The organism is Aequorivita xiaoshiensis (assembly GCF_022008395.1).
GTDB lineage: Bacteria > Bacteroidota > Bacteroidia > Flavobacteriales > Flavobacteriaceae > Aequorivita > Aequorivita xiaoshiensis.
The window spans coordinates 1-46,349 of sequence record NZ_JAIRBB010000016.1 but is presented as its reverse complement, the minus strand read 5'-3'; the positions used below and the strand labels follow the sequence as shown (position 1 = coordinate 46,349).

Genomic DNA, 46,349 nt, shown 5'->3' with positions numbered 1-46,349 from the left:
TTTTATTTTTTTCTCGAAATATATAGCCTGTTCTATATCATTGAACTCTTGATGAAATATTAATTTTAAAGGTCTTCGTTTGTATGTGAAACAAGATTTATTTTTACCAAGTTGATGTTCATTAAATCTCCTTGAAATGTTATTCGTAAGTCCCGTATATAGTAAACCATCGGAACATTCTAATAAGTAAATGTAATATGATTTCATTTAGAACAGGTTTTATTAACATTTACGTGTCAGGTCGAGCGCAGTCGAGACCTACTTATTAAGACGAATCTTGCTTAAAATCGACCTCTCGACTGCGCTCGAGGGGACATTGTTATTTTTAATTAATATTATTTATTTTACAAAGTGTATTAGCGATCTACGATTTACTCACTAACAACTTCAATTGTCTTTTTAACTTCCTCCGCAATTTTTCGTGCCTTGTCGAGATCTTTATTTACTATGGTTACGTGGCCCATTTTTCTAAAGGGACGCGTTTCTTTTTTACCGTAAATGTGAGGTGTTACTCCTTCCATCGCTAGTATTTTGTCTATGTTTTTGTAGACAACCTGACCCGTATGTCCTTCTGCACCAACTAAATTAACCATAATTCCACCTACCTTGCTATCAGTATTACCTAAAGGTAAGTCTAAAATGGCTCTAATCTGTTGTTCAAATTGGTTGGTGTAGCTAGCTTCAATACTGTAATGACCGCTATTGTGTGGTCTTGGCGCTACTTCGTTTACTAAAACTTCATCGTCTTCGGTTTGAAACAATTCTACAGCCAAAAGTCCGACATGTCTAAACGATTCCGATACTTTTTCAGCTAAAGCTCTTGCTTTATTGGCAACGGTTTCGTCTATTCTCGCAGGACAAATCACATATTCTACTTGATTGGCCTCTGGATGAAACTCCATTTCAACAACGGGATACGTTATTACTTCGCCTGAAGGATTTCTTGCAACAATTACAGCAAGTTCATTTTTAAATGGAATTAGTTTTTCAGCTATACAAGCTTCAGAGGATAGCGGGATAATATCTTCAGCATTTCTAATAACGCTTACGCCTTTTCCATCATAACCGCCAGTACAACTTTTCCATACAAATGGGAAATGCAGCTCTTTTCTAACAATCGCTTCATTTAAATCATTTTTGTCCTTGTAAACTTTAAACGGTGAAGTAGGGATTTTATGTTTCTTATAAAACTGCTTCTGAACTCCTTTATCCTGAATATTTCGCAAGGTTGCGGCACTAGGATAAACTTTCACACCTTCGTTTTCCAGCTTTTCCAAAGCTTCCACATTTACACCTTCAATTTCAAAAGTAAGTACATCTACTTTTTTCCCGAAGTTATAAACGGTTTCAAAGTCCATTAAATCACCTTGTTGAAAGTAATCTGTCGCAATTTTGGAGGGAGCTTCATTACTTGGGTCGAGAACGTGAGTGCGAATGTCCCACTTTCGGGTTTCGTATAACATCATTTTTCCCAATTGTCCGCCGCCAAGAATGCCGAGCGTGAAGTTGGTGGAGAAGTAGTTCATATTGATTATTGGTTTTTTATAATTTGCAAAGATAGTTATTTCGATACTTTGACTGGACTTTGCTTTATAGATTTGCTAATTGGTAATTTAGATTCTACATTCATTTATTTCAATATTAATAATTCATAAAATTCATTTGTAATTATTTGGCATTTGTTCTGCAGGTTTATTTTTACATTTGAAGGAATAAAGGATATAATATCAGCCTATATAAAATCATAAGATTTGTAAAAGTTGATTTTAGAAAAGAACTTAAAAATATGCTCCTCGATAATACAGAACTTATTAAAACCACCTTTGAAAAAAGTATCCCAATGCATAAGTTTTTGGGATTGAAAATAGAATTGCTCGAAAAGGATTTTGTGAGAATTAGCGTTCCATTTAGGAAAGAATTGGTAGGCGATTTTAGAAATAACAGATGGCACGGAGGCGTTATTGCTACCGTTATGGATTCTGTGGGTGGCGTAATTGGTGCTATGCACTTTACTTCACTACAAGATAAAATTTCTACTATCGATTTAAGGGTAGATTATTTAAGAGGTGCCGAACCCGAGGCTATTATGGTTGAAGGTAAAATAATACGGTTTGGAAATAGAATTCTTGTAGCAAGAATGAAAGCATTTCAAAATGAAACACTGATAGCCGAAGGAAAAGGAGTTTATAATTTTGTTAGAATGAATAAGACTAACAATGAAAATTCTAAATAATTAAGGTTTTAATTTAAAAACAATCTGTCGGCGCTCAGTTATAAGATTGCTTTGCTTTAGGATTTAAGACTGAGTGCCATCTAACGAGTAAGACTTGAAGATGGACATACACTTAAAGTCTGTAATTCTAATTGAAAACAATAAATTCATAACATATGGATGTAGAAATATTAAATAATTTGGTAGAAACTGAAGCTGCAGTTGCAGTTTACTTTTCTGCACCTCATTGTGGAGTATGCCATGCACTAAGGCCAAAAGTAGAAGAGTTGTTTTCTGAAAATTTTCCTGCAGTAAAATTTATTCACGTTGAAATAGATAAATCCCCGGGCATTTCAGGAGAGTTGGGAGTTTTTTCGGCTCCCACATTATTAGTGTTTTTTGAAGGAAAAGAATTTTTAAGAAAAGTTAGACTGATGGGCATTCAAGAATTGCAGGAGAAAATTGAACGTCCGTATAAGATTTTGTTTTGATCTTGATGGCTAATTAGATGAACTTTCAATTTGTTTAAAAAAATTTTGTCAGGAAATTTATTAAAAAATTTATAGTACAGTCAAACCTACGATTTTTATCTTTTTCATTGAGTAATAGCTCGCTTAGATGCCTGAAAAACTTCCAAAATCTATCAAATGAAAATGTTCTAACTATTAATTTATTTGGAACAAGTTCTGCGCCTTATGTTCTTTAACAAAGCTATTTTAAATCTTTGTCGGTCACGATTAAAAAAATCATACTTTTAAACTTCCAAATAAGGTTTTAAATGAAAAATCAAAAACAGGCATATATATATGCGGGTCTTGCTGTGCTTTTATGGAGTACGGTTGCAACTAGTATGAAAATTGCGCTACAGAGTTATAGTTTTCTACAGTTGCTATTTTGGTCATCCGCCACAGCTTTATTGACCCTGAGTATCCTTATGCTTGTAACCAAGAAATTTGGTAACCTCGCCAAACTCCCTTCAAAAGCTATTTTGAGATCGGCTTTTTACGGTGCTATAAATCCGTTTTTGTATTATATCGTTTTATTTAAAGCATACGACCTATTGCCTGCCCAGGAAGCACAAGCACTTAATTATACTTGGCCGATTATGCTTAGCTTATTAGCCGTACCTTTACTCAAACAAAAAATAGGTTTAAAAAACTTAGTTGCAATTGGTATAAGTTTTATAGGTGTGCTTATTATTGCTACTGGCGGTAATTTAATTAATTTGTCATTTACTAATGGGCAAGGCGTGTTATTCGGACTAGCTTCTGCAGTTATCTGGGCTCTGTTCTGGATTTTTAATATAAAAGACGAACGCGATGAACTAAGTAAATTGTTTCTCAATTTTTTCTTCGGATTTATCTATATTCTCATCGCCTTGTTGCTCACTTCGGAAATAGTGTTTGTAGATGTTAAATCATTTGGAGGTGCGGTATATGTGGGGTTATTTGAAATGGGGATTACTTTCGTAATTTGGTCTATCGCACTTAAAAAATCTATTACTGCAGCTAAAGTGAGTAACCTTGTTTACTTAGTTCCCTTTCTATCCTTAGTAGTAATTTATTTTGTGTTGGAAGAACCTATTAGGTTTCCTACTATTATCGGGCTCTTCCTAATTGTAGGTGGACTCACTTTCGATAAGATAAGCTTTAGACAGTTGCGTTTTAAAAGTGGAAAACAGGTTTAATGGAAATTGAAAGTTAGGGATTGGTTTATTGAGATGGTTTTTTACTTAGGAATTTAAATTTTTTTATTGAGTTACATCTTAGTTCTTCATTAAAAATTATAATATGACAATACACTTAGAGACAGAACGCTTACTTATGCGCGACATAAAAGACACCGATGTTCAGGCGATGTTCGCTATGGATTCAGATCCTGATGTTCATGTTTTTCTAGGAAAAAAACCGATTTCTACCATTGAGGAGGCAAAAAAAATAATTAAAAATATTCAACAGCAATATCTGGAAAACGGAATTGGCAGATGGGCAGTAATTGAAAAAGAAAGTGGAGCTTTTATCGGGTGGAGTGGATTTAGGTTAATTACCGATGTGGTAAACGGCAAGACTAATTACTATGATTTAGGATATCGATTTCTAAAAGAGTATTGGGGCCAAGGGTATGCGTCGGAAACGGCTATAGCCTCATTAAATCACGGATTTCAAAATTTAGGTTTAGATGAGATTGTAGGAATCGCAGAAATAAATCATACAGCTTCAAATATCGTGTTGGAAAAATCGGGACTTATTAAACGAAATGAATTTATCTATGAAGGTGTACTTCACAATTTCTATACCTTGACAAGAACCGAGTGGCAAAAGCTGCAAAATCGAAAGTGATACTAATCGTTATACAAGAATGTATAGATTATATTTGTGGCTTCCCAATTCCCTAAATTGCAAATAGGCATGCATTCTTCTAAATCACTTTTTATTCTAACTATAATATGCATTACTTGCTGCTTCGTAATACCACAAATTGGAATCGCTCAGTCTCAGAAAGAATTTGCTAAAGAACTTGAGGAGGCAAACTTAAACGTATATCAAGATGCAGCTAAAGCTGTAGCGTTAAGTACGGAAGTTTATCAGAAAGCAGAATTGTTGGAAACAAAGATTTATGCTTTAATTACCATGGTTAATGGTTATACCGCTCTCAATGAAAATGGAAAATCGTTACAATTTGCTTCAAAAACTTGGGAGTTGGCAAAAAGCTCCGGTAACGTACAATATAAAATTTGGGCCTTAGGGGTTTTGGCAGAGCAATACCAATTATCACATCTAAATGCTATTTCCAGAGAATATTTGGATAGAGCCGAAAATCTCCTAGAAAGTTCTGACCTATCTAAAGAAGCTTTGGCAGTTTCTAGAGGTAATATATACGCTATAAAAGGGAATGGATATAAAGATGAGATAGACTGTGAATACGCCATTAAGAATTACAATTTATCTATAGCTTCCTACCAAACAATGCCAGAAAATTCTGTATCCGTTAATAATTTAGCTTTAGTATTTCTTGAAAAAGGAAATTGCTTGTTAGACCTTAATAAATTGAAACAGGCTAAAACAAATTTTAAAAAAGCTTATAGCATTGCTATACAAAACGAACTAGAAGAATATAAACATTGGGCTAATATTGGTCTTGCTAAAATAGCTTCTCAAGAAGGAAATTATGTGGCTGCAAAAGATAGTGTAGCGCAAATTCTAAATACTATCGATACAACACAAAACCCAAAAACTAAAACCGAATTATACCTTCTTTTAAAAGAAAACTTTTTGGCTTTAGGAGATAAGAGTAATTATGAATTATATCGAAAAAAATATAGTAATTCAGCTAAGGAAATTGAAATTCTCGAAGAAAGACAGTTTGAAAATGTACTTCAGTTTGTCGAAGAGCAGCCTCTAGATACAGGTAAAAGTTTAAAGGTTTTAGATTATATTCTATATGGTCTTTTGGTAATTGCCATGATAGTTTCAGTGTGGCAATTGTGGATTTGGGTTAAAAACAAATGAAGATACTAACCTTTAAAACCCTAAACATTAATCGTATTTCATCTTTTTTATTCGGGTATTCTTATGCAGTTTACGAAGAATTCTCTTTATTTGACGAAAACTTTTCAATTTGAGTGTAAAACATTGGTTATTAGTGTTTTGCGCTGTTTTTTATTTTGATGAATTCACGTAATTTTCACTAAATTCAGTGGATTTCAATTTTTTGTTGAGGTATCTTTTTAGTTGTTTTGTTCCCTTCAAATTTTACTTCACACAAAATTATTTCAAATGAAATTTAAAACCACACTTGTATTGCTGATGTTAATTTCAGTAGCAGCAATTGCGCAAACTCCACAATCTTCAACTTCCAATGGTCACTCTATTGAAATGCGCAAAAAAGAAATTCAAGCTTTTAAGCATTATAACCTAACAGAGCTTAATAGGCCAAAACTTGTAACTTCTCCTTTTAAAGATGATTCGACGAGTGGCGCGGTTACAAATAACTCAAATCGCACTACTTCAGATTTTGAACCCTATGCACAAATAGATGTGCTTAGATGGGGGGTGATTAACAAAGTTGAGAACGGCGGTGAGATACTTTATTCCTCAGAACGAATTGGGAATAACTACACGGTAAAAACTTATAACGATGATATCGAAATCGTTGATGATTTTACCATTGAAGTGCCAGAATCTGCAAATCAAATAGAAGTGGTAAATCATTATTCATCAAACTTTTTTAACGCTGATAGTAACAAAGAATTTATGATTTTCCTTCATTATTTTGAAGGTGTAGATCCCGGTCCAGACGATCAAGTTTGGGAAGTTTGGGTGGTAAATGAAGAAGGTGAAATTTTGCAACAACTTGACGGATATGCAGCTGAAACTAAAATTGATGCTGCTGGGAATCATAAAGTATTTACTTATATGGCCGATGATAATGATGTAACTATCAGGGCTTTTAATGCTGCTACTTGGGAGTTAGATAATAGCTATGTTTATGATTCAGAATTGATAAACTTTTTAATGGGTTCTCCTTTCAACTTTATAACTATTGACGGTGTAGAATATGTTGCTTTGGCACATTATAAGCATTTATTTATGGATAATGCAACCTTAGAGGTGTTTCCAGATAATAATCTAGTTATTAAGCTATTAGATTTGAATTTGGAAGAGGTGAAAACAATGTATTTAGACATTGAAACAAGGTATCCGGATGCAGGACAATTTGTAATTCCAATGGGCCAATTTGGCGTGTTTTATAGAGATCAAACCTATGATATTTCTAGCGATATATTTAATTCAGATAGTAAGTTAGAGGTGGTTTATGGTATAACTTATTACGATATGATTGCGGATAATGAGTGGAATACGTATATGGTTGCAAACGAAGATGGTGAAATGATTCACGAGCTTAATGAATACATTATCGACAGTTTTATGGAGCTTAATAGTGTAGATGGGCACGATAATCAGTTAGGCTTTTTGATGGGAGCAGATGGTGTGGCTACTAACCTTGGTTTTTTTAATATAGAAAGCTGGTCTTTTGAGTTGATTTTAGATGCAAATCATAATGGTGATCAAATTTCTGCTGATTTCAATAGAATTCAAAAAGGGTATTCTTATAACTATCTCGTTGGATTAGGAGAACCAGATGAAGAAAATGGAAATATTTTTGGAGTTGTAAATGAGTATGAGAGAGATGGTTCGCTTTTTAAAAGACATAGATTTATCTTACCTGGAGATGTGGTTCTTTTCCAACCTATATTAACGAGGTTTGCTCTTATTCCTAATTTATTTGTAGATGATAGTGAATTATACTTCATGTACATCTATAAACAAATGGCTGCAGATGGTTCTAATTTCAACAATTTAGTAGTTTCAAAGAGCAATGAAGATAAATTGGTTGAGTTTAGAGGTGATACAGGAATAGGTAACGTAATTGGTTCTAGTTTTCTTACCGATGGAAACGGGGTCTTTAATAAAATGACTGTTCAATACGAAACGGGTAATAATCAAATGCAGACTGATTTTTACAGATTGCCATTTGAATCGATTTTGGGCGTTGAAAATAATGTGGTAACACAGTTTTCATTATACCCTAACCCAACATCCGAAGTGTTAAATGTTAATGCAGGAGTCTCAATAGAATCTATTCAGATTTACAATATTTCAGGGAATCTTTTAAAGAATAAATCTATGAAAGATACTCAGGGTTCCATAAATGTTTCAAGTTTATCTAGTGGTTTATATATTGCAAAGGTTACGTTGAATAATGGAACTTTAAAGCAGTTGAAGTTCATAAAGAAATAATTTAGGATTATTGGTGATTTCTTTTTTTTGTTTGTCCTACTCCTCAATTATTAAATAGTTGAGGAGTTTTTTTTATTACAATACGAATCTTTAAGGTTAGTAAAATGATGTAGTTTTGTACTTCAGATCAATGAGGTTTTATGAAGCTTAATCTTTTTTTTATCATATTATTTGTGGTTTTAGGCGCTCAGCTTCTTAAAGCACAAAATTCGGAAGAAGAAAAGTTATTTATTGAAGCAATTGAAAGTCGATTTAACGATCCCTATAAATCACTAAAACTCTACGATTACTTACTTAAAAACACCAATACGGAAGAATCTGTTGCTATTGAGATCAAGAAATTACAACTAAATAGGTTGCTTGGTGAGTATGAAGAAGCAGTTGCAATTTCCCAAAAAATAGAAAGCACTATCACTAATTCCACAAGTACAGATTTACAATTTGAATATTGGCGTGAGCTAGCCACTCTTTATAACGATCTTAACTTAATGGGAGAAGGTAACACTGTTTATGAGAAAGCATTAAATAGTTACAACAATCTCAATCTTAACCTAAAGAAAAAATATGCGATTGATTTATCGTTACTTAAGGTTAAGTATTTAAAACCCGAACAAACAGAAAGTAAAATATCAGGTTTAAAGGAGATACTTGATAAAATGGATGACAAGGATGAAAGAAAGCCTTTTATTCAGTTTCAAATTGCAAAATTGTATTATTCGCAACAAAATGATTCGTCTAGACTCTATTTTAATAAAATAATTCGTGATTTTAATGTTAAGCCTTTAAGTCAGGCTTCAAGAACGTATTTAAACCTGAATCATACAGATAGTACAGAATACCAAAAAGTAGTTGATAATTTATTTGATGTTGAACTTGAAGCTGTTTTATTAAACAAAGCGATCCAATACTGGAGTATTAAGAGAAATGAAGATAGTTTAATGGTTTATGAAAAAAGACTTCAAAATTATTTTTTCGAAAAAAATCAAAGCATCCGAAATGCTAAGGTTTCTTTAATACAGGGAGTGTATCGTAAAAAACAAAAGGACAATGTAGAGAAAGTACTTGTTAGAAATAGACAGTTATATATTGTAATCGGATTACTTGGTTTATTGTTATTAATCTATTTCGGAAATAGATATTTCAGAAGGAATAGGGTTGATACAAAAGATGATATTGACGATTCAAAAGGCACTGTAATCTCGGATAAAACAGAGGAAGAAATTTTAGAAAAACTTCGAAAATTTGAAAACTCTAAACTTTTTTTGGATAAACAGTTGCGTATAGCAAGCTTAGCCAAACAATTGGGCACCAATACTCGATATTTGTCTTCTGTAATAAATGCGTCTAAGAATAAAAGTTTTAATGCATATATCAACTCATTAAGAATTCAGTATATAGTAGATAAGCTTAAGTCTGATGCAAAATATCGCTCTTACAAAATAAGCTACTTGGCAGAGGAAAGCGGATTTGTATCACAAAGTAGTTTTACTACCGCTTTTAAAGAAATTACCGGTAGCACTCCTTCAGCATACATTAAAAATATATCTGACTAATTTTAGAGAAGTCGATTGGCTTTTTATAGTCAGAAGCTCAAAAAACAACTTTCTCAAAAAGCATTTTAGGTTGTCAAAAAAAATGAAATTACATCAACCACAGCCAACATTCTCAGAGTGTTAGCTTAAAAAGTATGTTTCCGACTTCATAAATAAGAGGATTTCGCATTAATTTTACGTTTAATTTTCTAAAAATATCACTAAAAAGGCCGTTTAATATTAATTGCAAAAGGATAGTTTTTTTATATTTATTTGGTTTAATTGATTTGTAATTAGGCGTTTACAATGTTTTTTTATTGTTTCTTCCGCTACGATGTAAACTCGATGTAATTATATTTCTTTATGGTCATAACCGCAACTGCCTGAAATTTCGTAAATTTGCAACTTCATTTTTTACAACCATTAAAAAACACCCATGACCAATATTATTTTATTTGGCCCTCCAGGAGCAGGAAAAGGTACTCAAGCTAATTTTCTAAAAGAAAAATATAATCTAGTTCATATTTCAACTGGAGATGTATTTAGATACAATATTAAAAACAAAACAGAACTTGGTGATTTAGCCAAGTCGTTCATGTCTAAAGGAAAGTTGGTGCCAGATGAAATTACCATTGATATGTTAAGTAATGAGGTTGATAAAAACTGCGGTTCTAACGGTTTTATATTTGATGGTTTCCCACGAACTGAAGCTCAGGCAGAAGCCTTAGGACATTTAATGGACGATAAAGACTCACAAATAAATGCAATGGTGGCTTTAGAAGTTGATGATGAGGTTTTGGTTCAACGTCTTTTAGAAAGAGGAAAAACTAGTGGTCGTGTAGATGATGCTGATGAAAGCATTATCCGTAATCGCATTAAGGTTTACTACAATGAAACTGCTATCTTAAAAGATTATTACGAGAAGAGAGGAATGTATTACGGTGTGAATGGTGAAGGTAGTATTGAAGAAATTACTGAAAGGTTAAGTAAAGTAATTGATACTTTGTAGTTTATATATTGGATTATCCAATAATAAATAACAAACAACAAACAGAAAAATAAAGTGACTGAAGGCAATTTTGTAGATTACGTTAAAGTTCATGTTACTTCCGGAAAGGGAGGACAAGGCAGTAAGCACATGCGACGGGAAAAGTATATTCCTAAAGGAGGCCCCGATGGAGGGGATGGTGGTCGTGGTGGACACGTAATTGTAAAAGCCAATAAAAACCTTTGGACGCTATATCATCTTAAATTTAAACGACATTTTAGAGCAGAACACGGGCAAGCTGGTAGTAAGCAAACCAGTACAGGTGCCGATGGTGCAGATGTGTATATTGAAGTTCCGATAGGAACAGTTGTTCGCGATAAAGAAACTGAAGAAATTCTCTTCGAACTTCTTGAAGATGGTGAAGAAAAGATTGTAGCAAAAGGCGGTCGAGGCGGTCTGGGAAATGCCCACTTTAAATCGTCTACAAATCAAACTCCAAGATACGCTCAACCAGGTGAAGAAGGAGAAGAGGTAGATATTATTATTGAGCTAAAAATTCTGGCCGATGTAGGTTTGGTAGGTTTCCCAAATGCTGGAAAATCAACCTTACTCTCAGTAATTACAGCTGCTAAGCCAAAAATAGCCAACTACGAGTTTACAACTCTAAAACCAAACCTAGGTATTGTTGAATATCGTGACTTTCAAACATTTGTAGTTGCTGATATTCCAGGAATTATAGAAGGTGCCGCAGAAGGAAAAGGTATTGGCCATAGATTTTTACGTCATATTGAAAGAAATTCTACTTTGCTGTTTTTAGTTCCAGCCGATGCGCCTGATATTAAAGAGCAGTACGATATTCTTGTTGATGAATTACGCCGATACAATCCACAACTTTTAGATAAAGAACGTCTTTTGGCAATTAGTAAAAGCGATATGCTAGATGACGAACTTAAGTCTGAAATGAAGAAAATTCTAGACAAGGAGTTTAAAAATATTCCATATTTATTTATCTCAGCAGTAGCCCAACAAGGACTTACTGAGTTGAAGGATAAATTATGGAAAATGCTTAATTAATGTTCGATTGTCTTGCGAAGTCCTTGCTTCTACAAATCAATATTTAGGGGAGCTCTGCTCGTATAACCCACAATTTAAAGAGATTTATGTAGTGGAATAGTTATTTCACATCATATTTCTATAGTTTCAACTACCAAAATCATCCATTCAATTCAATTCCTCCCTTCGAGCCTATTCTTCTTTTTAACTTAGTGTCTGTAAAAATACCTGATCAGTGTTTACAGTAAGAAAAATGATTTTTTTAATCCTAAAAATTTTAAGTTATGAAGACGCTATTTATTTTCATATTGCTAAGCTTAACCACAGTTGCAATTAATGCTCAAGAAGTTACAATACTAGATGAAACAAAGTTGTTTTATGCCCCATTAAATATATCGGTTACGCAAGAGGGTGACAGCTATATTTACAATATTAAAGAAAGTCATTCTCGCCAGTTTTCTCGTGACCCAATTGGGTTCTTGAGATCAAATTTTGATATTCAAAGCTTTATTGCTCATACCGCGGACAGTAAATACCACGCTTATTTGGTAACGTTTAAAAGTACAAATGGATCTTTAGAAGCGGATTTTGATAGTAATGGCAGGTTGCTTGAAACCCGTCAACAGTTTAAAAATGTACTTCTTCCTCCAGACGTACGCAATAATATATTTAATGATTATAAGGGCTATACTGTAACGAAAGCAAAATACTCTGCTCGTACAAAAGGTGAAATTTTAACTAAGGCCATTTATAAAATTAAACTTGAAAACGGAAAAAACAAGCAAACGCTAAAGATAGACGCCTTAAGTAGTGGCATTGGAGTTGCCGTTAATTGAAATATTGTAGTCGGTAATTTTTAAAGAGACCATCAGTTAATAATTGTACTGAGGGTCTTTTTTATAATATTTTGACCTATTTATCATTAATTTATTAGAAAATTATACAATTTATTTTTTAAATACTTTATCTTATAAAACATTAATTCATAGTTGGTTGTAAATATTTTGGGATGATAAAAGCACTTGTAATAGACGACGAGAAACTCGCTCGAAGAAGAGTGCTTCACCTATTAGAAGAAGTGCCTGATGTAGAAGTTTTAGGCGAATGTTCCAACGGAAAAAGTGCCATTTTAAATATAAATCAACAAAAACCTGATCTAATATTTTTAGATATCAATATGAAAGATATGAATGGATTTGAGGTGTTGAAAAATATATCCATTTCGCCAAAACCCATTGTAATCTTTGTAACCGCATATGACAATTACGCGCTAAAAGCTTTCGATGTTGATGCATTTGATTTTTTATTGAAACCTTTTAAAGACCATCGCTTTTTTAGAACGATTGATAAAGTAAGAAAAATTTCAACAAATGAAGCCGATCACAATTTTGAAAAGCGCATTATAGAACTCTTTAATTTATATGAAAACAGATCTAGTAGAACTACTGAACTAGACAAACTGCCTGTTAAGCAGGGTAATAAAACAATTCTTATTAATCCGATAGACATATTGTACATTTCTGCGTCGGGTAGTTATGCAGAAATTTTTGTTAGAGATAGAAAATATGTACTCCGCGAAACTTTAAACAATCTATGTGAGTTATTAGATGATGATAAATTTATTAGAGTGCATAGATCAACAATCCTAAATATACATCATATAAGGGAAATTGTACATTCAGGATTTTCAGAACTTGATGCTAGAATGAATAATAACTGTTTATTGCGAATTAGCAAATCATACAAAAAAGAATTTCTGCAAAAAGTAGGGCTATGAAGAAGCGTGACATTATAAAAAAGAAATATATAGACCTAAAATTAGTTCTCTTATTAGCTGGGTTTTACGCATTGTTTGATTTGGTGATGATTGCTAAAACCGCTTATATGAAGGCATTTGGCATGGAATTTAAAGAGAATTTCTCTTGGTGGCGATTCCTGTTGGACAACTTGCTTTTTGACTATATCATTGTGGTCAGTTTTATGACCTTAATTGCTATCAGTACTAAACGGTTCCTTCGAAAAAACTATTCGTGGACCAAAATTATCTTTACTCATATTTTATTCTCATTGTTAATAGGGATTGTAATTCGATTGGTAGTTGATTTCTATTTTATTATTTTGGGTGATTTAACTTTTGCCCAATATGATATTGAGCGAAGTATATACAGGTTTATGTACGTAATAGACTTAAACTTTCTTATATATTTTGCTATGGTCTTTATAATTTATACCTATTACTACGTGAAAGAGGTGAAGAAGGCTGAAAATGTACAAAGCAAATTAGAAGCGCAATTGGTAAAAGAACGGATGAAAATGCTCGCATCGCAATTGCAGCCACATTTTCTATTTAATACTTTGAACTCAATTTCTGTTTTAACAGATATTGATGCTGGGAAAGCTAAAGATACTATTGCAGATTTAAGTGATTTTTTAAGAGAGATTCTTTATGATAACAACAATCTTATTCCGTTGGAAAAAGAACTTCGCATTTTAGAATTCTATCTTAATATTATTAAAGTTCGGTTTTCCGATCACTTAAAAATAACCATGGAAATAGATAATTTACTACTCCATAAAAAAGTGCCATCGCTTTTATTACAACCTATTATCGAAAACTCGATTAAACACGGGTACGATATTAACCATATCAATTTAGATATTTTGGTTAATATTTATTCGGAAGGGCAAGCAATAATTATTAAAATTGAAAACAATGGCGCACTCGTTAAGGTAAATCATGAACTCTTGCTTAAAAGTGGTATGGGGTTATCTAATATTAAGGATCGATTGGAAAATCTTTACAACGAGAATTTCTTTTTTAAAATACAAAATAAAAGCGATGGTTTGGGGGTGGAAACAATCATTAAAATTCCTTTCGTTAATTAAGTGAAGTAGGTTGTAAAAGACGGTATACGCTTGTATTTTCATAAATTTAACCTTTCATAAAATAGGGTTACTTCGTTTTTGAGTATTTTTATTAAAAAGAATATGCAATGAAATACTTCTGGATATTTTTAGTCACAATAATTTTAACTTCTTGTGGAGTTTCTGTAGCGGTCGATTATGATAAGCAGGTAGACTTTACAAAATACACTTCCTATAATTACTTTCCTACTATAGACTCGGGTCTAAATGAATTGGATGATAAGCGTATTATACAGATTACAGATAGTCTTATGCATCAACGAGGATTTGTAAAAAGTGAAACGCCTCAATTGTACATTAATTTTTATGCGCATGAAAACATTTCGAACTCACGAAATACTATCGGTATTGGCGTTGGCGGTAGCGGACGTAATGTTGGTGTAGGCATAAGTGGTGGAATTCCTATTGGCGGAAAAGTAGTAAACCAAAAACTTACAATGGATTTTATTGATGTTGTTAAAGATAACTTGGTGTGGCAAGCTGTTGCGGAGGGTGAAATGAAAGAGAGGTCAAAGCCAGAGGAAAAGAAAGCTTACTACTTATCGGTAATTCAGAAAATTTTGAAGAAATATCCACCTTCTAACAAATAATAAATTCCAAAATTTAAATCCCAAGAAAAAAGTAGAAATTGCCAATCCTAAAATATACTACAAGTTTTAAAATCTCAATTGTGAGGAGAGATATGGTAAACAGAGAGAGACTATTCCTTTCTATCCTATTTTTTATAATCTTCCCTGTTTTTATAATCGCTCAATCCAATTTCCAACAGGCTGAAGAATATTACAATCAAGGAAATTTCATCAAAGCACAACCTATATTTGAAGAATATCTAAAGCTTCATCCTAATCATTTAAAGACGCGAGAATACTTAGGAGATATAGCAGGATTTAGTAAAGAGTGGGATATAGCACTTTCTTATTATAAAGATTTGGTAGCAGATGATGAATCTAACGCTAATTATCACTTTAAATACGGCGGTGCTTTAGGGATGAAAGCAATGACCGTTAGTCGGCTACGGGCGGTTACCTATATATCAGAAATAAAACATCATCTTGAACGCGCTATTGAATTAAACCGGCAACATATAGAAGCGCATTGGGCGTTGATAGAATTTTACTTACAATTGCCAGTTTTTCTTGGAGGAAGTGAGAAAAAAGCCATTGCTTATGCAAATGAATTACAAACAATTTCAAAAGTGGATAGTTACCTAGCTATGGGGCATATTGCTGAATTCTATAAAAAAATTGAGATTGCAGAATTCAATTATAAAAAGGCAATTGAAGAAGGAGGATCTCCTCATACCTATGAAAAACTCATAAATCTGTATGAGAAAAATGATCAACCCCAAAAAGCTATTGAAACTGCACTTATTTCTAGTAGGAAACATAATATTAATCACCTAAATTACCGAATTGGAGAAATTTCGGCGAAGTATAATCTTGAGTTTCAAATTGGAATAGCTTCTTTAAGTAAATTTTTAGCTAATCATTCAATAAAAGATGATATATCAAAAAAGTGGGCTTACCATCGATTGGCGCAGATTTATAAAAACTTAGGGGAAAAGGAAATTGCGCTTACCTGGATAAATAAAGCATTGCTAGTTCGAGTAGATTTTAAAGAGGCTCTTAAAGAGAAATTACTTATTCTCGCATTATAATTCAGAATTAGAAAAAGTATCTTTACACTTAAATTTTAAACTCATAAATTATTCTATTTAAGTATGAGAATACATTTTATAGCCATTGGCGGTAGTGCAATGCACAATTTAGCATTGGCATTAAATCAAAAAGGAGAAAACGTAACTGGAAGTGATGATGAAATTTTCGAACCTTCAAAAAGTAGATTGAAAGCGAAAGGATTGTTGCCAGAAAAAGTAGGTTGGTTTCCAGAAAAGATAACTTCAGATATAGACGCTGTAATCCTCGGAATGCACGCTAAAGCAGATAACCCTGAGCTTTTAAAAGCAAAGGAACTCGGATTAAAAATCTTCAGTTATCCGGAGTTTTTGTACGAACAATCCAAAAATAAAACTCGTGTTGTAATTGGTGGCTCTCACGGTAAAACCACGATAACTTCTATGATTTTACACGTGATGAATTATCACGGGAAAGAGGTTGATTATATGGTTGGAGCTCAATTAGAGGGGTTTGATACTATGGTAAAAATCACTCACGAGAACGAATTTATGGTTATTGAAGGGGATGAGTATCTTTCTTCTCCTATAGATCGAAGACCAAAATTTCACCTTTACAAACCTAATATTGCACTATTAAGTGGAATTGCTTGGGACCACATCAATGTATTTCCAACTTATGAAAACTATGTAGAGCAGTTTGAAATATTTTTAAATGAAATCACAGCAGACGGCACTATAGTTTACAATGAAGAGGATGCCGAAGTAGAACGCGTAGTTGAAAGGACAACTAATACAATTAAAAAATATCCTTATAAAACCCCTGATTATAAGGTTATAGGCGGAACAACAATTCTAAATACATCAGAAGGCTCGTTGGCTGTCGAAATTTTTGGAAGGCACAATTTAAATAACTTAGCAGGCGCAAGAGGCGTTTGTCAATTAATGGGAATAGATGCAAAAGGCTTTTACGAAGCCATTGCGACATTTAAAGGCGCAAGCAAGCGATTAGAAAAGATAGCTGAAACAGCGACTGCTGTTGCATACAAAGATTATGCGCATTCCCCTAGCAAGGTTAAGGCTACAACTCAAGCGGTAAAAAATCAGTACCCAGATAGAAAATTGATTGCTTGTTTAGAATTACACACCTATAGTAGTCTTAATCCAGAGTTTTTAAAGGAGTATAATGGAGCGCTAGATGCAGCAGATGGTGCGGTAGTTTTCTATTCCCCTCACGCAGTAATGATAAAAAAGTTGGAGGCAATAAAAAGAGAACAGATTGAAGAAGCTTTCGATCGTAAAGATTTAGTCGTTTTCACAAATCCTGCGGATTTCAAGACTTATCTGTTCTCTCAGAATTATGAGAACACAAGCTTACTCTTAATGAGTAGTGGGAATTATGGTGGTTTGGATTTACAGGAGGTTAAGGGGTATGTAGAAAAAACCTAAAAGAAGATAAGATGGAGGACTTAGGACTTTTCGTGATTGTAAAAGTTTTAAGTCCATTTTTTTTCGTTATACGTTTATATTTTACGCCTTCGATGTTATCGATTTAAAAAATACAAACCCGAATCCTAGAAATAGCATTAGGTGAAAAGGGAAAAGTCCGAAGTCGCCACCCTGGTCTCCTACAATAAAAGCACTATACATTCCAAAGGCGAAATAGATCATTAATACACCTTCAATAATAACATTTGGAGATATATTTTTAGCAATATATTTATTGCCTTTCCATCCCTCTTTCAAATTACTGATATTGAATTTTGGTGTTCGAATAAAGTCACTTTTTTTACCAAAATGACCTTCTAAAACAGCGATAGAATTATGCACGGAAAACCCCATAGCTATTGAGAAAAAAGTAAAAAACATTGCTGTGTACTTGAAAAACTTCTTAAATCCACCGCCATAAATGCTTTTAAAAGTAAACCAGTAACACACAAAAAATATAATGGTGCTTATTACAAAAAAGCTCATTACATAGAAATATACTTTTAGATGTTCGTATTCATTCTTAATGTAAAGCATCGGAATGCTTAAGATCGCAACTATCAGAATGTTTAAAAACATAGTGCTATTTAGCAAATGCAATAAACTGTGAACTTTTGTTTTATTTGAAATGTTATCACACCTTAAAACTCGCTTAGCCATTTTTTGGAAGTTTTCTGCTCCTCCTTTATTCCATCTAAATTGTTGCGAGCGGGCAGCACTTATTACTACGGGAAGCTCGGCAGGTGTTTCTACATCTTCCAGATATTTAAATTTCCATTTTTTAAGTTGTGCGCGATAGCTAAGGTCTAAATCTTCAGTAAGTGTATCCCCTTCCCAATTTCCCGCATCAAGAATGCATTCTTTGCGCCAAACACCTGCGGTACCATTAAAGTTGATAAAGTGACCTTTACTATTTCTGCCTACCTGCTCAAGAGTAAAGTGTGCATCTAAGGCAAAAGCCTGAACACGAGTAAGAATAGAATAATCTCGATTTATATGTCCCCAGCGAGTTTGTACCACGCCAATCTCAGGATCTTTAAAGTAAGGGATTGTTTTTTTTAACCAATCTTTTTGTGGAAGAAAATCCGCATCAAATATGGCTATGTACTCACCTTTTGCAATATTTAAACCTTCTTTCAACGCTCCAGCTTTAAACCCAATTCTCTTTTCGCGCGAAATATGCTGAATATCAAGACCTGTTTTTTTTAGTTCTTCAATGTGTTTGGCGGTTGTTTCAAAAGATTCATCTGTACTATCATCTAAAACTTGAATCTCTAATTTGTCGTGAGGGTAGTCTATAAGTGCAATATTGTCTAGTAGGCGCTTCATAACATACAGCTCATTATAAACTGGAAGCTGAATGGTTACAAAAGGGATTTCCTCGGCGTTTGAAAAATTGAACGTAGGAGATTCTATATGTTTTTTTCTTGCGTTTAGATAATTGAACAGCAAGTTAAGTTGCGCCAACGCGTACATGAAAATGAGGAGAAGGGCAATGGAATATATTGCAATGATTATTGATTCAAGAATCATTTTTTGAAACTGTATTTAAAAATCCAAGTTAGAATTTTTACGCCTGCAAATATAGCACCTTTTACCGTTCCTGAAACTTTTGAGACGCCTATTCGGTTTCTATATTTAACCGGGATTTCAACATAAGTGTACTTCTTTTTCAATACTTTAAGTTGCATTTCAACTGTCCATCCATAAGTTTTATCTTTCATTTGCAAAGCTAGCAACTTATCGTATTTAATAGCTCTAAAGGGCCCTAGATCTGTAAAAGTTGAATTGAAAAAAAGTTTCATAAGTCTAGTTGCAAGAGCATTTCCGAAGCGTTGAGGTAAGGTCATAGAGCCGTTTTCCATAAGTTCTTTTACTCTTGCGCCTACAACAAAATCTACATCATTTTCGATAATAGGTGCTACAATTCTAGTTAATTCGGAAGGGTAATCGCTATAGTCACCATCTAGAAAAACGATAATATCTGGTCGTTTAACTTTATCTAGATTTGCAATATATTCCATTCCTTTTAAACATGCATAACCATATCCCGCTTTTGGTTCAAGTAACACTGTAGCGCCTGCGTCTTCGGCAACTTTTGCAGTATTGTCTGTAGAATTATTGTTTACAACAACTACTTCTGAAACAATTTCCGGAATTTCCGAAATTACTTTGGCAATAGCGTCTTCCTCATTGAAGGCAGGAATTATTACTTTGATGTTTTTAGACATTAAATGCTATGGAATATTAAAATCGCGAATTTCAGAAAAATATCTGACAAACACTTGAATATGGATACAAACCTAGTAGATGCCTAATACTAAATATGAATTATTTGTTTACATAGTTCATTAGGTTCAAATCATTTCCTAGTAGAATTTCATTAGGATTAATTCTTTTTTCTAATGGACCGTTTTCAAGTTTTAAAACACCACGAGGGCAAACAGCCGAACATATTCCACAACCTACACAACTAGAGCGAACAATATTTTCTCCTTTTTGGGCATAAGCGCGAACGTCTATCCCCATTTCGCAATATGTAGAACAATTTCCGCAACTAATGCATTGGCCTCCATTAGTAGTAATTCTAAATCTTGAAAATAAACGTTGTTGAAATCCTAATATCGCAGCCATAGGACATCCAAAACGACACCACACTCGACTTCCAAAAATAGGGTAGAAGCCAACGCCAATTACCCCGCTAAAAACAGCTCCAATAAGAAATCCATAAGTTGAACGCAAGGTTTCAGCATCAAAAAGAAATAACGTTTTTCCAGTTGTAAAATGTAAAGCTATTAAGGTGATGATAATTGCAAAGTAGGCTATAGACCCAATACGAGCGTCTTTTTGAAGTTCTTCTCTTTTGAAAATCCAAACTCCTGCAAATATTAAAGATAGAAAAACACCAACACTTATAAGGAAGACATCTTTTGTAAGCCAATATTTGGAAGTATCTTCACCTAAATACGAGTGTACTACTGCTGTTGTCATTAATACTACAAAAACTAATACACTGTGAATTACCCATCTTTCAACTTTCCAAGCCACTTGCGTTTTATCACTTAAATGACGGAAAGGATCTCCAGCGGTTTCTGCAAGACCACCACAACCACAAACCCATGAACAATACCAACGCTTTCCGTATTTATACGTTAGGATAGGAGTGATTATGAATATGGAGGCAATACCAAAAATTAAAAGTCCAATACCAATATTTCCTGCAGATATAAAATCATCTATTCTGTATTGTTCAAAGTTATAGTAGTTAAGAGGCCAAATATTCTTTAAGTCGTAATAAGGTAAAGAAAAAGTTTCGCTATTTAGGCGCTGCATTAATTCTGGTATAATAAAGGCAAATCCTAACTGAAAAAACATCACAGAGTATGTTCTTAGTTTTTCATATTTATTATGTCTGTATTTTAGAATAAATTTTATTCCGAAGGCTAAAATTGCCAAGGTATAAAGTGTGCCATATAGAAACCATTGGCTTGCGGGTCCGCCGTTTAAAAACCTGCTTAATGGATCAAAAAGAGCAACCACACCTGTGTTATTTCCACCTTGCACGTAGCCTAGATATTGTGGAAACCAATAGAGTATTACATAGAATAAAGTTAGTGAAATCCCTAAAATCCATCCCCAAAAACCTTTTGAGGTTAACGACTTAAAATATATACCGTCGTTTTTTATGCCTTCTTGCTTATTGCTATAGGCCGCAATAGAAAACCAAATAGTTCCTCCTCCAATTGCTGTTAGGGAAGTTGTTAGCCAAACCGATTTGTTGGGAAAATCTACATTGAAAAGAGCTAATCCTAAAATCAATAAGCCAATTAACCCAATAGCAGATGCGATTTTTTGTTGACCGTTTATGGTTTTTGGTGGTTCTCCTGTAAGAGACATATTTCTTTGAACTGTACTCATAATTTTATTCAGATGTAGCTAATTGGGTAATTGATAAAAATTTATTCGCAATTTCTTTTTCATATCTTCTGAAAAATTCGGGATCAAAATTAGCCTGGCTAAGATTTTTTATAACATATTCAACATTGCGTTTTTCATTTAGCCACCTATCAAAAACTTCGTGTCGCATTCTTATCCCAAAAGTGTTTATTCCTAAAAATTCTCGAGTTTCTTTATGGTAAGAAACAGTTACAGCTCGTAAATTGCTTCTGCATTTCCAATGAAACTGTTTCTCGTAATCCTTTCGTCTTTCTTCTGAAAATACCCAACCATAAGTTTGATATTCAATATCGAAGAATTTAGCACTGTTAAACCAATTTCCAGGGGTGTATTCAAAAGGATTACCGCAAATAGTTTGGGCAAGTGCTTCTCCCATCATTCGACCAGTATACCAAACTGCTTCTATTTCCGGTCGCAGACCAATAGGTTCTCGTTGTTGAGCACAATCTCCTATAGCATAGACATCCTTAATGTTTGTTTCTAATTTTCTGTTGACTAAAATACCTCTGTCAGTTTCAATTTTTGAACTTTTTAAAAACGATATATTTGGTTTTACTCCTGTGGTTATTCCCACAATAGTACAAAGGATTTCTTCCCCTTCCTTTGTGATCACAGCCTTAACATTTCCATCTGCATCACCAATAATTTTATCGAGATTGCTGCGGTGTTTTAGGTTTACACCATGCGATATTATATGTTGTGAAATCATTTCTGCTTCAGGCTTTGGCAGTACATTTGCCCAAAAACCTTTCTCTCGAACTAGCATTGTAACTTTTATATCCCTACTGCGAAGCATTTCGGCCATTTCAACACCAATTAATCCACCGCCAATTATCACTGCGTGAGAACAAACCTTATTATTAGGAGCATTTTTTTCTAAAGTTTCTAAGTCTTGCTTGTTTACTAAACCTTGAACACCATTTAAATCTAAGCCCTCCCAACCAAAGGTGTTTGTAACAGATCCACTAGCTATAACTAACTTGTCGTAATTAATAGAACCACCTTCTTTAAAAAATAAAGTTTTGTTGTTTGTATCCACTTTTTTTACATAGGCTTTTTTTAGTTCCAATCGATTTTTCTCCCAAAACCAACTTTCGTAAGGTTCTATGTCTTGCCATCGCATATGCCCCATATACACATACATCAATGCCGTGCGAGAAAAGAAATACTCTGTTTCTGCAGATATTATAGTTATCTTTTTATCCGAAAGCTTTCGAATGTGCCTAGCAGCAGTGATTCCCGCTATTCCATTTCCTATAATAACAACGTGCTCCATAGTTTAATTATAACCTTATTCGATTATTTATAAAACTACACAATTACAATTAGAGCCTATTTAAATGATTAGATTTATTTTTTGGTTTTTATTTTATTAACTTAAATTCATAGGCTACAGTAGATACAATGATAAAAAAATACACTTTTTTACTTTACATTTTGCTTTTTACATATTTTGTAAGTTGTGAGCAGAAGAACGATTTAGCCAACCACGAAGAGTCGAATGGAGACATTAAATTAAAAATTAATGGAGTAAGCTTCGTATCTTCTAACGATTCGGTAAATCAAGAAAATATCGAACCTATATTAAGGATCGGCGCTAATTACGCTGCAATTATGCCTTTTGGATTTATCAAGAATGTTGAACATCCAGAATTAATATATAATTCAGAAAGGCAATGGTTTGGAGAAACTATAATTGGGGCTGAGCAATATGTAAATACACTTCAGAAGAATGATTTTAAGGTAATGATAAAGCCCCAAATATGGGTTTGGCGGGGAGAATTCACAGGTGGAATTAAGATGAACTCCGAAGAAGATTGGTTATCTTTAGAAAACTCCTATAAAAACTTCATACTAGATTATGCTCGATTAGCTGAAAGGAAAGATGTTGAAATATTCTGTATTGGTACCGAATTGGAAAATTTTATAATTCACAGACCCGCTTACTGGCGTAAATTAGTTTCAGAGGTTCGCACAGTTTATAGTGGAGAACTTACTTATGCAGCCAATTGGGACGAGTATAAAAGAGTTCCTTTTTGGGATGTTTTAGACTTTATAGGAGTTGATGCCTATTTTCCTGTTTCTAATAGTCAGACTCCAACTGTTAGTGAGATAAAATCGGGTTTTGAGAAATGGCAAATTGAGCTGAAAACCTTTTCAGAAGAAAAAGGCAAAAAAATTCTTTTCACTGAATATGGGTATCGAAGCGTAGATTATAGTGGAAAAGAACCTTGGAGAAGTGATAAATCTATGAATTCGGTGAATTTACAAGCTCAATCTAATTTATTAGAAGGGCTATACCAATCTATTTGGGATGAAAATTGGTTTGCAGGAGGGTTTCTATGGAAATGGTTTATCGCATACGATAAAGTAGGTGGTGAGAATGATAGTCAATTTACCCCTCAAAACAAGTCGGCCGAAGCTGTGGTGAAAAAATACTACTCCAAATAATAAGGAATAATTTAAAGGTTATTTGAGCTCGGCACAAATATTGGTTATATCGATAAAAAACAAATTACTTATGAAAACGCTTATCAAATTTTTTCCACTCCCAATAGTATTACTTGTTTTTATACTAACATCATATATTGGGTTTGCACAAAACACATTAGAAACTAGAGCTTCTTTAGAAGATGTAACAATATATGGTCGTGGAGCAAGTATGCATCATACGGTTAGTCAATTTTCTGTGCCTCTTGGAAGTTCTGAACTTGTTATTAGTCAGATTGCGCAAAGTGTTGACCCCAATAGTATTCGCATTACAAGTGATAATAGCCAAATAACAATTCTTTCGGTATCCTTTGAAAGAGATTATTTGGTAAAAGGGGAAAATCAAAGCGCTCAATATTTAGAACTAAAGCGTAAATACGACGAAGCTAAAAACACTTTAGACGAATTAATAAATGCTAGAAAAGGAGAGGAAAGCACTTTAGCATTGTTGGAAGAAAATAGAAAGTTTGGTGGACAAAATGGAGTGTCCCCGACGACTATGGCTACAATGATAAAATATTACAGAGAAGAATATAAAACCCTATCTGCAAATATTTTAGACTTAAAAAGTAAAGAAGTAGAGCAACAAAAGATAGTTAATAAGTTAAATAATCAGCTACAAGAAGCTGGTGGGAATAGCCAAAATGCAGGGCAATTAGTTATTCGATTAAATTCTAATAGAGCTGTTAAAACAAATTTTGACATCCATTATTTTACGAATAATGTGTCTTGGACACCTTTTTATGAAGTAAGAGTAGATAATTTAAATGAGCCTGTACAGTTAGTATACAACGCTAATGTTTCACAAACTACAGGAATTGATTGGAAGCAAGTGAAATTGGCTTTTTCAAGTGGAAATCCGAAACGCAATAACAATGCGCCACAATTAAATCCATGGTGGGTAGGTTTTTATCAACCTGCTGCTCCGCTCCCTCAGAGACTACAAGGTAAAATTGCTGGAGCACAAGTGGAAGTAATGGAAGATGCTGCCACTAGAAATGAGATGGCAGTAGTTGAGGAGAATCAACTGTCAACTTCATTTGTAATAAATACACCTTATAATGTTTATTCGAATCAAAAACCACAGGCAGTAAAATTAAAGGAATATCAATTGCCTGCAGAATACTCTTACTTTACTGCACCTCGATTGGACGAAACAGCTTTCTTAATTGCAAAAATTTCAGATTGGAGTAAGCTTAATCTTTTGGCAGGTAGTGCAAACTTGATTATCGACAATAATTTCGCTGGTAGCTCATATATTAATCCCAATTCAACTGAAGAAAAATTAACCTTAAGTTTAGGGAGAGACGAACGTATTGTTACAAAGCGTGAAAGAGTGAATGAGGAAGGGAGTACTTCTTTCTTTGGCAATTCCCAAAAACGAGTTTATACATATGAGATTTCCGTTAAAAACACACGTAGTGAAGCGATAAAAATTGATGTAAAAGAACAGTTTCCGCTATCAACTGAAAGGGATATAGAAATCAAACTTGTTGAGACTTCTAATGCAGATGTGAATACCGATAGGGGAGAGCTTACTTGGAGTTTAAACTTAAAAGCTGGAGAAACTAAAAAGTTGAAATTTTCTTATTCTGTAAAGATTCCAAAGGATAAGGTGATATCTGGAATGTAAAACGAAAAAACCTAACAGGTTTTTAAAATCTGTTAGGTTTGATGTATGTTAGCGGGAGTTCCATAACATCTGTTTACAAAATTTACCTGTTCTCTTTCATTTGCTTTAAATAATCTTTTGCAATCTCTGTTTTTTGAGATTCGGTAAACACTTTTCCTGCTAATTGAAAGAAGCTGTGTTCTTCATCTTCTAAATGATGTTCTACCTTTTCACATAGTTGTTTGGCGTAAACTAGCCATGCAGGTGAATCCAAATCTGTATCGTCAATTTTTTCAATAAGTTCATCCATTTCGTGGTGTTCTGCAATACCATGACGTGCGTGCTCTTGCATCATATCATTGTGAATTAACGGTGCGTAAAATGTCCGTTCTTCAGCATCTGCGTGAATTTGCAATTCGTGTTTTAACTCTTGCCACTTTTGCTTTCTCTCTTTCGAATCGCCCGAGGTTGAAGTAACCGAGCGACAAAGTTCGCGTTGTATATCGTGATCCTTTCTAATTGCCTCAAAAATATTCATATAATTTATTTTTAAAATTTACTACAATATCGAAAAAAATAAAGCGATTTTAAATTAAACTGCAGTATTTCTGATATTTACCTATTGGTATGTTATTGTGTCTTGGAAATATTTTTCGAATAGTATGCATATAATCCCTCTGCATTTGCACCAAACCATCTCTTTATGTGAATTACCCAAAAATGATATTGCAAACGCCAAATTCCAAATTCCTTATAACGTCTTGCAGAGGTTGTTAAGGAATGTGGAATAACAATAAAAGACTTTCTTTTGTATAGCTTGTTAATTAAATCATTGTCTTCGTAAATAATATAGCTCTCATCAAATCCACCAATTTCATTAAAAAGCTCTTTAGAAATAAAAAGGCTTTGATCTCCGCCTCTGCAACCCTTCCATTTAAATCTCGTTAACCATCCAGCAAGTTTTAACCACCAATGATTACTGTCAAACTTCATTCTAAAACATCCAGCAATGTTGCCTTTGTCTAATTCAGATAAAATAAATGTATCATAATTTTTTGGCGGGAAAGAATCGGCGTGGAGAAAATAAAGGGTTTCGGAAGAAGCTTGTTTTGCTCCATAATTCATTTGTTTAGCACGTCCTTTTTCTGAAGAAAAAAGCTGAAAGGAAATGCTTTTTCTTACGTTTTGAGACTTCTTAGGGGGCGTGGTTTGTTTGCTGAAGTCTTTAATTAAGTTCTTAGTATTATCGATGCTTCCACCATCAACTAATATTACTTCAATATCATTTTCACCTGAACAACTTTCCTTTAAATAATAAAGTAACGTTTCGATAATTTGATCTTCATTTAATACTGGGATTATAATGGAAAGCATTATGCTGATTTATTTATGGGAATATACAAATTATTAAATGTCGAATATTATGGATGAACAGCTGCTAACATAGCTTTCTGATGATTGCTAGTAATAGCTTCGTAAATCTGAACTATTTGCAGGAATTTTAGCATCTCGGAATAAAGAGACAATTAGTTATTTCAGATTTTTTCATTCAAACTCCAATCATAATCCAAATATGAAATCCTCGTATTTGAATTTATTTTGACTTTCGAATATTGGTTTATAAAACCAATTAAATCTTTCTTCTCGTATACTAAGAAATCCTTTTTGTACCATTTAAATATAGATGAAATCTTAGCTTCAGAAATTGAAATATTATTTTCCTTACTGTTGATGAAGTCATTTGTAACTCGTTCTAGCTGCTGTTCAATTTTATGTGCAGTAAAAGCTTCATTTGAGAGTTTAGGGCAGGAGATAGATGCACAATTTAACGCGAAATGAATTCTAGGCTCGTTCATCTTTCGCAGAATTCCATGTTCAATAGTGTTTAGAGAAATCATTTCACCGCCTATTAAAATCCTGTTTTTAGACCAAGGACGACTTATGTCTTTGATGCTCTTAACTGGATAATTTTCAATTATAAGTTTTATAGTGGCAGCATTATACAGGTTGATGTAATAGGCTAATACTTCACGTCTATTCCAAGTACTATCAGGATGATTAAGAGATAGCATTTTTAAGTAGTTACTTAATTTAGCTTCATCTTTTATAAACTCATTGTAGTCTACTAATCCGTTAGCTTGTACGTGCTTTTTGAGAAGTTCATTCCAAGTATTGTGGTTAACTTTTTTCGAAGAACTATTTCCAAGGCTTAAATCAGAATTTCCATCAATTATATGCTGATTGTCAAAATCAACCGATGAAAATGTAGCGCAGCTATGTAAAGAAAATAGAAGAAAAAGAATTGAGGTAAAGCTCGGTAAGTTCTTCATAATCTTAGGTTTGTTTAAGGTAATGATTCAGGTAAAAGCAAGAATCTGTTCCAAGATAAACGAAGTTATGGAGATGTGGGGGGTATTCCAATAAAAAGATGAATAATCTGTAAGCTTCTTTTTTACGAGCAGTTTTATCGGAAGTAAAGAAGATTAAATTTCAGTGCGATTTATATTTGAATTTAATTCATCTATATAATGTAAAAGCTCATCTCTTCCTGCTGAATTGCTAGCTGAGGTTACAAAATACTTTGGCATTTCAACCCAAGTTTCCAACATTTTGTCTGTATATATCTTTAGGTTTCGTTCCAATGCCATCGGCTTTAATTTATCTGCCTTTGTAAAGATAATATTGAAAGGAATACCATTCTCGCCTAGCCAAGTCATAAACTCTAAATCGATAGGTTGGGGTTCGTGACGACAGTCTACAAGTACAAATGCCAGAATCATTTGCTCTCTTTTGGAAAAATAGTCGGTAATAAATTTTTGAAATGTTTTTTTGCTGCTTTTCGAAACTCGCGCATATCCGTATCCAGGTAAATCTACTAAATACCAGTTTTTATTAACTAAAAAGTGATTGATAAGCTGAGTCTTTCCTGGTCGTCCAGAAGTTTTAGCTAAATTTTTACGAAGCATCAACATATTGATAAGAGAGGACTTACCAACATTACTTCGCCCAATAAATGCATATTCAGGCAAGCGATCTTTTGGACATTTGTCCACATCGCTATTGCTCATTACAAACTCTGCCGATTTAATGTGCATTTATTTTTATTTAAGATTAAATAGAGAAATAAGTTTTTGTAAAACTATAGACAATTAAAATTTGCGTTTTTGTAACCAAGCGTAAAGTATATCATTAAACTCATCAGGGTGTTCCATCATAGCAGCGTGTCCACATTTATCTATCCAAAAAAGTTCCGAATCTGGGAGAAGTTCGTCAAATTCAATAGCAACCTCAGGAGGTGTAACATTGTCATTTCTTCCCCAAATAATGCAAGTAGGAGTATGCATTTTAGGCAAATCCTTTGCCATATTATGTCTAATGGCACTTTTGGCAATGGCAAGAGTTCTAATTAGCTTATTTCTGTCGTTTACGGTTTCAAATACATCGTCAACAATTTCTTTTGTGGCTACCGCTGGATCGTAAAATACGTTTTCAGCTTTTTTCTTTATGTACTCGTAATCTCCTCGTTTTGGGTAACTTTCTCCCATGGCACTTTCGTATAAACCGGAACTTCCAGTGATAACTAAGGCCTTAACTTTTTCAGGATATAATTTGGTGCAAAGCAAGGCTATGTGCCCGCCCAAGGAGTTTCCAAGTAAAATAACTTCACCGTAACCTAAATGGTCTATAAAATCACCAACATACTTGGCGAAAGTTTTCACATTTGTTCGCAATAAGGTCATTTTGTAAATGGGTAATTCAGGAATAAGAACTTTGTAACCCTTTGGAGGAAAGAAATTTGCAACTCCATCAAAATTGCTCAATCCACCCATAAGGCCATGAAGTATTATGATTGGCGTCCCTTCACCTATTTCTAAATATGAAAATTTTCCTTCTTTCTTTAAGTTGTTAGTCATACTTGGTTGGTGCAATTTATTAGAAACAAAAGTAAACAAAAATTTTTCATACACTCTACTTAAAATTAGCCTTTGTTTTCAAATGTTGGTTAAGCAATGACTGCAATGTGGTAAAATTTATTAACAATGTGGTATAATGTGGTAAAAAGTGGTAAAATATATATATATTTGAATCTACAAATCACAAACAGGAATTTTCTGTAATGCTCAATATAATAGGCTCATACGAATGTAAGGCAGACGCAAAAGGACGTGTCATGGTGCCTGCGCCGCTTAAAAAGCAGTTGTCTTCGGTGGTGCAAGAAGGGTTTGTGATTAAAAGAGCGGTTTTTCAACCGTGTTTAGAATTATATCCTATGAAAGAATGGGAGGAGATGATGAAGAAGATGGGTAAGCTTAACCGGTTTACAAGAAAAAACAACGATTTTATTAGAATGTTTACTGCAGGAGTTAAGGTAGTAGAGCTCGACGCTGCTGGTAGGTTGTTAATACCGAAAGACTTAATGTCTTATGCGGGAATAGATAAAGAATTGGTTGTTTCTTCAGCGATAGAGAAATTAGAAATTTGGGATAAAAACAAGTACGAGGAATCTATTTCTGTTTCGCCAGAAGATTTTGCTGATTTAGCCGAGGAAGTAATGGGTAAAAATTTTGAAGAGGAAAATGGACTATCATAATCCAGTCTTATTGAAGGAAACTGTGAATGGTTTAAATATTAAGCCAGACGGAGTTTATGTTGATGTTACTTTTGGTGGTGGCGGACATTCTCGTGAAATATTAAGCAGATTAGGGCCAGAGGGAAAACTAATTGGCTTTGATCAAGATAAAGATGCTTTGGTTAATGCTATTGATGATGAGCGTTTTTTGTTGATAAATCAGAATTTTCGTTTTCTAAAGAAGTTTTTAAGGTTTCACGGGTTTCGAACTGTAGATGGAATACTTGGAGACTTTGGGGTTTCTTCGCATCAATTTGATGTTGCAGAAAGAGGTTTTTCAACTCGTTTTGAAGCGGATTTGGATATGCGAATGAATCGCGAAACAAATTTCTCGGCTTATACAGTTGTTAATAAATATGAGGAAGGGCAATTGCGAGATGTGCTTGCAAACTATGGTGAGTTAAGAAGTGCACCGGCAATGGCAAGAGTGATTGTTGCGGCTAGGGAAGAAGAAAAAATTAAAACAAGCGAGCAGCTTAAAAAAGTGCTGAGTAGGTTTTTACCAGCACATAAAGAAAATAAAATTCTAGCTCAGATTTACCAAGCTATTAGAATTGAAGTTAATCAAGAATTAGAAGCTCTTAAGGAGTTTTTGTTGCAAACCAACGAGGTTTTAGAGCCTGGTGGGCGTATTAGCTTAATAAGTTACCACTCTTTGGAAGATAGGTTGGTTAAAAGGTATATCCGTAATGGAATGTTTGAAGGTGAGCCTGAAAAAGATGTGTTCGGAAATTTTGAAGTTCCATTTAAAGCGGTTGGAAAATTTATCGTTCCTACCAAGGAGGAGATAAAGATGAACAGTCGAGCTAGAAGTGCAAAACTTCGTATTGCTGAGAAGTTGTAAGAAGACGAGGTTGAATAAATGTTGGATTAAAAGGAAGTAGAAGCGGGTATTTCGCTAATTAATAAATCTCTAATCGTAAGTTTTGAAGGAAAGCTTTTATAACATAGTAAAAGGAAAATTCTTGGTAAGTGACGAGGCTTTAAAGAATTGGCGCTTCATCATATTTCTTTCTCTTTTAGCTCTTATAATGATTGCATCTTCACATAACGCAGATAAAAAAGTGCACGAAATATCAAGTTTAAATGCACAGGTAAAAGAGTTGAAAAGCGAATATGTAGATGTGCGCATGCAATTGATGCAAACTAGAATGGAAAGTAAAATAATCGCTGCAATGGAAGGTCAAGGCTTGCAACCTTCAACAACTCCTCCTAAACGCATAAGGATAGTTAAAGAAGAAGATTAAGAATACTGTAAAAAATAATAAAAGAATACAGATAAAAAATGGCATTTGACGAAAGAAACATATTAAATAGAATATACATCGTTGCAGGGTGTATGTTGTTGTTTGCTCTTGCCATAAGCATCAAGTTGATAAATATTCAATTTGTTGATGGAGATGAGTATCGTGAACTCGCTAAACAAAATACTACCAAAAATTTTATAATACCTGCTAATAGGGGAAATGTGTATGCAGATGATGGTAGTTTGTTAGCTACTTCAGTGCCCAAATACGATATACGTTTTGACGCTTTAGCTCCAGAAGCCAAGGATTTTAATGAAAATTTAAGGCCGCTTTCCGAAGGGCTTAGTAAAATGTTTGGGAAACCAGTTTCTTATTATCAAAACAAGTTTAGAAAAGCTAGAGCCAATAAAAATAGATATGTAGCTGTAGTAAAAAACCTTGGTTACTCTGAATATATTAAGGTAAGAAGCTTACCACTTTTTAATAAAGGCCCATATAGAGGTGGAATTATAGTAGAACAGCGTACGGTTCGTGAGCATCCAATTGGGAAAATAGCTCAGCGTACTGTTGGAAATGAAGCTAGTAACCGCCCAGGTTATTATGCTGTAGGTCTTGAAGGAGCATTCAACGATTTGCTTACGGGAAAAGAAGGGCACAGGCTAAAGCAAAAAATTTCCAAAGGTCAGTGGAAGCCAATTTTTGACGAAAATGAAATAGAACCACAAGACGGCTACGATATAGTATCTACTATTAATGTGAATATTCAAGACATAGCACATCATGCCTTGTTAAAACAACTAGAGCACTACCAAGCTGAGCACGGAACTGTTATCGTCATGGAAGTTGCTACTGGGGAAATTAAAGCTGTCTCAAACTTAGGTGTGGCATCTAATGGCACATATTACGAAAAACGTAATTACGCTGTATACGAATCGCATGAACCGGGCTCGACTTTTAAAGTAATGGCATTGATGGCAGCTTTGGAAGACAAAGTTGTTGATACAAGCACTGTTGTTGATACCGGAAATGGTAGAAAAGTATTTTACGGCCAGCCTGTTCACGACTCTAAAAGAGGAGGATATGGTGAAATTTCTGCTGCTAGAACTCTAGAGGTTTCTTCCAATATAGGATTGGCTACAATAATAGATGAAGGGTATTCAAAGAACCCAAACAAATTTATAAACCGCTTAAAAAGCTGGCACCTAAATGAAAAAACAGGCGTGGCTATTAAAGGGGAAGGTGAGCCCATGATTCCAGAACCAGGGCATAAAAAGTGGAGTAGAAACGCCCTCCCTTCCATAGCGTATGGGTATAACCTTAAATTAACTCCTTTACAAACTTTAACTTTTTATAATGCTATTGCAAATAATGGAGTGATGGTTAAACCACGTTTTATTAAGGAGGTTCGTGCGTGGAATGAAAAAGTAACTACCTACGATACAAAAATTATTAATCCTAAAATTTGTTCAGATAAGACTTTGAGTGAAATTAAGGAGATTATGAAAAATACCGTCGAGCGTGGAACGGGTAGATCATTGTACTCTCCAGATTTTTCAATGGCGGGTAAAACCGGAACTGCACGTACGGAATATTGGTACAAAGACTGGAATAGTAATCCTCGATATATTTCATCATTCGCAGGATTTTTCCCCGTTGAAAACCCGAAGTACTCGTGTATAGTGATAATTCACAAGCCTAGTATTAAGAAAGGATTTTACGGAGCTGATGTTTCAGGGCCTGTTTTTAAACGAATTGCTCAAAAAATATTTACTGAATCTAGAAACATAGATAATGTAAAAAATATAGAAGCACCAGATCCGGAAATTGAAAAAGACTTCGAAAAATACTATTCTAAACTTCAAAAGTCATATAAAACTATTCCAAATGTAACTGGAATGGCAGGGATGGATGCGGTTTCTATACTAGAAAATCTTGGACTAAAAGTGCAAGTTGTGGGTAATGGTTCGGTTTCGAGCCAATCCATAAAATCAGGAGAAACCCTAGAGAAGGGCAAATTAATAACCTTAAAATTATCGTGATTCTTTTAAAGGACATATTATATAAAGTTACCATCGAAAGTGTCGTTGGAAATACTTCCGTGGCTGTTAACAATCTGGAATTTGATTCTAGAAAAGTATCGTTGAACGATATTTTTGTAGCTTTAAAAGGAACTGTTTCTGATGGACATCAATTCATAAAAAAAGCTGCAGATCAAGGAGCTTTGGCGATTATATGTGAAACATTACCTGACAACATAGTAAATGGAATTACCTATGTTCAGGTTGTTGATACCCATAAGGCCTTAGCAATTATGGCGGCGAACTTCTACGGGAATCCATCAGAAGACTTAAAACTAGTTGGGATTACGGGAACCAATGGGAAAACAACAATTTCTACATTGTTATACAAGCTTTTCAAAAAAGCTGGGATGGAGGTTGGGTTGATCTCTACCGTGAATATAATGGTTGGGGATACCGAGCATAAAACATCACATACAACTCCAGATTCAATCACTATAAATTATTATTTGCGTAAAATGGTTGATGCAGGTGTAGAATTCTGTTTTATGGAAGTGAGTTCTCACGGAATTCATCAAAAACGAACAGAAGCTTTACAATTTGCAGGAGGTGTCTACACTAACCTATCTCACGATCATTTAGATTATCATAAAGATTTCGCTGAATACCGCGATGTAAAAAAATCGTTTTTCGACAATCTACCAAAAGCGGCTTTTGCCTTAGTTAATGCTGATGATAAGAACGGAGCAGTTATGCTTCAGAATACCAAAGCAAAGAAACAAACCTATGCCTTAAAAACATTTGCAGACTTTAAGGCGCAAATTTTAGAAAGTCAATTTTCGGGACAGCTTATTAAAATCGACAATCAAGAATTGTGGGTGAAACTGATAGGTGGCTTCAATGTGTATAACCTACTTGCAATTTACGGAACTGCTCAGCTATTAGGATTGAAGGAGCTAGAAACGCTTCAACTAATTAGCACTCTAGACAGTGTTGATGGGAGGTTTCAATATTTAATTTCAGAAAAGAAGATAACCGCTATTGTAGATTATGCGCACACTCCTGATGCACTAAAGAATGTATTAGAAACAATCAATAGTATTCGTACAGGAAATGAAGAAGTAATAACCGTTGTAGGATGTGGCGGCGATCGCGATACATCTAAACGTCCGGTAATGGGTAAAATAGCTGCTACGTTAAGCACAAAAGTGGTTTTTACTAGTGATAATCCTCGTACTGAAAATCCAGATAGAATTATTGAACAAGTTGAAGCAGGAGTACCTGCCGAACATTATAAAAAAACAATCTCTATAACAAATAGAAAAGAAGCCATAAAAGCGGCTTGCCAAATGGCTAATGAAAACGACATTATTTTAATTGCTGGAAAAGGTCACGAAACCTATCAGGAAATTAATGGTGAACGTTTTGATTTTGATGATTTTAAAATTGTAAAAGAAGTTTTAACGCTATTAAATAAATAATCTAATGCTCTATTATCTCTTTGAATACTTAGACAAAACATACGATTTGCCAGGAGCGGGGTTATTTAACTTCATTACATTCCGGGCTAGTTTAGCGGTTATTTTATCGTTGTTTATTGCAACAGTTTATGGAAAAAAAATCATTAACTACCTAAGAAAAAAACAAGTTGGGGAATCTATACGCGATCTTGGCTTAGAAGGTCAAAATGAAAAAGCAGGAACGCCAACAATGGGTGGAATAATAATAATTCTAGCAACATTAATTCCTGTTTTACTATTTGCAAAACTTGAAAATATTTATGTAATCCTCTTGATTGTTACCACTCTTTGGATGGGAGTAATTGGGTTTATTGACGATTATATCAAAAAGTTTAAAAATGATAAAGAAGGATTACCAGGGAGATTCAAGGTAATTGGTCAGGTTGGATTAGGGCTTTTTGTAGGGGTTACAATGTACTTTCATCCAGACATCGTAGTGCAGCACAATACCACAACACCAGGAGCTCAAACCGAAATTATAGCCAAAGGTCCAGTAGACCAGTTTTATGTAAAGGATAAGTCGATGTTAACTACTATCCCTTTTGTAAAAGAAAATGAATTCGATTATGCCACTTTAATTAGTTGGGCAGGAGAGGGCTACAAAAGCTATGTGTGGTTGATATTTATACCGATTGTGATTTTTATAATTACTGCAGTTTCAAATGGAGCAAATTTAACCGATGGAATAGATGGACTTGCTGCGGGAACTTCAGCGATAATAGGGGTGACACTAGCATTGTTTGCCTGGGTTTCGGGTAACGTTATTTTCTCTGACTATCTAAATATAATGTATATCCCAAATACGGGAGAGATGACCATATTTATCACTGCCTTTGTTGGTGCTCTTATTGGGTTTTTATGGTATAACACCTATCCTGCACAAGTATTTATGGGAGATACTGGTAGTTTAACTATTGGAGGAATTATAGCAGTTATAGCAATTGCAGTAAGAAAGGAGTTGTTAATCCCAATCCTCTGCGGAATTTTTCTAATGGAAAATCTTTCTGTAGTAATGCAGGTAGGTTGGTTTAAATACACAAAGAAAAAATATGGTGAGGGTCGACGCATTTTTAGAATGTCGCCACTGCATCACCATTATCAAATAAAAGGATTTCATGAAAGCAAAATTGTAACACGATTTTGGATTGTAGGAATATTCTTGGCGATAATAACCATCGTCACGCTAAAAATTCGATAGAGATGTGATGTTTCACGTTTTAACGAAAATATAAGTAAACATGAAAAGAAAATTGGTCATTCTTGGCGCAGGAGAAAGTGGAGTAGGTACGGCCATATTGGGTAAGAAACAGAAGTTTCAAGTGTTTGTTTCAGACTTTGGAAATATAAAAGATAAGTACAAACAAGTTCTTTTAAATAATGAGATTGAATGGGAAGATGGAGGTCATTCTGAAGAGAAAATTCTTTCTGCCGATGTTGTAATGAAAAGTCCGGGTATTCCTGAAACTGCTTCAATAGTGAGAAAGTTGCGCGAAAATAAAGTAAAGGTGATTTCAGAAATTGAATTTGCCTCTAAATATACAAGCGCGACAATTGTTGGAATTACAGGAAGTAATGGGAAGACCACAACTGCTAGTTTAACTTATGAAGTGTTGAAAAACGGTGGGTTAAATGTTGCTCTTGGGGGTAATATAGGAAAGAGTTTTGCAGAACAAGTTTCAGAATCTAAATACGATCACTTCGTATTAGAACTAAGTAGTTTTCAGCTAGATGGTATTGAAACATTTTCACCTCACATTGCAGCATTAATCAATTTGAGTCCTGATCACTTGGATAGATACGATTATAAATATGAAAATTATATCGAGTCCAAATTCAGAATAATATTGAATCAAACATCGCAGGATTTTTTCATTTATGATGCCGACGATGAGGATATCATAAAATGGCTGTCACAGAATCCCATAAAATCACAACCGCTTCCTTTTTCATTAAAAAAAGAATTGAAACAAGGAGCATTTAGAAGAGATAACGATATAATAATTAAAATAAATAATACAGAATTCACTATGCCAATCGCAACAATAGGAATACAGGGAGAACACAATGTAAAGAATGCAATGGCTGCATCAACCGTAGCTACATTATTGAGAATACGTAAACAAACAATTAGAGAAAGTCTTGAAGGGTTTCACGGTGTAGAACACAGACTTGAAAATGTGCTAAAAATCAATAATGTGATGTATGTTAATGATTCAAAGGCAACAAATGTAAATGCTACATATTTTGCTTTAGATAGTATGGAAAATCCAACTGTTTGGATTGTTGGAGGTGTTGATAAAGGCAATGATTACAACGAATTACTTCCATTAGTTAATGAAAAGGTAAAAGCGATTATCTGCTTAGGTGTTGATAATCAAAAAATAATTAGTGCTTTTGGAAATATAGTAGATACAATTGTTGAAGTAGATTCAATGCAAATGGCTGTTCAAGTTGCGTATAAAGTAGCCGAAAGAAATAATACAGTTCTACTTTCTCCTGCATGTGCAAGCTTCGATTTATTTGAAAACTACGAAGACCGAGGAAGGCAGTTTAAAGATGCTGTAAGAAACTTGTAATAAGGCATAAAAAAGAATTAAAAACATAAACCAATAGCGGAAAAAGGTAAATGATAAATATTTTCCAATATACAAAAGGAGATAGAGCAATCTGGGGGATAGTAGGGCTTCTAGCACTTATATCTTTCCTGCCTGTTTATAGTGCAAGTAGCAATCTTGCATATTTGTATAACAATGATGGAAATACATTACCTTTTCTATTGCGACATTTAGCACATTTAATTTTAGGTTTTATTGTGCTGTATGCAGTGCATAGAATACCCTATAATTACTTTGGAGGGCTCTCTATAATTGGGTTGCCTATTATAGTATTCCTGTTAGTAATTACGCTATCACAAGGTACAACTATAGGGGGTGCAAACGCAAGCCGATGGATTAGGTTGCCATTTGTTGGACTAAGCTTTCAGACATCAACTTTAGCAGGGGTAGTGTTAATGACATATGTTGCGCGGTATTTGGCTCGTATTAAAGATAAAGAAGTTTCTTTTAAAGAAACACTTTTACTGCTTTGGGGACCAGTGTTTATCGTTCTTGGTTTAATTCTACCCGCTAACTTTTCTACCACTGCAATATTTTTTGTAATGGTTGTTATGCTTGTTTTTGTAGGAGGATATCCATTAAAATATCTTGGTGTTATACTTGGTGCAGGGTTGCTGTTTTTAACATTGTTTGTCCTAACTGCCAAGGCATTTCCTGGAATATTTCCTAACCGCGTAGATACTTGGATAAGTAGGGTAGAAAATTTTGCTGATAAGGAAGATACAGAAGCAGATTATCAAATAGAAAAAGCAAAAATTGCTATTGCCTCTGGAGGTATTACTGGATTAGGTCCAGGAAAAAGTGTTCAGAAGAATTTCTTACCACAATCATCATCAGATTTTATTTATGCGGTTATAGTTGAAGAATTTGGTTTGATTGGAGGGTTAACCTTAATGGCTATATATCTGTTTTTGTTATTTCGAATAGTGGTAGTGGCTCATAAAGCACCGTCGGTATTTACCAAACTACTAGTCATTGGAGTAGGTTTTCCCATTATTTTTAGGGCGATGATTAATATGGCTGTGGCAGTCGAATTGTTTCCTGTAACTGGACAAAACTTACCCCTAATCAGTAGTGGCGGAACCTCTATTTGGATGACATGTTTGGCGTTGGGAATGATTTTGAGTGTGAGTGCAAAGAGAGAAGTTCCAGCAAAAGAAGAAGAGGAAGAAAATCCACTTGATGTTTTAAGTGAAACCATTTAGAATACAACAAGTGTTGTTAGTGTAATAAAGAAGAAAGTAAAAAATTGAAAAACAAAAAATTCATCATATCAGGAGGCGGTACTGGGGGTCATATTTATCCAGCTATTGCTATAGCTAATGAGTTGAAAACTCGTTACCCTGACGCTGAATTTTTATTTGTGGGAGCAGAGGACAGAATGGAGATGGAAAAAGTCCCACAAGCAGGATATAAAATAAAAGGTCTTTGGATTTCTGGATTGCAACGCAGTCTTTCATTGCAAAATTTAGCTTTCCCGTTAAAGCTGGTTTCAAGTTTAATGAAATCAAAGTCTATTTTAAAAACATTTAAACCTGATGCTGCAATTGGAACTGGAGGTTATGCAAGTGCGCCGCTATTGCGAATGGCTGCAAAGCAAAATATACCTTGTTTAATTCAAGAGCAGAATAGTCACGCAGGAATTACCAATAAATGGCTAAGTAGTAAAGTTCAGAAAATATGTGTGGCTTATGAAGGAATGGAGAATTTTTTTCCTTCTGATAAAGTAAAGTTAACGGGAAATCCAGTAAGACAAGATTTGTTGGATATTTCTTTAAAAAGAGAAGAAGCACTTACTTTCTTTAAACTGAATAGGGACAAAAAAACACTTTTGGTTTTAGGAGGTAGTTTAGGTGCGAGAAGAATCAATCAATTAATTGAAAAATCATTGCCGTTTTTTGAAAGAATCAACTTACAAGTTATCTGGCAATGTGGGAAATTTTACGAAGAAACCTATAAAAATAAAGGAAATGAAAATGTACAAGTCCATACTTTTTTAAACAGAATGGATTTGGCTTATGCAGCTTCAGATTTTATTATTTCAAGAGCGGGAGCGCTATCGGTTTCAGAATTATGCTTGGTGGGAAAACCAGTTGTATTTATCCCTTCGCCAAATGTTGCTGAAGACCATCAAACAAAAAACGCGTTGGCAATTTCGGAAAAAAATGCCGCTATTTTGATTAAAGAAAATGAGTTGGATACAAATTTTGAAAAGGAATTTTCAGATTTATTTTCCTCTATAGAAAAGCAGGAAATGCTTTCAAAAAATATATTGGCGTTGGCAAAACCAAATGCCACAATAGAAATAGTTGAAGAGATTGAGAAATTATTGAAGAACAACAATTAATGAATAACCTAAAAAACATAACGACCTTTTATTTCGTAGGTATTGGCGGCATCGGGATGAGTGCTCTTGCACGGTATTTTAAAATGCAAGGCAAAGCTGTTTTTGGGTACGATAAAACTTCAACTGACTTAACAGACGAATTGGTTGCAGAAGGGATACCAGTAACTTTTAAAGATGAAATTTCAGAACTTCAATCTGAGGTGAAGGTAAAGCATAATGTTTTAATAGTTTACACCCCTGCAATTCCTAAGAACAATACAATTTTAAACTATTTTATTTCTGAAGAGTTTCAAATTGTAAAACGTGCTCAGCTTTTAGGAGAGGTGTCCAAAAATACACTTTGTTTAGCTGTAGCAGGTACACACGGAAAAACTACAACATCTGCAATTTTAGGACATTTGTTGGCTGCTTGTAACATGCCAGTAACAGCATTTTTGGGAGGAATCGCGGAGAATTACAATTCCAATTTTATTTATAAAGGAAGTGAAATTACAGTGGTTGAAGCAGATGAATTTGACCGATCGTTCCTTCAACTTCGTCCAGACATATCTTGTGTAACTTCTATGGATGCTGACCATTTAGATATTTATGGAGACGCTTCAGAAATTGAAAATGCATTTACAACTTTTGCTGAACTAGTTGATAAGAAAGAAAACGTTCTAATAAAGATAGGCTTACCTTTAAATGGAATGACTGTTGCGGTTCAGGAAACTGCAGATTATGAAGCCCAAAATGTAAGGGTAAAGGATGGAGCATATCTATTCGAATTGAAAACACCAAATGAGGTTATTAAAGATATTACATTTAATTTACCAGGACATCACAATCTTACCAATGCTATTATGGCAATGGGAATGGCATTGTTAGCTGGGGCACCTGTTTCTTGTCTTAAAAACGCAATTGCGAGTTTTAAAGGGGTAAAACGCCGTTTCTCGTATAAAATTAAAACAGACAAACTTGTTTTAATTGATGATTATGCACATCATCCTACTGAAATAGACGCTTTACATCAAGCTGTTGAAGAAATGTATCCAAATAATCGTAAGCAGATTGTTTTTCAGCCACATCTTTTCACTAGAACAAGAGATTTTGCAGAAGGTTTTGCGAGAAGTCTTTCACAATTTGATGAAGTTGTGTTGCTGGATATCTATCCTGCTAGAGAAGAGGCAATTGAAGGAATTACTTCAGAATGGTTATTAAATCAGATTGATTCTCAGCATAAAATCTTGGTTTCAAAATCAGATTTAGCTGAAGTTTTGTCACAGTCGGATTGTAGAGTGAAATTGTTGGTAGGTGCCGGTGACATTGGTGCCGAAGTTAATAAGTTAACTCAAAAGTTTAAAGATGAGGCGTAGTATTATTTACATAAAACTTATTCTTTTGCTAGGGTTAATTGGCTTCCTTTTTAGCTTTACAAAAAAGCGAAATGAAGCTAGAAAAATTAGCAAAATAGATGTTGTATTTGTTGATAATAACAGCCCTTTTATCACTTTTGATAACGTTAATAAATTGTTGATACAAAGTTACGAGAAGGTTTCGGACATATCTAAAGAAGCCTTAGCTTTGAGAGAGATGGAGTATAGATTGATAGGAAATCCTATGATTCGCGATGCTCAGGTGTATGTAACCATTGATGGAAAGTTATGCGCAAGGATAGAACAGCGCGAACCCATTGGTAGAGTGTCTGCTACACCAGATTATTACTTAGATTCAGACGGAAAGGTAATGCCGTTATCTGAAGTGTATTCAGCAAGAGTGCCTATAATTACTGGTGCTTCGGAAAGTGAGTTCTCTGAACTTACCGACTTATTGCTGAAAATAAAGGAAGATGAGTTTATGAAAAGGAGTGTTATTGGGGTGCATCAACGGGCAGATGGAGAAATTGAACTGGAATTGAGAAAAGTAAATTTTAATGTATTTTTTGGGAAACCAGTACACATTGAAAAGAAGTTTCAAAACTTTAAAGCATTTTATAAAAAAACAAAAAAAGATAGTACGCTATACGGGTACAACAAGGTGAACTTGAAATTTGATAGTCAAGTGATAGCCACAAAAAAGTAAGGCCATGGAAAACGATAATATTGCTGTAGGATTGGATATAGGAACTACCAAGATAGTAGCTATGATTGGTAGAAAAAATGATTATGGTAAAATGGAAGTGTTGGGGATAGGCAAGGCAAAAAGTCTTGGCGTTCATCGTGGTGTTGTGAATAACATTACACAAACCATTCAATCCATTCAACAAGCGGTACAAGATGCAGAAACTTCTTCAGGAATGAAGATTAAGGATGTTGTTGTTGGTATCGCAGGACAACATATTAGAAGCCTTCAGCATAGCGATTACATTACTAGACCAGATGGTGAGGAGGTAATTAAAGATGAAGATATTGATGCTTTATGTAACCAAGTTCATAAGCTTGTAATGCTTCCTGGGGAAGAAATTCTTCACGTATTACCACAGGATTATAAAGTTGATGGACAAGCAGAAATTAAAGAACCTATCGGGATGTACGGAGCGCGATTAGAAGCAAACTTTCACGTAGTTGTAGGGCAGGTTTCTTCAATTAGAAATGTTGGACGCTGTATAAAAAGTGCAGGGTTAGAGCTATCAGCAATCACTCTAGAGCCCTTAGCATCAGCAAGAGCTGTATTAAGTCAAGAAGAAAAAGAAGCTGGGGTAGCATTAATCGATATAGGAGGTGGAACAACTGACTTAGCGATATTTAAAGATGGAATTATTCGTCACACGGCAGTAATTCCTTTTGGAGGTAATGTAATCACAGACGATATTAAAGAAGGTTGTTCGATTATCGAGAAACAAGCTGAACTTCTTAAAATAAAATTTGGATCTGCTTGGCCTGGAGAGAATAAAGACAATGAAATTGTTTCAATCCCAGGATTAAGAGGAAGAGAACCAAAAGAAATTAGCTTAAAAAATCTCTCAAAAATAATTCACGCTCGAGTTATGGAGATTATTGAGCAAGCCTATATTGAAATAAAAAACTACGGGCACGAAGAGCAGAAGAAGAAATTAATTGCTGGTATTGTGTTAACAGGTGGGGGAGCTCAGCTTCAGCATATAAAACAGTTGGTAGAGTACGCTACAGGTATGGATACACGAATTGGATATCCAAATGAACATTTAGCTGGAGATAGCGACCCTGAAACTACAAGTCCGATGTATGCAACAGCAGTAGGGTTAGTTATGAATAGTCTTGAAAGTAAGGAGAAATCATCATTGATGAGAACATTCCCAACCGAAGAGGAAGTTAAAGAGACTGACAAACAAGAAGCCGTTCAGCATCCTGAAGTAGAAACTGAAAGAGAAGAAGTAGAAGAAGAAAAAAAAGGCACTAGACGTGGTCGAGGTATTTTTGACAAATGGGCCGAAAAATTTAAAGAGTTCCTCGATAACGCAGAATAATAAAGGAAAAAGAAGAAAAATAAAAATTGCAATTAAAAACAAAAATATGAGCAGCAACACAGAATTTGAGAACATTTCATTCGACTTGCCAAAAAACCAATCAAATGTGATTAAGGTTATTGGCGTTGGTGGTGGAGGTAGTAATGCAATTAACCATATGTTCAGTCAGGGCATAAAGGGAGTAGATTTCGTGATATGTAATACAGATGCACAGGCATTAGAAAATAGCCCAGTGCCTATTAAAATTCAATTAGGGGTTTCCTTAACTGAAGGTCTAGGTGCAGGAGCAAATCCGATGGTTGGTGAACAATCTGCTGTAGAAAGTATGGAAGAAATTAAAACTATGCTAACTACAAATACCAAGATGATTTTTATTACTGCTGGTATGGGTGGAGGTACTGGAACAGGTGCCGCTCCAATTATCGCCAAAATGGCAAAGGATATGGATATACTTACTGTGGGTATAGTTACTATTCCTTTCCAATTTGAAGGTAAAACAAGAAATGAACAAGCTCAAATTGGAGTAGAAAAACTACGGCAAAATGTAGATTCATTAGTGGTAATTAATAATAATAAACTTCGTGAAGTATATGGGAACTTAGGTTTTAAAGCTGGTTTCTCTAAAGCTGATGAAGTCTTGGCCACCGCTGCTCGTGGTATAGCCGAGGTTATTACACATCACTACACTCAAAACATTGACCTTAGAGATGCTAAGACAGTTCTTTCTAATAGTGGAACAGCTATAATGGGTAGTTCTACTGCATCTGGTGCAAATAGAGCAAAAGAAGGCATAGGAAGAGCATTAGATTCTCCATTACTTAACGATAATAAAATCAAAGGTGCCAAAAACGTATTGTTGCTTATCGTTTCTGGGTCCGACGAGATTACTATCGATGAGATAGGTGAAATCAGTGATCACATTCAAAATGAAGCTGGACACAGCGCCAATATTATTATGGGTGTTGGTGAAGATGAGAGCTTAGAAGGATCAATTTCTATTACTGTAATCGCCACAGGATTTAATGTTGAACAACAAAATGAGATTGTAAACACCGAAACAAAAAAAATAATCCACACGCTTGGAGATGATCAAAAAGCGGAGCAAAATCTTACACCAAAAGCTACTTCTGGACCTGTAAGACTGCCAGAAACTCCTATCACTTCTCAGCCTAAAGCTGAAGCCCCTGTGGTTAAACACACGCTTTTTGACGATGATGAGATTGAACAAAGACCATCGTTTCAAGGATATATAAATACTTCAGAGCTTCTAAAGAATTTACCAGTATCATACGAAGAGGTAAAAGCTGAAAGAATTGAAGAGTTTGAGCAAGTAGAAGTAGATAAAATAAATGTAAACGAATTTGTTATTGTTGAGGCTTCAACAAAAAATTCTGCGGAAGAAGTTAGACATTCTAAGCCAGAAGGTGAAGACAACGACGATCAAATATTAATGTTTGATCTTCCTATAAAACCTGTTGAAAGAAAGCCGGCAGAAACAAATAATAGAGAAGAAAAAACAATTTTTAATCTCGAAGAAATAGAGGTTGAAGATCACGTAGAAGTTGTGCCTGTAACTGAAGTTTCAGATGATGGTATTAAAAGATATAGTCTAGATGACTATCAAGAGGTTGAAAATACCTTAAATAACGCAAAACCATCAAGCCATAAGTCTGAAGCTATTGAGGAAAACGAAATTGAATTTGTAAAAAGAACAGTAACTGAGCAATCTCCAAATGATAGCGAAAGCAAGGAAATAGAAGACCCGTTAAACTCTCCTATTTCAAAGATACTAAGCGATCGTACAGAAGAGCGCAAGCGCAAAATGAAGGAGTTTAATTACAAGTTTAAGAACAGTCCTTCACGTATTGATGAAATTGAAAGACAACCCGCTTATAAGCGTATGGGTATAGATCTTAATGATACCAGTGAAGAATCAACAATTTCTAGGACTTCGGTAAACATCGAAGATGACGGAATTGAATTGCGTAGAAACAACTCATTTTTACACGATAATGTAGATTAATTAAGTGAATATTTCTCCCCACTTAAAGTAGAGGTTCGAAATCTTAATTGGTTTCGGACCTTTTTGATTTATGATATTTAAGATTAAAAAAAGTGAATCCATAAGCCGATACATTTCAGCTTAAATAAGTATCTTCGTGCATACAAAAAAACACTATAATGGGTTTACAAGATAAGGTGATGGAGGCTATGAAAGCCGCAATGAAATCAAAGGATACTCAATCATTAGAAGCTTTGCGATCTGTTAAATCAGCATTGCTTTTAGCGCAAACTGAAACAGGTTCAAAACAAGAAATATCTGAAGAAGAAGGAATTAAAATCCTTCAAAAGCAAGTAAAACAAAGAAAAGATAGTGCTGCTATTTATAAGGAACAAGGGCGTGAAGATCTTGCTGAGCCAGAATTGCTTCAAGCTAAAGTAATCGAGCAATTTTTGCCAAAGCAGCTAAGTGTTGAAGAAGTAAGCAAAATAGTAGATGAAATTATCACAGAAACTGGAGCTTCTTCTATGGCGGATATGGGAAAAGTTATGGGCATTGCTAGTGGAAAACTGGCTGGAAAAGCAGATGGGAAAACCATATCGACAGTTGTAAAATCGAGGTTGTCTTAAATTAGATTTTATTAATTCTTCAAAAGAAGATATTTTTGAAAACTGGATTGGCCGCGTGGCGCAACTGAATACCCGCCCGAGCCGAACTGTCGTTAGACACGTTCGGGCGGGGCGCATCAGATTTCGGATTCGAGCTTTAAATGGTTAGAAATGTATTATGTATATATTCTTTATAGTAAAGAATTTGAAAGGATGTATGTAGGAATGTCTAAAGACTGTACAAAAA

At 34.4% G+C, this 46,349-nt stretch carries 42 protein-coding genes; 31 read left to right on the top strand and 11 right to left on the bottom strand.

Features of this window, described 5'->3' with window-relative positions:
* Both K8344_RS13070 and purK read right to left on the bottom strand, forming a co-directional pair.
* Positions 1-207 (bottom strand): GIY-YIG nuclease family protein (locus K8344_RS13070; RefSeq protein WP_237609130.1); only part of this gene is annotated, 207 nt, incomplete at its 3' end.
* Positions 208-371: 164 nt separating this feature from the next.
* Positions 372-1,526: a 5-(carboxyamino)imidazole ribonucleotide synthase gene (purK, locus tag K8344_RS13065; RefSeq protein ID WP_237609129.1), complete on the bottom strand. Its 1,155-nt coding sequence runs from the start codon at positions 1,524-1,526 to the stop codon at positions 372-374.
* 260 nt (positions 1,527-1,786) lie between these two features.
* Between purK and K8344_RS13060 the strand changes: the two genes are divergently transcribed.
* From K8344_RS13060 to K8344_RS12990, 15 genes are all read left to right on the top strand, one after another.
* On the top strand, positions 1,787-2,233 hold the full coding sequence (locus K8344_RS13060; RefSeq protein ID WP_237609128.1) for a hotdog fold thioesterase: 447 nt from the start codon (positions 1,787-1,789) through the stop codon (positions 2,231-2,233).
* Between the two features lie 155 nt (positions 2,234-2,388).
* The gene (locus tag K8344_RS13055; RefSeq protein WP_237609127.1) at positions 2,389-2,703 is read left to right on the top strand and encodes a thioredoxin family protein; all 315 of its coding nucleotides are present in this window, start codon (positions 2,389-2,391) and stop codon (positions 2,701-2,703) included.
* Positions 2,704-2,990: 287 nt separating this feature from the next.
* Positions 2,991-3,899: a DMT family transporter gene (locus tag K8344_RS13050; RefSeq protein ID WP_237609126.1), complete on the top strand. Its 909-nt coding sequence runs from the start codon at positions 2,991-2,993 to the stop codon at positions 3,897-3,899.
* 103 nt (positions 3,900-4,002) lie between these two features.
* Positions 4,003-4,551: a GNAT family N-acetyltransferase gene (locus K8344_RS13045; protein WP_237609125.1), complete on the top strand. Its 549-nt coding sequence runs from the start codon at positions 4,003-4,005 to the stop codon at positions 4,549-4,551.
* Positions 4,552-4,620: 69 nt separating this feature from the next.
* Positions 4,621-5,721 carry a tetratricopeptide repeat protein gene (locus tag K8344_RS13040; RefSeq protein ID WP_237609124.1) on the top strand — a complete coding sequence of 367 codons (1,101 nt, stop codon included), beginning with the start codon at positions 4,621-4,623 and terminating at the stop codon, positions 5,719-5,721.
* A 267-nt stretch (positions 5,722-5,988) separates the two neighbouring features.
* Positions 5,989-8,013 (top strand): T9SS type A sorting domain-containing protein, encoded by a 2,025-nt coding sequence (locus K8344_RS13035; RefSeq protein WP_237609123.1) that lies wholly within the window; start codon positions 5,989-5,991, stop codon positions 8,011-8,013.
* Positions 8,014-8,153: 140 nt separating this feature from the next.
* Positions 8,154-9,566, top strand: a complete 1,413-nt coding sequence (locus tag K8344_RS13030) for a helix-turn-helix transcriptional regulator (protein ID WP_237609122.1) — start codon at positions 8,154-8,156, stop codon at positions 9,564-9,566.
* A gap of 415 nt (positions 9,567-9,981) precedes the next feature.
* The gene (locus K8344_RS13025; protein WP_237609121.1) at positions 9,982-10,554 is read left to right on the top strand and encodes an adenylate kinase; all 573 of its coding nucleotides are present in this window, start codon (positions 9,982-9,984) and stop codon (positions 10,552-10,554) included.
* Between the two features lie 54 nt (positions 10,555-10,608).
* Positions 10,609-11,607: a GTPase ObgE gene (obgE, locus tag K8344_RS13020; RefSeq protein WP_237609120.1), complete on the top strand. Its 999-nt coding sequence runs from the start codon at positions 10,609-10,611 to the stop codon at positions 11,605-11,607.
* Between the two features lie 263 nt (positions 11,608-11,870).
* Entirely contained in the window at positions 11,871-12,422 is a 552-nt protein-coding gene (locus K8344_RS13015) for a hypothetical protein (protein WP_237609119.1), read from the top strand.
* Between the two features lie 173 nt (positions 12,423-12,595).
* On the top strand, positions 12,596-13,363 hold the full coding sequence (locus K8344_RS13010) for a LytR/AlgR family response regulator transcription factor (protein WP_237609118.1): 768 nt from the start codon (positions 12,596-12,598) through the stop codon (positions 13,361-13,363).
* A complete protein-coding gene (locus K8344_RS13005) occupies positions 13,360-14,472 on the top strand; it encodes a sensor histidine kinase (protein ID WP_237609117.1) in 1,113 nt (370 codons plus the stop codon). The genes K8344_RS13010 and K8344_RS13005 overlap by 4 nt, the downstream gene beginning before the upstream one ends.
* 107 nt (positions 14,473-14,579) lie before the next feature.
* Complete coding sequence (locus K8344_RS13000) at positions 14,580-15,101, top strand: DUF4136 domain-containing protein (protein WP_237609116.1); 522 nt, start codon at positions 14,580-14,582, stop codon at positions 15,099-15,101.
* Between the two features lie 80 nt (positions 15,102-15,181).
* Complete coding sequence (locus tag K8344_RS12995; RefSeq protein WP_237609115.1) at positions 15,182-16,168, top strand: tetratricopeptide repeat protein; 987 nt, start codon at positions 15,182-15,184, stop codon at positions 16,166-16,168.
* A 63-nt stretch (positions 16,169-16,231) separates the two neighbouring features.
* Complete coding sequence (locus K8344_RS12990) at positions 16,232-17,593, top strand: UDP-N-acetylmuramate--L-alanine ligase (RefSeq protein ID WP_237609114.1); 1,362 nt, start codon at positions 16,232-16,234, stop codon at positions 17,591-17,593.
* Between the two features lie 81 nt (positions 17,594-17,674).
* Here the strand turns inward: K8344_RS12990 and K8344_RS12985 are convergent, their stop codons facing one another.
* The 4 genes from K8344_RS12985 to K8344_RS12970 all read right to left on the bottom strand — a co-directional run bounded on the left by K8344_RS12985 (position 17,675) and on the right by K8344_RS12970 (position 22,865).
* Positions 17,675-19,165, bottom strand: coding sequence for a cellulose synthase family protein (locus K8344_RS12985; RefSeq protein WP_237609113.1), 1,491 nt, complete (start codon positions 19,163-19,165; stop codon positions 17,675-17,677).
* Positions 19,162-19,863, bottom strand: coding sequence for a glycosyltransferase family 2 protein (locus K8344_RS12980; RefSeq protein ID WP_237609112.1), 702 nt, complete (start codon positions 19,861-19,863; stop codon positions 19,162-19,164). The genes K8344_RS12985 and K8344_RS12980 overlap by 4 nt, the downstream gene beginning before the upstream one ends.
* A 100-nt stretch (positions 19,864-19,963) precedes the next feature.
* Positions 19,964-21,550, bottom strand: coding sequence for a 4Fe-4S binding protein (locus K8344_RS12975; RefSeq protein WP_237609111.1), 1,587 nt, complete (start codon positions 21,548-21,550; stop codon positions 19,964-19,966).
* Positions 21,551-21,554: 4 nt separating this feature from the next.
* Positions 21,555-22,865 carry an NAD(P)/FAD-dependent oxidoreductase gene (locus K8344_RS12970; protein ID WP_237609110.1) on the bottom strand — a complete coding sequence of 437 codons (1,311 nt, stop codon included), beginning with the start codon at positions 22,863-22,865 and terminating at the stop codon, positions 21,555-21,557.
* Positions 22,866-22,993: 128 nt separating this feature from the next.
* Here K8344_RS12970 and K8344_RS12965 point away from each other — a divergent pair, with 128 nt between their 5' ends.
* A complete protein-coding gene (locus tag K8344_RS12965) occupies positions 22,994-24,040 on the top strand; it encodes a glycoside hydrolase family 113 (protein ID WP_237609109.1) in 1,047 nt (348 codons plus the stop codon).
* Between the two features lie 70 nt (positions 24,041-24,110).
* Positions 24,111-25,712, top strand: coding sequence for a DUF4139 domain-containing protein (locus K8344_RS12960; RefSeq protein WP_237609108.1), 1,602 nt, complete (start codon positions 24,111-24,113; stop codon positions 25,710-25,712).
* A gap of 82 nt (positions 25,713-25,794) precedes the next feature.
* Here the strand turns inward: K8344_RS12960 and K8344_RS12955 are convergent, their stop codons facing one another.
* From K8344_RS12955 to K8344_RS12935, 5 genes are all read right to left on the bottom strand, one after another.
* Positions 25,795-26,229, bottom strand: a complete 435-nt coding sequence (locus K8344_RS12955; RefSeq protein ID WP_237609107.1) for a hemerythrin domain-containing protein — start codon at positions 26,227-26,229, stop codon at positions 25,795-25,797.
* Positions 26,230-26,321: 92 nt separating this feature from the next.
* The gene (locus K8344_RS12950) at positions 26,322-27,065 is read right to left on the bottom strand and encodes a TIGR04283 family arsenosugar biosynthesis glycosyltransferase (RefSeq protein WP_237609106.1); all 744 of its coding nucleotides are present in this window, start codon (positions 27,063-27,065) and stop codon (positions 26,322-26,324) included.
* Positions 27,066-27,226: 161 nt separating this feature from the next.
* Positions 27,227-28,021, bottom strand: coding sequence for a DUF547 domain-containing protein (locus tag K8344_RS12945; protein WP_237609105.1), 795 nt, complete (start codon positions 28,019-28,021; stop codon positions 27,227-27,229).
* 153 nt (positions 28,022-28,174) lie between these two features.
* A complete protein-coding gene (gene yihA, locus K8344_RS12940) occupies positions 28,175-28,786 on the bottom strand; it encodes a ribosome biogenesis GTP-binding protein YihA/YsxC (protein ID WP_237609104.1) in 612 nt (203 codons plus the stop codon).
* Between the two features lie 54 nt (positions 28,787-28,840).
* Positions 28,841-29,605 (bottom strand): alpha/beta fold hydrolase, encoded by a 765-nt coding sequence (locus K8344_RS12935; protein WP_237609103.1) that lies wholly within the window; start codon positions 29,603-29,605, stop codon positions 28,841-28,843.
* Positions 29,606-29,808: 203 nt separating this feature from the next.
* Here K8344_RS12935 and mraZ point away from each other — a divergent pair, with 203 nt between their 5' ends.
* From mraZ to K8344_RS12865, 14 genes are all read left to right on the top strand, one after another.
* Entirely contained in the window at positions 29,809-30,282 is a 474-nt protein-coding gene (mraZ, locus tag K8344_RS12930) for a division/cell wall cluster transcriptional repressor MraZ (protein WP_237609102.1), read from the top strand.
* The gene (gene rsmH, locus K8344_RS12925; protein WP_237609101.1) at positions 30,269-31,165 is read left to right on the top strand and encodes a 16S rRNA (cytosine(1402)-N(4))-methyltransferase RsmH; all 897 of its coding nucleotides are present in this window, start codon (positions 30,269-30,271) and stop codon (positions 31,163-31,165) included. Before mraZ ends, rsmH begins: the two co-directional genes overlap by 14 nt.
* A gap of 82 nt (positions 31,166-31,247) precedes the next feature.
* Complete coding sequence (locus K8344_RS12920; RefSeq protein ID WP_237609100.1) at positions 31,248-31,568, top strand: FtsL-like putative cell division protein; 321 nt, start codon at positions 31,248-31,250, stop codon at positions 31,566-31,568.
* A 38-nt stretch (positions 31,569-31,606) separates the two neighbouring features.
* Positions 31,607-33,607: a penicillin-binding protein gene (locus tag K8344_RS12915; RefSeq protein WP_237609099.1), complete on the top strand. Its 2,001-nt coding sequence runs from the start codon at positions 31,607-31,609 to the stop codon at positions 33,605-33,607.
* A complete protein-coding gene (locus K8344_RS12910; RefSeq protein ID WP_237609098.1) occupies positions 33,604-35,067 on the top strand; it encodes a UDP-N-acetylmuramoyl-L-alanyl-D-glutamate--2,6-diaminopimelate ligase in 1,464 nt (487 codons plus the stop codon). The genes K8344_RS12915 and K8344_RS12910 overlap by 4 nt, the downstream gene beginning before the upstream one ends.
* A 4-nt stretch (positions 35,068-35,071) precedes the next feature.
* Complete coding sequence (gene mraY / locus K8344_RS12905) at positions 35,072-36,304, top strand: phospho-N-acetylmuramoyl-pentapeptide-transferase (RefSeq protein WP_237609097.1); 1,233 nt, start codon at positions 35,072-35,074, stop codon at positions 36,302-36,304.
* A 40-nt stretch (positions 36,305-36,344) separates the two neighbouring features.
* Positions 36,345-37,682 (top strand): UDP-N-acetylmuramoyl-L-alanine--D-glutamate ligase, encoded by a 1,338-nt coding sequence (gene murD, locus K8344_RS12900; protein ID WP_237609096.1) that lies wholly within the window; start codon positions 36,345-36,347, stop codon positions 37,680-37,682.
* Between the two features lie 50 nt (positions 37,683-37,732).
* Positions 37,733-38,926, top strand: a complete 1,194-nt coding sequence (locus K8344_RS12895; RefSeq protein WP_237609095.1) for an FtsW/RodA/SpoVE family cell cycle protein — start codon at positions 37,733-37,735, stop codon at positions 38,924-38,926.
* 44 nt (positions 38,927-38,970) lie between these two features.
* Positions 38,971-40,068 (top strand): undecaprenyldiphospho-muramoylpentapeptide beta-N-acetylglucosaminyltransferase, encoded by a 1,098-nt coding sequence (gene murG / locus K8344_RS12890; protein ID WP_237609094.1) that lies wholly within the window; start codon positions 38,971-38,973, stop codon positions 40,066-40,068.
* Positions 40,068-41,423: a UDP-N-acetylmuramate--L-alanine ligase gene (gene murC, locus K8344_RS12885; RefSeq protein WP_237609093.1), complete on the top strand. Its 1,356-nt coding sequence runs from the start codon at positions 40,068-40,070 to the stop codon at positions 41,421-41,423. The genes murG and murC overlap by 1 nt, the downstream gene beginning before the upstream one ends.
* A complete protein-coding gene (locus K8344_RS12880; protein ID WP_139855436.1) occupies positions 41,413-42,129 on the top strand; it encodes a cell division protein FtsQ/DivIB in 717 nt (238 codons plus the stop codon). The genes murC and K8344_RS12880 overlap by 11 nt, the downstream gene beginning before the upstream one ends.
* A gap of 4 nt (positions 42,130-42,133) precedes the next feature.
* Positions 42,134-43,492 carry a cell division protein FtsA gene (gene ftsA, locus K8344_RS12875; RefSeq protein ID WP_237609092.1) on the top strand — a complete coding sequence of 453 codons (1,359 nt, stop codon included), beginning with the start codon at positions 42,134-42,136 and terminating at the stop codon, positions 43,490-43,492.
* A 46-nt stretch (positions 43,493-43,538) separates the two neighbouring features.
* Positions 43,539-45,515 carry a cell division protein FtsZ gene (gene ftsZ / locus K8344_RS12870; RefSeq protein WP_237609091.1) on the top strand — a complete coding sequence of 659 codons (1,977 nt, stop codon included), beginning with the start codon at positions 43,539-43,541 and terminating at the stop codon, positions 45,513-45,515.
* A 158-nt stretch (positions 45,516-45,673) separates the two neighbouring features.
* Positions 45,674-46,123 carry a GatB/YqeY domain-containing protein gene (locus tag K8344_RS12865; protein ID WP_237609090.1) on the top strand — a complete coding sequence of 150 codons (450 nt, stop codon included), beginning with the start codon at positions 45,674-45,676 and terminating at the stop codon, positions 46,121-46,123.
* Positions 46,124-46,349: the final 226 nt, after the last annotated feature.

Coding starts and splice junctions, on each gene's coding strand:
- purK (WP_237609129.1), bottom strand. CDS start 1,526: ATGAACTACTTCTCCACCAACTTCACGCTCGGCATTCTTGGCGGCGGA.
- K8344_RS13060 (WP_237609128.1), top strand. CDS start 1,787: ATGCTCCTCGATAATACAGAACTTATTAAAACCACCTTTGAAAAAAGT.
- K8344_RS13055 (WP_237609127.1), top strand. CDS start 2,389: ATGGATGTAGAAATATTAAATAATTTGGTAGAAACTGAAGCTGCAGTT.
- K8344_RS13050 (WP_237609126.1), top strand. CDS start 2,991: ATGAAAAATCAAAAACAGGCATATATATATGCGGGTCTTGCTGTGCTT.
- K8344_RS13045 (WP_237609125.1), top strand. CDS start 4,003: ATGACAATACACTTAGAGACAGAACGCTTACTTATGCGCGACATAAAA.
- K8344_RS13040 (WP_237609124.1), top strand. CDS start 4,621: ATGCATTCTTCTAAATCACTTTTTATTCTAACTATAATATGCATTACT.
- K8344_RS13035 (WP_237609123.1), top strand. CDS start 5,989: ATGAAATTTAAAACCACACTTGTATTGCTGATGTTAATTTCAGTAGCA.
- K8344_RS13030 (WP_237609122.1), top strand. CDS start 8,154: ATGAAGCTTAATCTTTTTTTTATCATATTATTTGTGGTTTTAGGCGCT.
- K8344_RS13025 (WP_237609121.1), top strand. CDS start 9,982: ATGACCAATATTATTTTATTTGGCCCTCCAGGAGCAGGAAAAGGTACT.
- K8344_RS13015 (WP_237609119.1), top strand. CDS start 11,871: ATGAAGACGCTATTTATTTTCATATTGCTAAGCTTAACCACAGTTGCA.
- K8344_RS13010 (WP_237609118.1), top strand. CDS start 12,596: ATGATAAAAGCACTTGTAATAGACGACGAGAAACTCGCTCGAAGAAGA.
- K8344_RS13005 (WP_237609117.1), top strand. CDS start 13,360: ATGAAGAAGCGTGACATTATAAAAAAGAAATATATAGACCTAAAATTA.
- K8344_RS13000 (WP_237609116.1), top strand. CDS start 14,580: ATGAAATACTTCTGGATATTTTTAGTCACAATAATTTTAACTTCTTGT.
- K8344_RS12990 (WP_237609114.1), top strand. CDS start 16,232: ATGAGAATACATTTTATAGCCATTGGCGGTAGTGCAATGCACAATTTA.
- K8344_RS12985 (WP_237609113.1), bottom strand. CDS start 19,165: ATGATTCTTGAATCAATAATCATTGCAATATATTCCATTGCCCTTCTC.
- K8344_RS12980 (WP_237609112.1), bottom strand. CDS start 19,863: ATGTCTAAAAACATCAAAGTAATAATTCCTGCCTTCAATGAGGAAGAC.
- K8344_RS12975 (WP_237609111.1), bottom strand. CDS start 21,550: ATGAGTACAGTTCAAAGAAATATGTCTCTTACAGGAGAACCACCAAAA.
- K8344_RS12970 (WP_237609110.1), bottom strand. CDS start 22,865: ATGGAGCACGTTGTTATTATAGGAAATGGAATAGCGGGAATCACTGCT.
- K8344_RS12965 (WP_237609109.1), top strand. CDS start 22,994: ATGATAAAAAAATACACTTTTTTACTTTACATTTTGCTTTTTACATAT.
- K8344_RS12960 (WP_237609108.1), top strand. CDS start 24,111: ATGAAAACGCTTATCAAATTTTTTCCACTCCCAATAGTATTACTTGTT.
- K8344_RS12955 (WP_237609107.1), bottom strand. CDS start 26,229: ATGAATATTTTTGAGGCAATTAGAAAGGATCACGATATACAACGCGAA.
- K8344_RS12950 (WP_237609106.1), bottom strand. CDS start 27,065: ATGCTTTCCATTATAATCCCAGTATTAAATGAAGATCAAATTATCGAA.
- K8344_RS12945 (WP_237609105.1), bottom strand. CDS start 28,021: ATGAAGAACTTACCGAGCTTTACCTCAATTCTTTTTCTTCTATTTTCT.
- yihA (WP_237609104.1), bottom strand. CDS start 28,786: ATGCACATTAAATCGGCAGAGTTTGTAATGAGCAATAGCGATGTGGAC.
- K8344_RS12935 (WP_237609103.1), bottom strand. CDS start 29,605: ATGACTAACAACTTAAAGAAAGAAGGAAAATTTTCATATTTAGAAATA.
- mraZ (WP_237609102.1), top strand. CDS start 29,809: ATGCTCAATATAATAGGCTCATACGAATGTAAGGCAGACGCAAAAGGA.
- rsmH (WP_237609101.1), top strand. CDS start 30,269: ATGGACTATCATAATCCAGTCTTATTGAAGGAAACTGTGAATGGTTTA.
- K8344_RS12915 (WP_237609099.1), top strand. CDS start 31,607: ATGGCATTTGACGAAAGAAACATATTAAATAGAATATACATCGTTGCA.
- mraY (WP_237609097.1), top strand. CDS start 35,072: ATGCTCTATTATCTCTTTGAATACTTAGACAAAACATACGATTTGCCA.
- murD (WP_237609096.1), top strand. CDS start 36,345: ATGAAAAGAAAATTGGTCATTCTTGGCGCAGGAGAAAGTGGAGTAGGT.
- K8344_RS12895 (WP_237609095.1), top strand. CDS start 37,733: ATGATAAATATTTTCCAATATACAAAAGGAGATAGAGCAATCTGGGGG.
- murC (WP_237609093.1), top strand. CDS start 40,068: ATGAATAACCTAAAAAACATAACGACCTTTTATTTCGTAGGTATTGGC.
- K8344_RS12880 (WP_139855436.1), top strand. CDS start 41,413: ATGAGGCGTAGTATTATTTACATAAAACTTATTCTTTTGCTAGGGTTA.
- ftsA (WP_237609092.1), top strand. CDS start 42,134: ATGGAAAACGATAATATTGCTGTAGGATTGGATATAGGAACTACCAAG.
- ftsZ (WP_237609091.1), top strand. CDS start 43,539: ATGAGCAGCAACACAGAATTTGAGAACATTTCATTCGACTTGCCAAAA.
- K8344_RS12865 (WP_237609090.1), top strand. CDS start 45,674: ATGGGTTTACAAGATAAGGTGATGGAGGCTATGAAAGCCGCAATGAAA.